The organism is Niallia circulans NBRC 13626 (genome assembly GCF_001591585.1).
Classification (GTDB): Bacteria; Bacillota; Bacilli; order Bacillales; family Cytobacillaceae; genus Niallia; species Niallia circulans.
In genome coordinates this window covers 1-57,671 of sequence record NZ_BCVE01000020.1, presented here as the reverse complement: position 1 = coordinate 57,671, position 57,671 = coordinate 1, and the positions used below count along the sequence as shown (strand labels likewise).

Sequence of the window (57,671 nt, the reverse complement as noted above, 5' to 3'; positions counted from 1 at the left end):
GGGAAACAAGGAAAGGGTAGTGGTAGCTGATAAAAATTTATGTTATATTTCTTAAGTAATAATTTTATTCTTTCAGAATGAGAATTCCTGATAAGGGAATATGTAAACATAATTAGCTGGTAGGAAAAATTAAATGGAGTTGAAAACAGATGTTGCATCAATTTTCGAGAAATGAGCTAGCCATTGGCAAAGAAGGGCTAGAGACAATGAAAAACAGTACGGTTGCTGTTCTAGGAATCGGAGGCGTTGGTTCCTTTGCTGCAGAAGCGTTAGCTCGTTCAGGCGTAGGAAAATTAATCTTAATTGATAAGGATGATGTGGATATTACGAATGTCAATAGACAGGTAATTGCATTATTATCTACAGTTGGCCGTCCTAAAGTAGATATTATGAAAGAACGTATTGCAGATATTAATCCAGACTGTGAAGTAATTGCATTGAAAATGTTCTATACCGAAGAAACGTATGAAGAAATTTTTGCTTATGGCTTAGATTTTGTCATAGATGCATCTGATACGATTGCTTATAAAATTCACTTAATGAAAGAGTGTTTAAACCGAAATATTCCAATCATTTCAAGCATGGGCGCTGCAAATAAAATGGATCCTACTCGTTTCCAAATTGCAGATATTAGTAAAACACACACAGATCCAATTGCAAAAGTTATTCGTACAAGACTTCGTAAAGAAGGAATTAGAAAAGGGATTAACGTCGTATTTTCAGATGAAAGTCCCATTGTAATTCGTGAAGATGTTCGTAAAGTGGTCGGAAAAGATAATGCGCCAATTCGAAAGGCGAAAATGCCTCCTTCTTCTAATGCGTTTGTTCCTTCAGTGGCTGGGTTAATAATGGCTAGCCATGTCGTAAAAGAGTTGCTAAAAGAGATAAAAATCACACGTGTAAAAGATGAGAAATAATACCATAAAATGGCGGTAAATGTTTCTTGATTGAAAAGAGATTGGAACATAAGTGTCTAGCTTCCTTTAAACCAAAACAATTATACGAAAATGCTATGAAAAGCTACGTATAATTGTTTTGGTTTTTTACATGGAGATTATGGTGACTTTTCGTTCATCTAAATGGTGAGAAAAAGAGCCGAAGCCTATTGACTAGTATCGGAGTATTAGTGTACTATGTAGATAATACACTAATACAATGAGGTGGTTTAAGTGAATTCGTTTAATGGGCTATTAAAAAAAGATTTAAAGCTTGGTCTTCCTTTTCTGTACACGAGTATTATTATTGTCAGTTTGGGATTGATAACGTCTATTGTACTATCTAGTTATTACAAAACAATTATGTTGGTCGCAATTTTTGCCATCACTTTCTGTTTTGCGCATGTGTTTTATCTTCCATCTTTTTTATTAACTTCTTTGAATATAGAAGGGAAAACACAATTATGGCTTCATAATCCAAACAGCAGCATAAAACTTCTTTTATCAAAATGGATTACAGGAATCCTGTATTCGATAATATCATTGTTTTTAATGTTTAGTGTGGCAGTGATTAGTATGTATGTTGGAGAATTGAAACTAGCTTTCAATCAAACAAATTTATTTTTTATGTGTTTAATCCTATTAGGAATATCCATATACCTCAGCAGCTGGGTCTTTTTCTCATGGACACTTTATCACAGCATGAAAAAAATCGTATGGTTGAATAAAATACGCTGGGTCGTTTTAATCCTTCTTTGGAATATTTGGAATATTGCTGTCTACTGGTTTAATAGAATCCCGGTTATTGATGCTCTTAAAAGGAAATCAGTTATTTCTGTAGACAATACACTTGCTTTTGAAGCACGTCGGGATTTTTTTAAGGCTTCTATAGAAACAACAGAGATATCTATTTTTTCATTATGCGGATATATTCTAACACTCTTCTGCTTATTTCTAATAGCTTCTTGGTTATTGGAAAAGAAAGTGGAGGTGTAGATTACCATGGCAGATGAATTTGAATCATCCAGACCAATTTACATGCAGATCGTAGAAAAAATTACACAGCAAATTGCACGCTATGAACGGATGCCAGGAGATAAGTTGCCATCTGTTCGAGAAATGGCTATTGCATCTGGAGTAAATCCAAATACGATTCAACGGACGTACGGTGAATTGGAAAGGATGAAGATTGTGGAAACGAGAAGAGGTCAGGGTACATTTATAACCGAATCAGAAGATATTATAGAGGAGCTAAGAACAAAGCTTCAACATGATTTACTGGAACAGTTTATTCGTAATATGCAAGAGCTAGGAATCAAAAAAGAAGAAATGGTTCAGTTATTAGAAATCTATCTTCAAGAGAAGAAGGGTGAAAAGTAAATGATACAATTTCGCAATGTAACCAAAAGATATGGTAGAGAGTATGCAGTGGAAAATGTAAATTTAACCTTAGAAGAGGGAAAAATTTATGGTCTTCTTGGTACAAATGGAAGTGGAAAATCAACCACGTTGAAAATGATTGCTGGTCTTGTCCAGCCGACTAATGGCAAGGTGTTAGTCAATGGAAAAAATGCTACGCGTAGAATTGCAGAGGATGTTTCATATTTAACGGAGCTAGACCGTTTTTATGAATCTTTTACTATTCAAGAAATGATACGATTTACAGCCTCGCAGTTTCATGATTTTCAGCTTGGCAAAGCGCAAGAATTACTAGAATTTATGCAGTTAGAGCAACATAAAAAAATAAAGAATCTTTCGAAGGGAAACAGAGGAAGACTGAAGCTTGTTCTTTGTTTAGCTCGGTCAGCGCCAATTTTATTACTCGATGAACCTTTTTCAGGTTTAGATCCACTGGTGCGGGAATCAATCGTTAAAGGATTATTAAACTATATTGATTTTGAAAAACAGACCGTTGTGATAGCAACACATGAGATAGTAGAGGTTGAATCCATTTTAGATAATATAGTTGTTTTAAATAATGGGAATGTAATCGCCAATCTTTCAGTAGAGGATTTAAGGGAAGAAAAAGGTCAATCCATTATCGAGTGGATGAAGGCAAATATAAACAAATGAAAGGCTGGTAAAAAATAGTGACATCCGTAGTGGAATTAAAAAATGTCTCAAAAATAATCAAAGGAAGAAAAATAATTGATTCGTTGAGTTTCCAAGTAGAAGCAGGAGAAGTATTTGGTTTTCTTGGTCCAAATGGTGCAGGGAAAACAACAACGATCCGGATGATTGTTGGTCTCATTAATATGAGTGATGGGGATATCATAATTTGCAAGGAGAGTGTTCGCGATCAGTTTGAGAAAGCAATCCAGCATGTTGGAGCCATTGTAGAGAACCCGGAAATGTACAAATTTTTGAGTGGGTATGAAAATCTTCTGCACTATGCTCGAATGGTGAAAGGTATATCAAAGCAAAAAATAATGGAGACAGTTGAATTAGTTGGTTTAAAAGATCGAATTCATGATAAAGTTCGCACTTATTCACTTGGAATGCGACAACGTTTAGGCCTTGCGCAAAGCCTTTTGCATGATCCTAAAGTATTAATCTTAGATGAGCCAACGAATGGATTAGATCCTGCAGGGATAAGAGAGATAAGAGACCATTTAAGAATGCTAGCTAGAGAGAGAAACATGGCAGTTATTGTTTCTAGTCACTTGTTATCAGAGATGGAAATGATGTGTGATCGCATCGGCATTATTCAAGAAGGTAAACTGGTCGATGTCCAGTTAGTAAAGGACTTTGTAGCAGTAGAGCAAGTATTTGAAATGGAGCTTCATCCTGTTGATAAAGCCATAAGTCATATACATGGAATGATGCCGGAAGTGCAAGTTATGCCAAAAGAGCAGGGAATTCATATTACGGTAACAAAAGAACAAATACCTGGAATAATAAAAGCACTTGCTTTACAGGACGTTCAGATTTTTGGCATAAAAGAAGTATCGAAAACATTAGAAGATCGATTTTTAGAATTGACTAACCACAGGGAGGATCTGAATTAATGCAGCTAATAAGAAATGAATGGATGAAGATATGGAAACGTCCAGCAACATTAGTAATGATCGTGCTCTTATTAATTGCTGTTTTATTGCTTGGTGCTTTTAATAAATATCAATCAAGTGGATTTTCTGTCCCTGATAATGAGAACTGGAAACATGGACTTGAATTAGAAAATAAGCGCTATAATGAACAGCTGGAAGATGAACACCTTCCTGAAGAAACAAGGAATTATTATACAAAAGAAATAGCTATAAACGAGTATAGAATTACACATAATTTTAGTACAAATGTAGAATACTCTGCATGGGATTTTGTTGCTGATAGTATCCAACTTCTTAGTCTTGCAGGCTTATTTACAATTATTATTGCAGCTGGAATCGTAGCAAACGAGTTTAATTGGGGAACGATAAAACTTCTCCTTATTCGTCCATTAAGCAGAATAAAGATTCTATTATCAAAATATTTAACGGTATTACTTTTCGGGTTTTTAACTATTTTTATCATCTTTGCCTTTTCTTTTATATTAGGTGCCATTCTGTTTGGACTGCCGAAAGAAGTGTATCCATATTTATTTTATTCCAATGGGGTAGTGAAGGAACAAAGCATTCTCATGCATTTAATAAGCTATTATGGATTAAATTCGATCAGTTTATTTATGCTCACTACAATGGCATTTATGATTTCTTCCGTTTTTCGGAATAGTTCACTCGCAATTGGGATATCGATTTTCTTAATGTTTATGGGTAATACAGTCACTTTATTATTAGCGAACTGGTTTGATTGGGCGAAATATTTATTATTTGCCAACACTGATTTAACGCAATATTTGGAAGGAACTCCTTTAGTGAGCGGCATGACTTTGTCTTTCTCGATTACTATGCTCGTTATTTATTTTGTCGTATTCATCGGCTTAGCTTTTTGGGTGTTTAGGAAGAGAGATGTTGCGGCGTAATCATAGAATGAGGTCTTTTATGGACTTCATTCTATTTTTCTTCTTTCCTATCTTTACGTTATAATGGATGTAAGAAGTTAAACAAGAAGGTGTATAAATGAACGGGGAACCACTTGCTTATCGAATGCGCCCGACGAATCTTGATGAAGTAGTCGGGCAAAAGGATATTATCGGAAAAACAACCAGTTTATATAAAATGATTAAAAATGGTCATGTTCCATCGATGTTATTGTATGGAGAGCCTGGCATTGGGAAAACCTCGATTGCCTTTGCTATTGCTGGTACAACAAAATTACCTTTTATTGCACTAAATGCGACTACATCAGGAAAGAAGGATGTGGAAGCGGTAGTGGATGAAGCAAGATTGACAGGGAAAGTCATTCTTTTTTTAGATGAAATTCATCGTTTTAATAAAGCGCAGCAGGATTATTTACTTCCTCATGTGGAGAGAGGGGATATTGTTTTAATAGGTGCTACGACGGAAAATCCCTACCATGATGTAAATCCTGCGATTCGCAGTAGATGTGGACAAATCAAGCAGTTAAAAAGATTAACGGATGATGATATTGAAGAATTATTGCATCGAGCATTACAAGATGAAAAAGGGCTTGCGAATCTGTCCATTCAAATTTCAAAGGAACAAATTGCAAAAATTGCAAAAGGCACTAATGGAGATGCAAGAAAATCATTAACTCTTCTAGAGTCTATTGTCTATTCATCTGATAAAGAGGACGACGTTTTTATTATCAAGGATGATACCATTGACCAAATGATTGAAAAGGTCGGTGTTTTTGGGGATAAAAAAGGCTCGCATTTCTATAATTTATTATCTAGTCTGCAGAAAAGTATCCGAGGTAGTGATGTAGATGCCGCCTTATATTATCTCGCTCATTTATTAGAAACAGGAGATTTAGTTGCCGTAAATAGGAGATTGTTAGTCATTGCCTATGAAGATGTTGGCCTTGCCAATACATCTGTCGGCAATAATGTTTTAGCAGCAGTGACGGCGAGTGAGCGACTTGGTTTACCAGAAGCGCGAATTCCTTTATCTGTAGCGGTAGTGGAAATGTGTTTATCCTCTAAATCGAACGCAGCCTATAAAGCATTAGATGCCGCCATAGCAGATGTCCGCAATGGCAGAGTCGGGGATATCCCTATGCATTTAAGGGATGGTCATTATGAAGGAAGCAAGAAGTTAGGACATGTTGGGTATATTTATCCGCATGACTATCCAATTGGAACGTTTGGTGGATGGGTTGATCAAGAATATTTCCCGGAAAAACTTAAAGGAACTCAGTATTATCATCCAACTGAAGCTGGTGAGGAGAAGAAGCTGGGGGCAATATATGATAAGCTTAAAGGATTTAAAAAAAATAAATAAGCATAGACTTATATAATGGAGTCTAGTTAAATGACACGCACGAATGGTAAGGCAGTCATTTAACTAGGCTTCTTTTTTAAGGTTTTTTTAAAATTTCTAAACAAACATTTTTAAGAGATGGCAGATAAATATCGTTTCCGCCAATCTATATTTTTTGTTATAATCTTCATTTTTTCAATTATCTAAGAAAAATACTGACTTTCCTTTATTTTATAGATTGAAAAAGAGGCGTCTAAAGATTAAATTGAAAGTGCTTACATTTTAGTGAGCAGTTATTTCACTAACGAATAATTAAAAACAAGGGGTTGAAAAAATGAAAAAGTCGATTAAAAAAGTATTTTTGCTTCTTTTATGTATTCCGTTTTTATTAATTGGTTGTTCAAGCGAAAGTAATTCAACATCTGATGATGGGAAGGTTGATGGAAAAACCCAGATTAAAATTACATGGAGAGATGTAGGAGAGCATGATAAATTAAAAAAATATTTAACAAACACGTTTATCCCAGAATTTGAAAAAGAAAACCCAGACATAAAAATAGTTTTATCGCCGATTACAGCTAGTGAGGGGGATTATTTTTCTAAAGTGGCTTTATCGATGCAATCAGAAAGTACAGCACCTGATGTGGTTGCAGAAGACTCCTTTATGTTAAATTCAGATGCGAATGCAGGCTATCTCTTACCACTTGATGATTATGTGCGTGATTGGGATCAATGGCAATATTATACAGAAAATTTAAAGTCAGGTTCGATTGGAGAAGATGGGAAATTATATGCCATTCCAGGAACATCTGATTCTCGCGGGTTATGGTATAACAAAAATGTTTTCAAAAAAGCTGGTCTGCCGGAAGACTGGCAGCCTAAAAACTGGGATGAGATTATAGAAGCTGCTGAAAAAATAAAAGATTCAGCTAAGGATGTTATTCCTCTTTCTATGGGAGTAGCTAAAGCAAACGGGGAATCCGTATCGATGCAGACTTTTGAAATGCTGCTCTACGGGACAGACGATGTGTTATTTGATGCTGATACAAAGAAATGGCATGTGAATACAAAAGGAATAGAAGAATCCTTACAATTTATTGATCTAGTATATAATCAGAAAAAATTAGGACCGCCTCTATCTATTGCCATTAACAGCAACTATAGTTCCGTTTTATTCCAAGAAAAGTTCCCAAATGATGAAGCAGGAATTATATTAGATGGATTTTGGAATACAGGTAATTATACAGAAACAGGAGCAGTTCCAATGGATAATGTCACGGAACGATTTGGTTTTGCGGCCATGCCGACTCAAAATGGACAAGAGCCTGGCACTACGACTATGTCTGGAGGATGGACATGGGCAATTCCATCTAAAGCAAAAAATCCAGATGCTTCATGGAAGGTTATCCAAGCTTTAGGTGGGAAAGAACAGCAGGCAGCTCGCGCTGTTGCAGAAGGAAACTTAACAGTACGTGATGATTCAGCGGAAGTTCCCGCCTATAAAGAACAAAATTTCATTTCGGAAGCAACGGAGTATTTGAAGAATGCTCATTTCCGTCCTGCTAATGACAAATATCCGAATGTTTCCGTAGAAATACAAACGATGGTGGAGGCAGTCGCAACTGGTAGCAAGACACCAAAACAAGCTGCCGAGGATTATGCAAACAATGTAATCAGGATTGTCGGCGAAGAAAACGTAGTTAAATAACTGTACAAAAGGCTGAACACTTGACCAGCAGGGAAATTTACTCCCATTCCTTGTATGGTCATCACCTGTTGTTATAGTGATAACCTTTTTAAAGGTGGGATGAAATTGGAAGCAGTATTAGGAAAAAAGCCGAAACGAAAAGGACAGTCGGATCATGTTAAGGCAGCTATTTTTCTCGCTCCGACCTGGCTTTTATTATTGATATTTTTCATTGGGCCGATGCTATTAACATTACTTTTTTCATTTACAAACTTAGCTCTGACTGGTGCAGAAGCTAGTCAGCTAAGGTTTGTAGGATTTGAAAACTTTACCCGGATGTTTCAAGATCCCGACTTCCGTGTCAGTGTGTGGAATACAATTGTTTTTGTTTTTTTCTCAGCGGTGCTCGGACAATGTTTCTTTGGCTTTTTGATCGCCTTTTTAATGAAAGAGAAAAATAAAACATTTAGAAGAATTGTTGGTTTAATCATAATTGCCGCCTGGGTAACTCCAGAAGTTGTGGTAGCATTTTGCTGGGTGGCATTTCTTGGTGAAAGCGGAACTGCTAATTGGCTGTTGAGTCTTTTTGATATTAAACCGATTGCCTGGCTATTTACTTTCCCAATGGTGAGTGTTGTGATTGCGAATATGTGGAGAGGAACTGCTTTCTCCATGATGGTATTTCAAGCAGCTTTAGACGATATTCCAAAAGATGTGGAAGAAGCAGCCATTATGGATGGTGCCAGTCGATTTCAGGTTATTCGCTATATCACCATCCCTATGGTAAAAGGAACAATCGCCACAAATATGATGTTAGTTACGCTGCAAACACTTGGAGTATTTGCTTTAATTTATACAATGACTGGAGGAGGTCCAGGTGTAAGTACAGCAACGCTTCCTGTATTTATGTATAAACAGGCATTTGTCAGTTATCAGTTAGGCTATGGGACAGCGATTTCCTTTGTGTTATTAGTATTGGGTGCAATTGCCAGCTTCATATATATGAAAACCTTGAAAGTGAAAGTGTAGGTGAAGTGAGTTGGTTCAAAAAGGATATAGAGTGGAAAAACTTATTCATTATTTAATCCTGTCTATTCTGGCAATTTTGTTTTTGCTGCCGTTATTATGGATGCTATTTGCATCAGTGGATCCAGGGGCAATTCAGGCACTGAAGATGCCAGAAAAGATAACCTTAGACAACTTTAAGTCAATATTATCTGAAGCTGCGATTTTGCGTTCGTTTTTTATTGGAATAGGAATATCGACTTCACAGGCATTGTTGGTTGTGATTTTATGTGTGCTGGCTGCTTATCCATTGTCTAGGTATACATTAAAATATAAAAATAGTTTTATGATGACCATTTTGTTCATGACTTCCTTACCAATGACAGCCGTTATTGTACCGGTGTTTCAGTTATTTCTTTATTTGAAATTTCAAGATTCCTTGATAGCGATGACGCTTTTTTTAACAGCTTCTTCCTTGCCATATGGTATTTGGATGATGAAGAATTTTATGGATTCTATTCCCTTGGATTTAGAAGAATCAGCCTGGGTCGATGGAGCATCTATCTTTCAAGGAATAAAAAAAATTGTTGCTCCCTTAATGCTTCCCGGAATATTCACAGTTGCTATCTTTACTTTTACAGGCAGCTGGGGAAATTATTTTGTTCCTTATATCCTCATTCAAAGTCCAGAAAAGCTGCCGGCTTCTGTAACGATCTTTCAATTTTTCGGAAACTTTGGAATGGTTAATTACGGCAGATTGGCAGCATTTTCGGTAATGTATACATTGCCTGTCGTTATTTTGTATACAATTTCACAAAATTTTATGTCAAAGGGCTTCAGTTTAGGTGGAGCTACGAAAGGATAGGGTGCTATGTTTTATACAATCGAAAAATTAGAAGCTAGAATGAAAGAATTAAATCCTTACCGATACATGGAAAGACAAAGTCTTAACAATTGGAAAGCAAAAGAAAGCATAAAAGGAGCAGAGAAATATCCACCTAGTATTTCGACTGAGTGGCAAGACTTTTCGTTAGGCGATATTTGGGAAGGAAGGGACTATTATTTATGGATTCAAACAACGTTTAAAGTTCCTAAATCAGATGGAAGAATAGTCTTACTATTGGACTTTGGTCGAACAGGTGGCGGCTATAACTCCGGATTTGAATCCTTGCTTTTTGTGGACGACCAACCATACCAAGGCGTTGACTCTAATCATAAAGAAGTCTTTCTTGACCCTGGTTATTACGGAAAGGAAGTAACACTTTCCTTGAAATTATGGTCCGGATTGGAAGGTGGTGGACCTGAGCAAATCCAATCACATACATTTAAGATGGCTGAATATGCAATTTTAAATGAAGAATGTGATGATTTATATTTTACCGCAGATTGTATTTTAAAAACGATTAAACAATTAAAGGAGGATGACCCAAAACGATATGAACTTTTGCCTTTATTAGAAAAAACCATGAAATATATCGACTGGTCCTATCCAGGGAGTCCTGCTTTTTATAAAAGTATAAAGTTAGCTAATGATAATTTGCAAAAAGGAATAGACGCTTTAGAAAAGCGCGAGTTAGTGACAATCACCGCGATTGGTCATACCCATATTGATGTCGCTTGGTTATGGAGACTGAAGCATACAAGAGAGAAAGCCGCACGTAGTTTTTCGACTGTTCTACAGTTAATGAAGCAATATCCAGACTATATCTTTTTACAAACTCAGCCCCAACTCTATCAATATATAAAAGAAGATTATCCGGAGATTTATGAACAAATAAAAAATAGAATAAAAGAGGGCCGTTGGGAAATAGATGGTGCTATGTGGCTGGAAGCTGATTGTAATATACCATCTGGCGAATCACTAACTCGGCAAATTCTCCATGGAACACAATTTATAAAAAAAGAATTCCATAAAGATGTCCACTATCTATGGCTGCCAGATGTTTTTGGTTATTCATGGGCATTGCCTCAGATTTTAAAAAAGAGTGGGATAGATACATTTATGACGACAAAAATAAGCTGGAATCAATACAACCGGATGCCACATGATACTTTTGTCTGGCGGGGGATAGATGGATCAGAGGTGTTAACCCATTTTATTACTACACCAGAACCAGGAAAAGACTTAGTAGATAATCAATGGGCATCTCGCTGGTTTTATACTTATAATGGACAGTTGGAACCAGAAACAGTGTTAGGCAGCTATAAAGCTTATCGGAATAAAGATGTAAATAAACAACTGCTTATATCGTATGGGTATGGAGACGGTGGCGGTGGAGTCACAAGAGATATGTTAGAAAATCGCCGTCGTATGGATAAAATCCCGGGTCTTCCACATGTGAAAACAGGGCGTGCGGATGAATTTTTTCAACAGCTTCATGACACTATTGATTCTGCAGATAATTACGTTCATACATGGGATGGGGAATTATATTTAGAATATCATCGAGGAACCTATACATCTCAAGCCTTTGTCAAAAAAATGAATCGCAGATTAGAGTTAACTTTAAGAGAACTAGAAATTTTGTATTCAGCTGTACAAGTCTCAAAAGGAATTCATTATCCAAAGGAAGAAATAACGAATATATGGGAAGTGTTATTGCGTAACCAATTTCATGATATTATTCCTGGTTCATCTATAAAAGAAGTTTATCAAGATCATAAGGTAGAGATAGAAGAAGCGATGGAAAGCTCTACCCAACTCTTAGCACGGTTAGATGATGCAGCAATAAATCAATGGACTGTCTTTAACTCGGCCGGCTGGGTAAGAAAGGAATTGGTAATAATTGAAAAAAAGGAATCTGGCAAATTTTTAACGGATTCTGGAGAAGAATTGGAAGCAGTGCCGTGTGAAGAAGGATATCTTGTCCAGACACCGACTATTCCAGCTTTCGGAACTTGTATTCTGAAATTTGAGCCGATGGAAGTAAAAAGAGTGGAAGCTCCTTTTATAAAAGCAGTAGAAAGCGGTATAGATACGAATAATTATCTAATTCGCTGGAATGAGAAAGGACAGTTAATTAGCATTTATGATAAACAGTATCATCGCGAAGTACTTAAAGAAAATGGCTTTGGGAACAGGCTTCAATTATTTGAAGATAAACCAATGAACTTTAATGCATGGGATATCGACATATTTTATCAAGAAAAGTATAACGAGTTAGCCGCAGAATCGATTACCATTAAAGAACAAAACAACCTATACGCAAAGGTTGAATTTGTTTATTCATTTGGTACTTCGAGAATTATTCAATATATGCAGGTTTATAAACATTCACGTCGAATAGATTTTATTACAAAGGCAGATTGGAAAGAAAGGGAACAATTACTGAAAGCAGGATTTGATGTCGATATTCGCAATACTGTTGCAACGTATGATATACAATATGGTAATGTTCAGCGACCTACACATTGGAATACCAGCTGGGATCTGGCGAAATTCGAGACAGTAGCACACCAGTGGGTGGACTATTCACAAAGGGATTATGGAGTCAGTATACTTAATGACTGTAAGTACGGGCATGATATAAAAGACCAAACAATGAGAATTACCTTATTAAAAGGGGGAATATATCCAGACCCATCAGCTGATATAGGAATGCATGAATTTACGTATAGTCTTCTACCACATACAGGAGATTTCGTAGATGGAAGAACGGTTGAAGAAGCTTGGGCTCTAAATCAGCCATTATCTGTACTAAAAGGGAATCAAGTGAATCGGAGACTATTTAAATGGCATACAGAAGAAAGCGTATACATCGATGCTGTTAAAGCGGCGGAAAATGGTCAAGGGATTATATTACGAGTGCATGACCACCTAGGAAGTAATAGAGTGCTAACTTTAGAACCATTATTTGATTGTCGACAATGGAATGAAACAAATTTGCTGGAGAAAGACATGGAACCTCCTGTGGATATAGAGGGAAATATTACATTGGAGTTAAGTCCCTATGAAATAAAAACAATACGTATTGTATAAAGCTAATCATTTTTTTTTAGCGGTTAATAGGTGGAAGGCTTATTCCCACCTATTAATCATCTTTATACCATAAGTTTACATACCTCTTCTAAATATTGTTTTTTATTATAACTTAGAAAATATAATTGGAATAATAACAAAAAGAGGGGGATATTATGTTTCGGAAAACTATTTTTAAGAAATTATTTCTATCATTCTCCGTGGTTATCATTATCTATACTTCTATTATTTTATTTGTGACAATCTCGCAAGAATATTCCCAAAATCGGCTAGAAATAAATAAATTAAATGAAATGTTTTTGGAAAGAGAAAGTAATATAATTGACTATCGCCTAGATGTTTCCTTAAATGTAGTCAAGCTGTTATCCCAGCAAGATGTTATTGCAGAATTTTTAAAGGAAAATCAGTTTAATTATAGTATATATAGTAAATTGTTTAATGAGTTAACAGGCAATCATTTTTCAAATGATCAGTTAGGTTTTAATCTTGCTGTTTTAAAAGATTATGGGACAGATGTAACTAGTTCAGATGGTTATTTTTTGTTTAAAGACTATATGAAATTTATTCACATGGATGAAAATTTCACAGAATTAGAAGCTTTTATGGATTCAAAAGGAAACAATGATTTACAGTGTTATGACGCCAAAGATAAACTGGTTATTGTCAATAAAATCTATTATCAGCAGGAAAAGCAATATCTTTATTTTTTCATTGTGTGGGAGAAAAAGGACTTATTAACGAGCAATTTACCAGATACGAATAGTATTCTTGCGATTGTTAATAAGTCTGCCTTAGCCTCTACTACCATAAAGGGAGAAAACGTACTTGCTAGTTTTTTACCGGTGAAAAAAACCCATGAAAATCAAATTGTTTATCGTTCGGTTAATCAATACAATGGCTATCAAAAACGTTCCAATGCGATACCAACTATTCATTATTTATATATAACGAATGTACATACAGGAATTGGATTACCCATTCATACCCTTACAAGTATCGGAGTAATTTTGTTTGTGCTCCTTTTGTTAGGTTTTGTTCTAACTACCACCTTAAGCAGAAAATCTTATTCACCCATTGAAGAAATTATCAAAAATATTAAAAGTGGAGAGGAAAAGAATAGTTCGGACAGTTATATAAAAAATGAGTTGGATTATATTATCTCTAAAATTCATACTATCAATAAAACCAATCAAAACTTAGTACAGCTCCAACAAAGCTCATTAGTTGATTTGCAAGAAAACTTTCTCAAAAACATTATTTATGAAAATTATGATAAGCAGAATATGGAGAGAAGGTTGAAACTCCTCCAATTAGATCCATTCTGTCAAGGTGGAATTCTTGTGATTATATCCATGCAGGGGATTTCTGAATGGGAATCCAATTTAAGTGAAGGGAATATTTTAACATTAAGAAAAAAAGTATTAGCTTTATTTAATGAAAAAGAAACCAATCAAAAATTTATTTCTTTTCCCATTGATTATAAACATTTTTGTTTGTTTTTTGCAGAAAAAAATCAGCACCTAATATTAGATGTTTTACATCGAATGATTGGGAGGATAGAGCAAGAATTAGGAGTAGAAATCGTTTTTACCCTCTCGCAAGCCTTTTCATCGTTAATAGAATTACCAAAAATATTTAAAACTTCCTTTCAACTTATGGAACAGAAATATTCTTTTATTGATACAAAATCTCTATGCAGCAACCATATTTCATTATCATCTGGGAAGGATTATTCCTATAGTGTAGAAACGGAAAGCATTTTAATAAATTTTATGCAGAAAAGAGAGCTGAAGTATGCCAAGAAGTTGATAAATGAGATAGTTGAAACAAATTTTAGAGAAGAAAGCATGGATATCTATAATATTTATGATTTTCGAAATGCTCTCATCAATACGATAAAGAGAATCTTGAATAAATGTAATCTGTCTTTTAGCGATTTTTTAAAGGATAATAAAGCTCTATTCTTTCATTTAAACAGTACAGATATCGAGATACTAAAGAACACCTTCATCGATATATTCAATGAGTTAATGTTACTTTTAGAAGAAAAACATTCCATTAAACTTTCCACTGTAGAAAATGTTCTTCGTTATATTCAAGAAAATTACACAAGCGATCTATCTTTAGGGGAAGTAGCAGATCATTTTCAATTAAGTGAATCCTATGTTAGCAAGTTGATTAAAGATCATTTAAAATCCTCGTTTAAAAATTATGTAAATCAATTAAAGGTAGAAAAATCAAAAATTTTATTGGAATCAGGTAAATATATGGTATCCGAGGTTGGCGAAATGGTTGGCTGTAAAAATGTGAATACTTTTATTAGGATTTTTAAGCAGCATGAAGGAATAACACCAGGAAAATATGTTATCAATAAAATGGCTAAAACATAAGAATTCTCAACCAAATAACCCCGCGTAATTATACGTACATACTAAGAAAAGTTCGTATAATTGTTCGGGGTTTTATTAATTTTAGAAAAAAGGTTCCGCAGCCTGAATACACTTCGCTTTCCATGGGGCGAGTGCCAAGCTTCCAGCAGGGCTTGGGATTTCTCGAATCTCCCATAGGAGTCTCCGTGTATTCAAGCTGCTTTGTATTTCCTAATAATTATATATTCTTTAAAAAAAATGATGGAACGAGTTGGTTTCGCTACTAAATTAGAGATTGTTCGACTTAATTTATTATATATTTTGTTTGTCCCACTTCATTTATGTTAAAAAATTTTTAGTAGATATTTCGATTTTTTAAATAAATTTCTACCAATAATCCAAATTACTATTAAAATAGAAGAATGATACTAGACGAGAAGGACGTGAAATGGTGAAAATTGATAAAATCGAAGTCCAACATGTAAAAATGCCCCTGGTTAGTCCGTTTAAGACAAGTTTTGGCGAACTGTTAGAAAAGGATTTTCTTATCATTAAAATATATAGTGGAGAGCACATTGGGTATGGAGAGTCTGTCGCTTTACCTGATCCTACTTATAGTGAGGAAACAACTGGAACTGTTATCTATATGCTAAACGAGTTTTTGATTCCCCTCTTGTTAAAAGACGAGATAACGCATCCAGATGAAGTTACAAAAAGATTCGCTCCAATCAGAAGAAATAATATGGCAAAAGCTGCTTTAGAAGGAGCAATATGGGATTTATATAGTAAGCAGCAAGGTATTTCTCTTTCAAAAGCGCTTGGAGGTGTTCAAACGTCGATTGATGTAGGGGTAAGTATTGGAATCGAACCAACTACTGATATGCTTTTAACAAAAGTGGAACGCTTTTTGAACGAGGGCTATAAAAAGATAAAAGTGAAAATTAAACCTGGCTATGACTTAGAGCCTTTAGCAAAAATAAGACAAACCTTTGGCTATGACATCCCGCTAATGGCAGATGCGAATTCTGCCTATACATTAGCAGATATTGAGCGAATCAAAGAATTAGATCCACTTAAGTTGATGATGATTGAACAGCCATTAGCATATGATGATATTATTGACCATTCTATTTTGCAAAGTGAGCTCGCAACACCTATATGTTTGGATGAAAGTATTCATTCTGTAGAAGATGCTCGAAAAGCGATTGAATTAGGAAGCTGTAAGATAATAAATATTAAAATTGGCCGTGTCGGCGGTTTGACGGAAGCAAAGAAAATACATGATGTATGTAAAAAACACGATATTCCTGTATGGTGCGGCGGCATGCTGGAAGGCGGAATCGGAAGAGCGCATAATATCGCGATAACCTCCCTTCCGGCATTTACTATTGCTGGGGATACATCTGCATCGAATCGATACTGGAAAAAAGATATTATTTGTCCAGAAGTCACATTGTCTACGCCAGGAAAAATAGAAGTACCAAAAGGAGCCGGCATTGGGTTCGACTTAAACGAAACAGTGATTAATCAACATTTAATTTCTAAGAAGGTATATGCTAATCCATTTATTTAATAAGGGGGAACAAAGACAGTGGATCCTTATATAATAAGAGAAGTAACCGAAAAAGCTGAAATCCAACTGGTAGTTTCCCTTCAAAATTCAATTTGGGGCAGGACGAATACTACTCCATTTCCATTTTTAGTTGCCTCCATTCAAAATGGAGGAATAATTATAGGGGCTTTTTTGAAAGAGGAACTAGTAGGCTTTTGCTACAGTTTCCCTGGTTTTCATCAAAAGGAAATCTATTTAGTGTCCCATATGATGGCAGTGAAGGAAGAGGATAGAAATGCTGGTTTGGGCTTTAAAATGAAAGAAAAACAAAAGGAAATGGCCTTGGAACGTGGCTATACGAAAATTATCTGGACTTTTGACCCGCTAGAATCACGGAATGCCAATCTAAATATAGCGAAACTAGGAGGGGTAGTGAAAACATATTATTCTAATCATTATGGAGACATGGAGGATGAATTAAACGGCGGTCTTCCTTCAGACAGGTTATTGTTAGAGTGGGACATTGGGAAACGATCGGATAATCGTCATCCGGAAGGGGAGCAAATTCACTCCCTTGTTACTTGGGAAACAAGGGGAGAAATCCCTATTCCTTTATCTTTTGATGTCCTATCCATAAAAGCGAATACCTATAAGGTTCCTGTTCCTAAAGATATACATACAATAAAAGAAATAGATTTTGCTGCAGCCGAAACGTGGCGTATGATGCATAGAAATGTCTTTACCAAATTGTTTGTAAGGGGATATATCATTCACAGCTTTCAAAAGACAAATGAACCAGTGAATTATTATATTGTAAGCTTAAACAAAGAGAATGAATGAAGCCATTTGAATTACGAATTACATATACGAGGAGGGGGAAAATGCACGAACAAATAGACAGCTGGGTAGACAGGAAAAAGGAACAGATAATAGCTATGTACCAGTTTCTTCATAATAATGCAGAAATAAGCTGGGAAGAAGTTGAAACGACGAAATTTATAAAAAATGAATTGGAGAAATTATCTATTCCCTATCAATTATTCGATGATCAAACTGGGATCGTTGGGGTATGGGGGAAAGAAAATAATCCTGTTATAGGGCTTCGAGCAGATATGGATGCGTTATGGCAGCAAGTGAAGGGAGAATGGAAGGCCAATCATTCATGTGGTCATGATGCACACACGACGATTTTGCTTTTTACTTTAAGATGTCTGAAGGAATTAGGCCAAGAACCAAAGGGGAGAATTAAGTGCCTGTTCCAGCCAGCTGAAGAGACTGGTGCAGGTGCAATTTCCTTTATTAATAAAGGGCTTTTAGATGATGTTGATTATTTATTAGGCTTACATGTACGACCAATTCAAGAAATGAAATTTGGAGAATGTTCTCCTGCAATTTACCATGGAGCAGCGGCAAGCTTTAAAGGAAAACTGTATGGAATGCAGTCACATGCCGCAAGACCGCATTTAGGGATAAATGTTATCGACAGTCTTACAGCTATTAATATGGCTATTCGTTCTATTCCACTAAATCCGATTATACCTGCCTCCGCGAAAATGACTTTTGCCCAGGCGGGAGGAAAGAATTTTAATATTATTCCCGATTATGCGGAGTTTGGCATTGATGTTCGTGCCCAAACCAATGAAGCGATGGAACAATTGATTTCCAGACTTGAAAGCCAAGTGAAACTTGCAGGTGAAGCGAATGGAGCTCGAGTAGAATTAGAACTACTATCCGACATGCCAGCCGCAAGACCAAATAAATCGATGGAAGAAATAGTAGCTAAGAGTATTAAAGAAATACTAGGAGAGAAAGGGCTTGTAAAGCCTCCAGTAACACCTGGTGGAGAAGATTTTCATTATTATGCGAAAGTAAAGGAACAACTGCAAACAACGATGATTGGCTTAGGCACAGATTTACAGCCCGGATTACATCATCCGGACATGTATTTTCAGTTAGAAAGCCTACTGCATGGGATAAAAATTATGGCTTTATCGACAGTCAAATTAATGGAAGAAAAACAATAGATTGAAGGGATTTCTTCTTTTGCTAAAGGAGGAATTCCTTCTTTTTAATCTAGAGATGCTTCTATATACAGCAATAAAAAAAGCAAGTTTAGCGAAAACGAAAAAATATGATATCCTATTGAATAGATAGGATATAAACTAATTATACTGGATAAAGAATGAATATCAGGTCTTTACTGCAACAATTATAAAAGTAATTATGCTATAATGCTTAATGGCAATTATACAGAAAAAACACTTACGATAGGGAAAGCAAAAGGGGCACCAGATGAAATCATTAATAGGCCAAGATAAACCAGTTCAACGACTTTTTATTTTTATAATAGGGCTTTTGATTATGTCATTAGGCATTGTGTTAGTTATTACAGCAAATTTAGGTTCAGCCCCATGGGATGTCTTGAATATTGGATTGCATATTCAGTTTGGTCTGACCATCGGCAGCTGGGCAATAATAGTTGGTTTTTTAATCCTATTGATAGCTGCCATCCTTTCAAAAAAACTTCCTCCTTTTGGTGCTTTATTAAATATGGTGTTAGTAGGAGTATTTATTGATATTTTTCTACTTCTTCCCTTTATGAATACCCCTGCGACCCTTTATCAAAAATGGATTATGTTTTTAATTGGATTGATTATAATGGGCTATGGAATGGGATTCTATATTTCTGCGAAACTTGGTGCAGGACCGAGAGATAGTCTTATGATAGTCTTATCAGAAAAATTTGGCGGGAGTATTGCAAGAACGAGATTATTGATGGAGGCAATTGTTTTAATAGTAGGATGGATACTTGGTGGACCTGTATCATGGGGAACGATTATCTATGCTGCTTTAATAGGAAGAGTTGCGGGATGGAGTATCCCACAGTGTACTAAATGGACGAACTATATATTGGACCGAAATAAAAGAACGGTGAATAATATTCACCAACATAATATGGAGCGGGAGGCAAAATAATGAAGATATCTACTAAAGGAAGATATGGATTAACTATTATGATGGAATTAGCAAAGAAGCACGGAGAGGGACCGATTTCATTAAAATCAATTGCTCAAACCAATAATTTATCAGAGCATTATTTGGAACAATTAGTTGCTCCATTGCGTAATGCTGGTTATGTGCGCAGTATTCGTGGAGCGTATGGTGGATATGTATTAGGCGATGAACCTAATAAAATTACCGCTGGAGACATTATTCGTATATTAGAAGGGCCTATTAGCCCTGTCGAGGGAATCGAAGATGAAGAACCAGCCAAGAAAGCTCTATGGATGAAAATCAGAGATGCCGTAAAAGATGTATTAGATTCAACCACAATTGAAGACCTAGCTAACCATCAAGAAGATGATAGCACAGATGGTTATATGTTTTATATTTAAGAAGCTGCATTTTAGAAAAATGATGGCTGTTTCCGTATAATAGCAATCAAGTGTGTAGAAAGCTCTTTGTATGATTTTTTTTAAGTATTGGGCAAAAATAGAAAACTGAAATGATTACAACTAATTAATTGTAGGTGAATAACTTGGAACATATTTATGTGGATCATGCGGCAACTTCACCCATGCATCCAAAAGTAATCGATAGAATGTATGAAGTCATGAAAGATCAATTTGGCAATCCTTCAAGTATTCATGCCTATGGAAGACAGGCAAGAAATATATTGGATAAGGCTAGAGCAGTAGCTGCTTCTAGTATAGGTGCTCACGAAAATGAAATTATTTTTACTAGCGGTGGTACAGAGGCAGATAATTACGCTATCTTTGGAATTGCAGAAGGAAAAGAAGCAAAAGGAAAACATATTATCACAACGGAAATTGAACACCATGCCGTATTACATGCTTGCCAAGAATTAGAGAAAAAGGGCTACGAGGTTACTTATCTTTCTGTAAATGAATACGGACTAATAGATTTGAATGAATTCAAATCAGCATTAAGAGAAGATACAATTCTTGTTACGATTATGTATGGCAATAATGAAGTGGGTGCGATTCAACCGATAAAAGAAATTGGCTTATTGTTAAAAAATCATCCTGCTGTCTTCCATACAGATGCGGTACAAGCCTACGGTTTAGAAGATATTGATGTAAAAGAACAGCACATCGACCTTTTATCTGTTTCTTCTCATAAGATTAATGGTCCTAAAGGAATAGGGTTTTTATATGTTAAAAACGGCATTAAACTAAATCCTCAATTATTTGGTGGAGAACAAGAGAAAAAAAGAAGAGCTGGCACTGAGAACGTTCCTTCTTTAGCAGGCTTTCAGCTAGCAGTAGAAATTTCTCAACAAAATAGATTGCAAAAGAGAGAGCAGTTTAAAAAATATAAAGAAATCCTTACAGGTATCTTAAAAGATAATAATATTTCTTTTAAGCAAAACGGATTAGTTGATAATACCTTGCCACATGTTTTAAACTTAAGCTTTCCCGGTACAAATGTGGAAGCAATGTTAGTTAATCTTGACTTAGCGGGTATTGCTGCTTCTAGTGGTTCTGCATGTACTGCTGGATCAATCGAACCTTCTCATGTGTTAGTAAGCATGTTTGGCAAAGAATCGGAAAGAACAAAAAATTCCATTCGATTTAGCTTTGGATTAAATAATACGGAACAACAAATAGAAAAGGTCGGTCATGAGTTAGTCAAAATCATTAACCGTCTGACAAAATGATAACCTTCCCTTCCATGTAAAGGGAAGGGCTAAGGGGGAAATGGAAAATGGAAAAAGCACCAAAAGATACCCGTGTAGTAGTAGGAATGTCTGGTGGAGTTGACTCATCAGTTGCTGCACTACTTTTAAAAGAACAAGGCTATGATGTTATCGGTATATTCATGAAAAACTGGGACGATACAGACGAATTCGGTGTCTGCACTGCAACAGAGGATTATGAAGATGTCATTCGTGTCTGCAATCAGTTAGAGATTCCTTATTATGCGGTGAACTTTGAAAAACAATACTGGGATAAAGTGTTCACTTATTTTCTTGATGAATATAAAGCGGGGAGAACACCTAATCCCGATGTAATGTGTAATAAAGAAATTAAATTTAAAGCTTTCTTAGAGCATGCAATGAGTCTTGGAGCTGATTATCTTGCAACAGGGCACTATGCACAAGTAGTCAGAGAAGATGGTCAAGTGCGCATGCTTAGAGGGAAAGATGATAATAAAGACCAAACATATTTTTTAAATCAACTAACAGAAGAACAATTAAGCAAAGTAATGTTCCCTATTGGCGGTATGGAAAAATCAAAGGTTCGCGAACTTGCTGCTAAAGCAAATCTAGCAACGGCAACCAAAAAAGACAGCACAGGTATCTGTTTCATTGGAGAGCGTAATTTCAAAGAATTCTTAAGCGGATATCTTCCTGCGCAAAAAGGAAATATGGAAACAATGAATGGAGAAGTAATTGGCCGTCATGATGGACTTATGTATTATACAATCGGTCAAAGACATGGTCTTGGCATCGGCGGAAGTGGAGAACCTTGGTTTGTTATAGGCAAAGATTTAAAACGAAATGTCTTATATGTTGGACAAGGCTTCCACCACGAATTGCTTTATTCTGACAGCATTATTGCGACCAATGTTAGCTGGGTATCAAAAGATCGCATTGGTACATCATTTGAATGCACAGCTAAATTCCGTTACCGTCAACCAGATAATAAAGTGACGGTAGAGGTTATCGATGAAAATACAGTCAAAGTTATCTTCCACGAACCAATTCGTGCGGTAACGCCAGGACAAGCAGTTGTATTCTATCAAGGAGAAGAATGCTTAGGCGGAGGAACGATTGATAAAGTGTTCCGTGATAATGAAAGATTAACATATGTAGGTTAAGGATGAACTGTCGACTAACATTAATTAGTCGACAGTTTTTACATATGGCAAAAAGCAGCTGGCAATTCTCCTGTAATAAGAGGATTTGCTAGTTGCTTTTCTCATTTTTTGATTAGAAAATATGCTATACTACCAATAAGAAATGGAGTGTTTTAAGATGGATAATAGTCAATTAGGAATACAATATATGCAAGAAGGTAAATGGGAAGAAGCAGCAAAGTTTTTTATGGAAGAGATTGAGAAGAATCCGAACAATGCTGTTTCTTATGTTAATTTTGGCAATGTTTTATCAGCTTTAGGAGATGATACAAGGGCATTATCTTTCTACCAAAAGGCGATTGAAATAGATGATACAACGGCAGCAGCCTATTATAGTGCAGGGACCGTTTATTATGAAAAAGAAAATTTAGAATCCGCAAAGAATATGTTTGAACTAGCATTAGAAAAGGGCCTCGAAACAAGTGATAATTTCTTTATGCTTGGACTTACTTATGTTGGATTAGATAAAGGGAAACTGGCAATTCCTTATTTTCAAAGAGCAGTGGAACTTAATAGTCAAGATGCGGAGGCATTCTTTCAGCTAGGGCTCTGTTTGGCACAGAATGAATATATTGAAGAAGCAATCACACAATTTCAATCCTGTATAGCATTAGATGTCACTCATGCAGATGCTTATTACAATTTAGGGGTTGCCTATGGTTTTAAAGAAAAAACAGCGAAAGCAGTTGAAATGTTCAATAAGGCGCTGGAAATTCAGCCAGATCATCTTCTTGCTGGTTACGGAAAGCAAATTATCGAAGAAAAGTAAGGGAAAGAGACATGAAATATAAAGGAAGAAAGGAGGAATTCAGTTGAACGAGCAGAACTCTTTGGATCTTTTTGAAAATGAAAAAAAGTATGTAAAGGGACGGCATCTTGTTACCATTTTTCACAATGAACAGAATCTTTACTCCGTGATAAGAATACGAGTTGATGAAACGAATCATGATTATGACGATAAAGAAGCGGTAATTACTGGCTATTTACCAAAGATGAACGAAGAAGAGACGTATACTTACTTTGGTGATTTTAAAGAGCATCCAAGATTCGGTTTACAGCTGCAGGCGACTTCCTTTCGAAAAGAAATGCCACAAACAAAGCAAGGGGTTATTGCTTATTTATCGAGCAACTTATTTAAAGGGATTGGGGAAAAAACAGCAGAGAATATTGTGGATACTTTAGGAGAAGAAGCAATCTCTAAAATCATGAATCAGCCATCGATTTTAGAGACAGTGCCCAAACTTGCATCAGATAAAGCGAAAATCCTCTATGATACATTAATGAAAAATCAAGGGTTAGAGCAAGCGATGGTTTCACTAAATCAATATGGGTTTGGTCCGCAATTGTCGATGAAAATTTATCAGGTATATAAAGAAAATACGCTAGAAATAGTCCAGACAAATCCATATAAATTAGTGGAGGATATTGAAGGAATCGGTTTTGGAAAAGCAGATGACCTTGGATCTCAGATTGGAATTACTGGGAATCATCCAGATCGATTAAAGGCTGGCTGTTTGTATATTTTAGAGCTGAGCAGTAATCAGGAAGGCCATGTCTATCTCCATGCGGAATTTTTACTAGAAAAAGTAAAAGCGCTGCTTGAAGAAAATCAAAAAGAGGAGATAGAATTTTCGCAAATAGCAGATCAGGTTATTCAGCTAGAGGAAGAAGGAAAAATTATAGTTGAGGATAAAAAAATATATTTACCTTCTTTGTTTTTTTCAGAAAAAGGACTTGTACGAAATATAAAGCGAGTAATGGAGCAATCTGAATATAAAGACCAATTTCCAGAATCGGAATTTCTGCTGGCGTTAGGAAACTTAGAGGACCGTATCGGTGTTCAATATGCTCCCTCTCAACGAGAGGCGATTCAAACAGCGCTTATGTCCCCGATGCTAATATTGACAGGTGGTCCCGGAACGGGGAAAACAACTGTCATAAAGGGAATTGTTGAATTATATGGTGAATTGCACGGTTGTTCTTTAGATCCTAATGATTATAAAAACGATGAACCCTATCCGTTTATTCTTGCGGCGCCAACTGGCCGAGCGGCTAAACGAATGGCGGAATCGACAGGTTTACCAGCAGTTACTATTCATCGATTGTTGGGCTGGAATGGCACTGGAACATTTGAACGGGATGAGGATCATCCTTTGGAGGGGAAAATCCTCATCGTCGATGAAACATCGATGGTTGATATTTGGCTAGCCCATCAATTATTTAAGGCTTTGCCTGAACATATTCAAGTAATTATTGTCGGAGATGAAGACCAGCTGCCATCAGTAGGGCCGGGCCAAGTATTAAAAGATCTGCTTGATTCAGCATGTATTCCTACGGTTAAGTTGAAAGATATTTATCGACAAGCCGAAGGATCATCGATAATCGAGCTGGCACATGAAATGAAAAAAGGCCAGCTGCCGGCTAATCTTCTTGTGCCCCAAGGGGATCGGTCTTTTATAAAGTGCTCTTCCAGTCAAATTCCGCAGGCAATTGAAAAAATTGTTTTGAATGCGAAAAACAAAGGCTTCGCGCCAATGGATATTCAAGTATTGGCCCCGATGTATAGAGGACCAGCAGGAATTGACCGCTTAAATGCTATCTTACAAGAAATATTAAATCCTAATCCCGATGGCACCAGAAAAGAGCTGAAATTTGGAGAGGTTACATACCGTATCGGTGATAAAGTCCTTCAACTCGTCAATCAGCCAGAAAGCAATGTTTTTAATGGTGATATGGGTGAGATTGTATCGATTTTTTATGCGAAGGAAAATACGGAAAAGCAAGACATGGTTATTGTTTCGTTTGATGGAATAGAAGCAACCTACACGAGACAGGATTTAAATCAAATTACGCTGGCATATTGCTGTTCTGTCCATAAATCGCAAGGCAGTGAGTTTCCAATCGTCATCATGCCCGTTGTTAAAAGTTATTATCGCATGTTAAGAAGAAATTTAATTTACACCGGAATAACTAGAAGTAAACAATTTTTGATTCTATGTGGAGAACTGGAAGCAATGGAATTAGGTGTCAGCCGAAATGATGAACTAAACCGGCAAACAACCTTAAAAGAAAAGATCAAAGAGGCATTTGCTGATGTATATCAACCAGACGAGACGATGGAAATGACAAAAGAGAAGTCATTTGATTTATTGTATGAAGGTAAAATCAATCAAATCGATCCAATGATCGGAATGGAAAATATCACCCCATATGATTTTATGGAAGCATCCGAATCCTAAATTACTTAGGTACAAACTTTTTAAGAAAATCTCTATTTTTAAAAGAGAAATCCCCATATTAGGGGATTTTTTTTGCCAATGTTTGTACTACATGTTTTTAAGTTCTAGGTGAAAAATAGTAATGCTATCTTCTTCGAAAAAATCCAGTTGGATTCTAACTTGCCAATAAAAACAGCCAACTCCTAAAAACACTGGTATATTTGGACGGGATATAGAGCATAATGGGAATACTTACCTGGAAATTTCATGTTAAGTGGAATATTTCATGAAACGAATAAAGATGAGGTGTTTCCTATGCTCAAATGTCCAAATTGTCAGAGCAAAGATATTGGGAAAATTGGAATCAATCAATATTACTGCTGGAATTGCTTTATTGAATTATCGCTTACGAAAGGGATTATTCATACACATCAAGTAGAAGAAGATGGAAGCTTAAGTTCTTTAGACGACTTATTTGACGAAGAAGAGCGTCGATTAAGCTAAGTTTGTCTTTGTGTAATCTTGGCGCTCACTTCCATATAAAAGGGGTGCAAAGTAATGGGTAAAGCGATAAATACAGCAATAGCTATTGGAGCTGGTGTAGTGGCACTTAGCTATATGCAAAAAAATAATATGATAAGTCAAAAACAACTGAAAAAAGTGCAGAGAAAAGTAATGAAGATGTTTTAATGGTGAGTCAGAAGATAAGGCTGGAAAAGAATTCCTGCCCTATTTTAACCCAAGCACTGATACGAAGAACTCAAAAAAATTTCGTATCAGCGCTTGGGCTTTTTCATTTTATTATTATGTTTTGAAATTATAGTCAAGCAGGCTTTCCATTGTGCAGCAGCCACTATGTGACGGAAACAAACATAAGTCGATTACACAGATAGTTTATTTGAAATGGAGAACTAGATAAAAAATGCATAAAAATTCCTATTATCTCTCACAATACATTAAGGAGGGAGGAAAGGAAATGGATATAAGAATAAAATGGTATTATCGATTAGGATTTACCTTATTACTTTTTATTGTTTTATTTATTTTTATAAAACTATCGCCGATATGGTTACCCATTTTAAGTCTTATAACAAAGGTTATAACTCCTTTTATTATTGGTGCGTTTTTTACGTACTTACTTCATCCAATAGTAGAATTATTACATAAAAAAGGTTTACATAGAGGATTGTCTGTTGCATTTATTTATATTTTATTTTTTGGCGGGATTGGATATGCAATCTATAAAGGTATCCCAATTCTTATTGATCAGCTGGAAGAGCTGACAGTTAGTGCTCCAAAACTTGCAGAGCGATATAAAGATTTAATTGATTCGATTCAAAATAAAATGGAGTCTTGGCCGCTCAATCTACAGGATAAAGTTGACCGTGGAATTGACATATTTGAAAGGAAAATGGAATCCCTTTTGAATAAAGTAATTAATGGGGCCATGGGGATTGTCAATTATTCGATTATAATTATGCTTATTCCCTTTATCTCTTTTTATATGTTAAAGGATATAAATGCGGTAAGAAAAGGCTTTAATGGATTAATTCCTAATAAATGGCGCAATAGTGCTCGCTTATTTTTAGAGGATGTAAATGAATCATTAGGCAGCTATATAAGAGGACAATTATTAGTTTGTACAATTATTGGAGTTATTTCTATGATTCTTTTTCTGATATTTCATATGAAATTTGCCCTTGTATTAGGAATGATCATAGGAATAACTAATGTCATTCCATACTTTGGACCGGTAATCGGAGCTGTTCCAGCATTAATTGTAGCAAGTACTGTTTCTGTGAAAATGATTATTATTGTCGTGATTATCATTATTATTCTGCAATTTCTCGAAGGAAATATATTATCGCCATATATAGTAGGGAAAAGCACTCATATGCATCCTCTGTTTATTATGTTTGCGCTATTGCTAGGAGAAGAGATAGGCGGGATGATTGGAATGATTGTAGCAGTTCCTTTATTATCAATTGTAAAAGTGGCCATCATTCATATGAAAACCCATTTTGGAAAAAAAGAACGAGAAATGAAACGTATATAAATGGACCAATATTGACAATACTGCCTAATAATCAGTATAATTCGAATGAAGCATATATCGATAAAATGGTGAGAGAAATAAGTAGATTATAGACCACTCTAAAGAGAGGAATTCCCTTTGGCTGAAAGGAGTTCTAGGTGAAGGATAATTGAAAGCTAATTCTTGAATGCAGCTAATCACTGCCGTTTTCCGCGTTAAGGAATATTGAGAGATGGATATTATTTTTTATTATTTTTATATATTTTTATCCATAATCAGGGTGGTACCGCGAGCAATACTTTCGTCCCTGTCCAGGGATGGGAGTTTTTTTTATGCCTTAAAACGGTAAACTTTAGTGGTTGTAGCAAATACATAAGAAAAAATAGGAGGATATGTGATGAAAAACTTAACTGGTGCAGAAATAAGAAGCAAATTTTTAGAATTTTTTCAGGGCAAAGGGCATGCGATTGAGCCAAGTGCCTCTTTAGTCCCTCATGATGATCCGTCATTATTATGGATTAATAGTGGTGTAGCTACTTTAAAAAAATATTTTGATGGTCGTGTTATTCCTGAAAACCCTAGAATAACAAATGCACAAAAATCAATTCGCACTAACGATATTGAAAATGTAGGCAAAACAGCGCGTCACCATACTTTCTTTGAAATGCTTGGTAACTTTTCGATTGGGGATTATTTTAAAGAAGAAGCAATCGAATGGGCTTGGGAGTTCTTGACAGATGAAAAATGGATTGGCTTTGATAAAGAGAAGCTTTCTGTAACCATCCATCCTGAGGATGAAGAAGCATATGTTTTATGGAGAGATAAAATTGGCATACCGGAGAATCGCATCATTCGCTTAGAAGGTAATTTCTGGGACATAGGTGAAGGCCCAAGTGGCCCTAATACAGAAATATTCTATGACCGTGGTCCAGAATATGGAAATGATATCAACGATCCAGAATTATATCCAGGTGGAGAAAATGATCGTTACTTAGAAGTATGGAACCTTGTTTTCTCTGAATTTAACCATAATCCAGACGGCACTTATACACCACTGCCAAAGAAGAATATTGATACAGGTATGGGCTTGGAGCGTATGGCGTCTGTTGTTCAAAATGTTCCAACAAACTTTGATACAGATTTATTTATGCCGATTATTCGTGCGACTGAACAATTGGCAGATGCCGAGTATGGAAAGGATTCTTTAAGCGATGAAGCATTTAAAGTAATCGCAGACCATATACGTACAGTTGCTTTTGCGATAGGAGACGGAGCTCTGCCATCAAATGAAGGTAGAGGCTATGTATTACGACGTTTATTGCGCAGAGCAGTTCGTTATGCAAAGAAAATTAATATTAACAGACCATTTATGTTTGAATTAGTTCCAGTAGTTGCAGAAATTATGGTTGATTATTATCCAACTGTAAAAGAAAAGACAGAATTTATTCAAAAAGTAATGAAAAGTGAAGAAGAACGATTCCATGAAACATTAAATGAAGGTCTTGCAATTCTTTCAGAAGTAATGGAGAAAGCAAAAGACAATGGAGTTATTGCTGGAGAAGATATTTTCCGTTTGTACGATACATATGGATTCCCAGTTGAACTTACAGAGGAATATGCAGAGGAGCAAGGTCTGGCAATTGATCATGAAGGTTTTGAAAAAGAAATGGAAAGTCAGCGGGATCGGGCCCGCAAAGCACGTCAAGAAGTTGACAGCATGCAAGTTCAAAGTGGAGTGTTAGGCAATATTAAAGTAGAAAGTGAATTTATTGGTTATGACCAGTGGTCGACTGAAGCGCAAATCGTGGCTTTATTAAAAAATGGTCTAGAAGTAGAGAGTGCAGAAGCAGGCGATGAAATCCAGTTTATATTAGATAAAACGCCATTCTATGCTGAAAGCGGTGGTCAAATTGCTGACAAAGGAATGTTAAAATCCGATCATGTAACAATTAGGGTGGAAGACGTTCAGAAAGCGCCAAATGGTCAAAATTTACACAAAGGAATAATTGAAACAGGAGCTGTTAGGTTAAATGATCGATTAGCAGCTAAAGTGGATAGTAAAAATCGTTCCAAAATAGTAAAGAACCATACAGCAACTCATTTATTGCATCAGGCATTAAAAGACGTTCTAGGAACACATGTTAATCAGGCAGGATCTCTTGTACAACCAGATCGTTTACGTTTTGATTTTTCTCATTTTGGGCAAATTACTGCAGAGGAATTAGATGAGATTGAACGCATCGTTAACGAAAAAATATGGGAAAGTATAGCAGTCCAAATTGATTACAAAGATATCGAAGAAGCGAAAGCAATGGGTGCAATGGCTTTATTTGGTGAGAAATATGGAAAAGTAGTACGTGTTGTTCAAGTTGGTGAGTATAGCTTAGAATTATGCGGCGGCTGTCATGTTGATAATACTTCAGCAATTGGTTTATTTAAAATTGTTTCGGAAGCTGGAATTGGTGCAGGAACAAGACGTATTGAAGCAGTAACTGGACAAGCAGCATACCAACAACTGACAGATCAAATCCACTTATTAAAAGAAGCGGCGAATAAATTAAAAACAAGTCCCAAAGATGTTGCTACTCGCGTTGACAGTCTTCTTACAGAAGTAAAGCAATTACAACGGGAAAATGAATCACTTGCTGCAAAACTAAGCAATATTGAAGCAGGAAATCTGGTTGATCAAGTAAAATTAGTCAATGAAGTCCCAGTATTAGCAGCTTCTATCCCAAATGTAGATATGAATAATCTTCGTACAATGGCAGATGAATTAAAACAAAAAATAGATTCTGTCGTATTAGTACTTGGAAGTGTCAATGAAGGAAAAGTAAATATTATTGCAGGTGTAACCAAAGATTTAATGGATAAAGGTTTCCACGCAGGGAAGATAGTAAAAGAAGTAGCTTCCATTTGTGGAGGCGGCGGAGGGGGCCGTCCAGATATGGCTCAAGCAGGCGGTAAAGATCCTTCTAAATTAAATGAAGCATTAGAATTTGTACAAGAATATGTAAAATCCGTTTGATATTAAGGACAAGTAGTGTAAAATGTAGATAACTCTTAACAGAAATTGTTCGAAAAGGAAATGGGGTGTTCAAAATGAGCTCATTTGATAAAACAATGAGATTCAATTTTCCAGAAGAACCATATGAACATGATGTAAAAGAAGTACTTTATCAAGTATACGATGCACTGCAAGAAAAAGGCTATAACCCAATTAATCAAATTGTTGGTTATTTACTTTCTGGGGATCCCGCTTATATTCCCCGTCACATGGATGCACGCAATATCATCCGAAAATTAGAACGTGATGAAATTATTGAGGAACTTGTAAAGTTTTATTTAAAACAGCAACGAGAGGAATAGACGTATGCGATTAATGGGCTTAGATGTTGGCTCAAAAACAGTAGGAGTTGCTGTTAGTGATGCTTTAGGATGGACAGCACAAGGAATTGAAACAATTAAAATTGATGAAGAGAAAGAACAATTTGGACTTGAACGTATTGCGTCCTTGATTGTTGAGTATGATATAGGTAAAATAGTGGTTGGACTTCCTAAAAATATGAATGGCAGCATAGGCTTTCGTGGAGAAGCTAGTCAAATGTACGGGCAGCTTTTAGAAGAACGATTTGAACTGCCGGTTGTTTTTTGGGATGAACGACTAACAACGATGGCTGCCGAAAGAATTCTATTGGAAGCAGATGTTAGTAGAAAAAAACGTAAAAAAGTAATCGATAAAATGGCTGCATCTATCATTTTGCAAGGATATTTAGACAGTCAAAAATAATGAGGTGGAAATATGGAACACGGCGAGACTAATACAATTACAGTTGTAGATGAACAAGGAAATGAACAATTATGTGAGATTCTATTTACATTTGAATCAGATGAATTTGGAAAATCATATGTATTATATTATCCTCTTGGAGATGAAAGCGATGATGAAGAAATCGATATCCACGCATCTTCCTTCATTCCAAATGAAGAAACAGGCGATGGTGAACTTTCTCCAATTGAAACAGAAGAAGAATGGGATTTAGTCGAAGAAATGTTAAATACATTCCTTGCTGAACAAGAAGAAGAGTAATAACAGATAGATGAAAAAAGAGTCCTTTTGGGCTCTTTTTTATTTTTTTGTGCACTTCTAGTCTCCGCTTTGAGTAGCATGTAAATTTCACTTAAAGCTACAACTTCCTTAGCAAAATATAGTATAATAGGTCGAGATATGTAAAAAATGTTTGAGTGGTGAGTGTCAAGGAGGGAAAAGATTGACGAATAATAAAGACGAGAACAATACAATAAATAGTAAGAAGGAGTTATTTATAGCTAATTTAAATCAGAGACAACAAGAAGCCAAATTAGTCAGAAGAGTCGTGGTCATTGTTGCCTTAGTATTAATTATGATTGTAGCAGTGGTAGGGACGTCTGGTTATTTTTACATAAAATCAGCATTAAAACCAGTTAATCCAGATAGTGATAAAGATATTGTAGTGGAAGTTCCGATCGGTTCTGGCGTGAGCACTATTTCTCAATTACTGGAAGATAAGGGGCTCGTAAAAAATGCAAAGGTGTTTAAATATTATGTGAAATTTAAAAATGAGTCGAACTTCATGGCTGGAGAATATCATATGAATCCATCTATGTCGATTCAAGAGATTATTGACAGCTTGAAAACCGGAAAAATTATGCAAGAACCTGTCTTTACCATGACAATACCTGAAGGAAGACAATTAAAAGAAATTTCCGCTATTATCGCGAAGAAAACAAATCAAAAGGAAGAAGAGATTTGGAAACAATTAAACGATGAAGCGTTTATCAAAGGGTTAATGGCCAAATATCCAGATTTACTAACAACAGAAATTTGGGCGAAAAATATCAAATATCCGCTAGAAGGCTATTTATTTCCTGCTACTTATTCTTATTATGAAGAAAAGCCAACATTGGAAGCGATTATTTCCGTTATGCTTGATAAAACAGAAAGTGTAGTAAAAGCATATGAAACGGAAATTGAACGAGATAAATTAACCGTCCATCAATTTTTAACAATGTCTTCGTTAATTGAAGAAGAGGCAACCAAAAATGTGGATAGAAAGAAAATTGCCAGTGTGTTCTATAATCGTATCGAACAAGGGATGCCATTGCAAACAGACCCGACGGTACTTTATGCATTAGGAGAGCATAAGGATAGAGTTTATTATAAAGATCTAGAGGTAGATTCGCCTTATAATACCTATCAAAATGTAGGCTTACCACCTGGACCAATTGCCAATGCAGGAACTGTTTCTATGGAAGCAGCACTGCATCCGGATGATACAGATTATCTCTATTTCTTAGCTTCGAAAGATGGAAAAGTGTACTTTTCTAAATCGCTTAATGAACATAATGAATTGAAAGCAAAATATATTACGAATGACTAACATTCTTCACCAAAAAACTACAGTCAAACAAAAAGATGTTTGGACTGTAGTCTTTTTTTAAAATTACGTTATATTGTTCGAAAAATTGTCATCTTTTATGTAGATTGCTGTTGATATCTGAAGATTTATTAGCATTCTACTATATTTTATGATAAAATGGTACAAGTGTTTTTGAGTATACCTTTAATGAAATACCCAAATTATATACACTTTTTTGATGTGTTAGGTTCTTAATAAGAAGCTAACTATTTTTAGGTAGAAGACAAAAGGATAGGGCTTTATGGATTAATTAGGAGGGACTCATCCTTGCAAAATAAACAAATCCTGGAGTATATTGAAAATTTAATTCCAGAAAGAAATAACCAGATAAGTGAAATGGAACAATATGCGAAACAAAATGAAGTTCCCATTATGGAGTTAATAGGGATTGAAACATTATTACAATTACTACGAATTCAGCAGCCTAAAAAAATATTAGAAGTAGGCACGGCGATAGGATATTCGGCAATAAGAATGGCGGAAGCATTACCATCGTCTCAAATAGTTACGTTGGAAAGAGATGAACAAAGGTATTTAGTAGCGAAGGAAAATGTCGAAAAGTTTAAGCTTGAAGCACAAATTGTCCTATTACAAGGTGATGCCCTTGAATTAGGTTCTATAGTTCAGCAATATGGGCCGTTTGATGCTATCTTTATCGATGCTGCAAAGGGACAGTATCAAAAGTTTTTCGATCTTTACAGTCCGTTTTTATCGAATGACGGAATCGTGTATACAGATAATATATTGTTTCATGGTTTAGTGGCAGCAGAAGAGATAGATAGTAGAAACCTTCGTCAATTAGTACGTAAAATAAGAAATTATAATCAATGGCTTATGGGAAATCAGGATTATCACACAGCAATCTTGCCTGTGGGAGACGGTATTGCAATTAGTAAAAAGAGGGGATAAGAATGAAAAAACCGGAATTACTAGTAACGCCAACCAGTATAAACGATATAGAGCCGCTTATTGATAATGGGGCAGATGCTTTTGTTATTGGTGAACAAAAATTTGGTTTGAGATTAGCCGGTGAATTTAATCGGGACGATGTAAAAAAGGCGATTGAAATCGCACACCAAAGAGAGAAAAAAGTATATGTGGCTGTAAATGCAATTTTTCATAATGATAAAATTGAAGATGTAACAGAATATCTTCGGTTTTTAGTGTCTGTAAATGCGGATGCAATATATTATGGGGATCCAGCTGTTTTAATGCTTGCCAGAGAAGTTGCACCAAATATAAAACTGCATTGGAATACAGAAACAACAGGGACAAACTGGTACACGTGTAATTATTGGGGACGAAAAGGTGCAAAAAGAGCGGTCCTTGCAAGAGAAATTAGCATGGATGCCATCATTGAGACGAAAGAAAATGCAGAAGTGGAGATTGAAATCCAAGTTCATGGAATGACAACGATGTTTCAATCAAAACGTACTTTACTAGAACATTACTTTCAATATCAAGGGAAAGAAGTGGAATTGGAAGCAAGCAAATCAGATAAGAACTTCTTCTTGCATGATAAAGAAAGAGAAAACAAATACCCGATTTTTCAGGATGAAAATGGGACACATATTATGAGTCCAAATGACATTTGTATCATTGATGAGCTTTCAGACCTATTGGATGCTGGCATTGATTCATTTAAAATCGACGGTCTTTTGAAAGAACCAAGCTATATTCTTGCTGTTACTGGACTATATCATCAAGCAATAACTTTGTATTTAAATGATCCAGATCGATATGAAGAAGAAAAAGATCATTTACTTGCTGAGATAGAAAAAATTCAACCACCTAATAGACCATTGGATACAGGATTTTTCTTTAAAGAAACGGTTTACTAAACAAGTGGAGGAGAAGGGAAAATGACATTAGTTAAGGATCCTATTTCTGAAATAAGAGATGGAAAAAGAGTAATTGTAAAGAAACCGGAACTGCTAGCGCCTGCTGGTAATTTAGAGAAATTAAAAATTGCTGTTACATACGGTGCAGATGCTGTCTTTATTGGTGGACAAGAATATGGACTTCGTTCGAATGCTGGAAACTTCACTTTTGAAGAAATGAAAGAGGGAGTGGAGTTTGCTAAGAAATATCAAGCCAAAATATATGTTACTACCAATATATTTGCACATAATGAAAATATTGACGGTTTAGAAGATTACTTAATGGGCTTAAAGTCAGCAGGTGTACATGGAATTATTGTGGCAGACCCATTAATTATCGAGACATGCCGTAGAGTAGCACCTGAAATAGAAGTACATTTAAGTACACAGCAATCTCTTTCTAACTGGAAGGCAGTTCAGTATTGGAAGGAAGAAGGATTAGAACGGGTTGTGCTTGCTCGTGAAACAAGTGCAGAAGAGATAAAAGAAATGAAAGAAAAAGTAGATATTGAAATCGAAACGTTCATTCATGGCGCAATGTGTATCGCATATTCTGGTCGTTGTACATTGAGTAATCATATGACTGCTCGAGATTCTAACCGCGGCGGTTGTTGTCAATCATGTCGCTGGGATTATGATTTGTACAAGCTAGATGGTGCGGAGGAAAAGCCTTTATTCTCTGAAGGTGATGCTCCTTTTGCGATGAGTCCAAAAGATTTAAAGCTTATCGAATCTATTCCACGTATGATTGAACTAGGCATAGACAGTTTAAAAATTGAAGGTAGAATGAAATCCATTCATTATATTGCTACAGTTGTTAGTGTATACCGAAAAGTGATTGATGCCTATTGTGCAGATCCAGATCATTTTGTCATTCAAGAGGAATGGCTGAGAGAACTAGATAAATGTGCAAATCGAGATACAGCACCTGCCTTCTTTGAAGGTCAGCCAGGGTATAAAGAGCAAATGTTTGGAAATCATAGCAAAAAGACCACTTTTGACTTTGCTGGTTTAGTGCTCGATTATAATGAAGAGACAAAAATAGTAACATTACAACAAAGAAACTTCTTCAAACAGGGGCAGGAAGTGGAGTTTTTTGGTCCAGAAATTGATAATTTTACAATGGTTGTTGATAAAATTTGGGATGCAGACGGGAAGGAAATCGATGCTGCAAGACATCCCTTACAAATTGTTAAATTTAAAGTGGACCACCCTGTTTATCCAAATAATATGATGCGAAAGGAGCTTTAATCAGCATGCAGCCGAAACCAGTAGTTATTGGTGTCGCAGGTGGCTCCGGATCTGGAAAAACAAGTGTGACCAAAGCTATATTTGACCATTTTAAAGGACATTCGATTTTAATGATCGAACAGGATTATTACTATAAAGATCAATCTCATTTACCATTTGAGGAAAGATTAAAAACAAATTATGACCATCCATTAGCATTTGATACAGAATTATTAATTGATCATATTCAAAAATTATTAGATTATGAAGCGGTGGAAAAGCCAGTATATAATTATGCTATGCATACTCGCTCTGATGAAACTATCTTAGTTGAACCTAAGGATGTAATCATTGTGGAAGGTATCCTCATACTGGAGGATGAAGGTCTTCGTGATTTAATGGATATGAAGTTATTTGTTGATACAGATGCAGATTTACGCATTATCAGAAGATTAATGAGGGATATCAAAGAAAGAGGTAGAACGATTGACTCTGTAATTGAACAATATGTTAATGTAGTTCGTCCCATGCATAATCAATTTATTGAACCAACCAAAAGATATGCAGATATTATAATTCCAGAGGGCGGTCATAATCACGTCGCCATTGATCTTATGGTTACTAAAATTCAAACAATTCTTGAACAAAAATCACTTTTATGAAACAATAGATAGTATTCATGCAAAATTTCTGACAGATAGGCTGTTCCATTATAGACAGCCTATTTTTCCAAATATGGATTATGTAGGAAACCAATGGGGTAAAATAACGGGATGAGTAAAAGAAGCTTTCTGTAATGATATTTGATTATTTATAACCTATTGTTAATTTAACAAAAATCACTAATTAGTGAAAAAATGTTAAATCATTACAGACAATCTAATAGAAAATGCTTTCTTTTTTCTTCAATCCGTATTAAACTCATTCTATTAGAAAAAAAAAGCGCGTCCATTTCTAAGTTGTCGTGCTATTATCTTTAAATACATATTTATTAGGGGTTTTACAAATAGCTTCATGGCTATTCATTAATCCCATACTTGAAGGAGTGAAGATTTTGGCAATCGAAAAAGAATTTCCAATGACATTAGCAGGTAAAGAAAAATTAGAACAGGAACTAGAACAGTTAAAAACAGTTAAACGTAAAGAAGTTGTAGAACGTATTAAAATTGCACGTAGTTTCGGTGACTTATCCGAAAACTCAGAGTATGATTCTGCAAAGGAAGAACAAGCCTTTGTGGAGGGACGTATCACTACGATCGAAAATATGATTCGAAATGCGAAAATTATCTCGGAAGATGAGCTGGATCGCGACACGGTTTCCCTTGGTAGTTCTGTTACATTCGTCGAGCTTCCAGACGGTGAAGAAGAAACATATACAATCGTTGGTAGTGCGGAAGCAGACCCATTCGAAGGGAAGATTTCAAACGATTCTCCAATTGCTAAAAGCTTAATTGGCAAAAAAGTTGGCGATAAAGTAATTGTACAAACTCCAGGTGGAGAAATGAATGTACAAATCATTACAATTAAATAAGTAATTTAATGGAATGGATAACCGAATAAAAAGTTATCACTGACTTGTTTATAAATGAGACACCTCGTCAACACTCTTGATGAGGTGTTTTATTTATGTGGAGAAAAAGAATAGTTGGCATCGGTATCCTTTTTTTATTTGCTTTATGTATATTGCTAGGAAGGCTAATACAAGTGCAGTTAATAGAGACAAATCATTTTACCAAGCATAATATTAATTTGGTGGAAGCAAGTGTAAAACAAAGATCACAAGAAATGCTTTTGGATAATGGTCGTGGAACCTTTCTTGATAAACATGGAAATTCACTTACACATCAGACAAAAGCAGTTTTAATATTATTTCCTTTTTTAAATAAAATGGATTGGGATAGCAAAAAAGTAGCGGATATTATTGGGACAAGTGAATACAATGTAAAGAATAGCATAATCGATGCAAAAGATCCGGTAGTCTTTGGAGGAAAGGAACCATTGGAATTAACAAGCAGGCAGATGTCTGCTATCAATCAACTGAAGATTCCAGGTGTTTTTGCAGCAGAGAAAAAGTTTCATATCAATAATACTATCGCTGAACAACTGCTAGGAATCACTGGTCAAAATGAAGAGCAATTAGGAAAGCGATATCCTGATAGAAAGCTGGGGGGTTCAACATTAATTGGATTAACAGGCTTAGAAAGAAGCTTTGATGAATTTCTTTTGCCTGATGGCGAATCGAAGCTTGTCTATCATGTGGATGCAAAAGGAGGACCACTCTTTGGCTTAAATGTTAAATATGTGGAACCAGCAAATCCCTTTTATCCTGTAAATGTACGCACCACCATAGACACGGATTTACAGCAGATGGCAGAAGACTTGGTAGATGAGCAAGGCATAAAGAAGGGTGGACTAGTTCTGTTAGATCTAGAGGATAATTCGGTTGCTGCAATGGTTTCTAGGCCGAAGATAAATGAAGCAGATCCTTATCAGACAGACGGAGTTAATAACTATATGCTAAAACAGCAGATTGTCGGCTCTGTCTTTAAAACAGTCATTGCAGCAGCTGCAATCGATCATAAATTGGATGATAACAATAAGCAATATGATTGTAGCAAGAAGATCAATGGCGAAGAAGATTTAACATATCAGCATGGGATGTTAAACTTTACAGAAAGCTTTGCGGTTAGTTGTAACAATACTTTTGGGACAATAGCGAAGGAGTTAAGTGATATCGATGAGAATTTAATCGAGGAATATGCAGCTAAATTATCGTTGACTAGTCTAGTGGGGTGGCGAGGCAGTGTTTTTCATTCTACTGATTTTAAACAGTTTAGTGGCGAAGAAATGGGAAGAGTTTTTTTGAATGAGGAAGCGAAAAGGGATAAGAACTATGTTGCATTAACGGGAATCGGACAGCATGAGGTACGGGTTACACCATTAGAAGTGGCAAATATGATGGCGACTATTGCTAGAGGAGGAGAAAAGGAAAGTGTCAGAGTTGTTTCAGATATTCAATACAAAAATGGCACAACCTTTTACTCCTTTGATAAGCAAGAGTTAGATGGAGAAAAAATATCTCCTTATACCGCCTCAAGACTCCAAAAATTACTAAGAGAAGTTGTTACAAACAATAAAGGAACTGGCAGATGGTTTCAAGAGCTACCCTATAAAGTTGCTGGAAAATCTGGAACCGCAGAAACTGGCGTATATAAAGAGGAGAAGCAGTTACATAATAAATGGTTTGCAGGTTATTTTCCTTATGAGAAGCCTAAATATGCCTTAGTAACAGTGAATTTAGATGTTTATTCAGATGAAGGCGGGGTCAATCAACTATTTGCAGAGGTGGTTAAAGGAATCGATAAAAAGCAGAAAAATGCAGCCCCCTAATACTCCGATAGGGTTCCTGCTTTTCTAAAAGTGTACTGCCATGTTAAAATATGTACAGTGAAAGAAGAAAAGTAAGAGTTAAATCAACTTATATAAAGAGGAAATGGAAAGGAAATAGGAGGAGAAACACCTTGAGTAATGAAATAAATAATGAAGGTAAAACAAGATACGCACAACGTTCCAAAAGAAAGAAAACGAATCTTATTTTAAATGGATTAATCGTTGCTGTGATTATACTAATTGTATTCGTATCGTATTCTATTTTTCATACAAATGATGAAAAAAATACAGCTAAAAATAAAGCAAACGAACCGAAATCAGGACAAGAAGTATCGGATGAGCATGAAACAGCTGCTTCGACGACTGAATCAGATAATAAAGAGGAGAACACTACTTCAGAAGAGGAAAAGGAATCTGATGGGGAGGAAATTGTCACAGAAGGCGGCAGTGACTCGAATGTTATTAAAACGATTGAGAATACTTCCTGGCAGCCTGTTGGAACATCCCAAACAGGAGAGCATGTAGCTACTTATTCAGAAGGGGTAGACTGGAACGAACAAATTAAAGCATTATCTTATGCAACCGGCTTAGATAGCGGGAATATGACTGTTTGGTTCCTTGGTAATAACAATCATGATCCTCAGAAGTCTATTGGAACAGTATCATCTAAAGATAAATCTGAAAAATATAGAGTATATATAGAATGGGTAGATGGAAGTGGCTGGAAACCAACGAAGGTAGAAGAAATAAAAGACTTAAATATTCGTTAAACTCGAACTGGAGAATAAAGCTCCAGTTCTTTTTTTGTTTAAAACTGCTTTTTCATTTTAAAATGGACAACGGCTGTGTAATAAGGCCGACCATTCTCTAGTAAAGTAACTTGATGGGCGACAGAGTGTACTGATAGCAATATAGCTTTATTGACTTCTACTTGTTCATTGATTTTTTTCTCGATTGCTTTTAGACTCTCTCCTTCAAAAAACTCTACCTTATCTTCTATCATTTCTAATTGGATATTCATGCTTAAAACTTCCTTTCTTCCTAACAGTAAAAATATCATAACATAAGAAGACAATGGAATAATAATAATACATAAAAACAGTCTGATAAAAGATTGAAAATAGGGAATAAACTTACTATTTTTAACATCTTGATTACAAAAAGAAAGATATGATAAATTAAGAACAAGAAATATTTAAAACCATAGTATACTTATAGGAATTATATATTTAAGATAACAGGGGTGCAATGCTATGGGAAAAGAGTTTCTTGAGATTTTTGAACAATGGGCGGATTCTTACGATGACAGTCTCACTAACAATAAAGAATACGAAGCTGTTTTTCATAAGTACGATTATATATTAAAAATGGTGGCAGAACGCGCCACAGGGCATGTTGTTGAATTTGGGTCAGGTACAGGAAATCTAACTGTTAAACTGATTGAGAAGGGTTTAACGGTTACTGCCATAGAACCATCGCCTGCGATGAGGAAGTTGGCGCTGGAGAAAATTAATACAAAAGCAACAATAATAGATGGGGATTTTCTTCACTTTAAACTAGATCACCAACCAGATACTTTTGTAAGTACTTATGCTTTTCATCACTTAACCGATCAAGAAAAAGAAGAAGCGGTTAAACAGTATAGTAATCTCCTCCCTTTAGGTGGTAAAATAGTGTTTGCAGATACCATGTATGTCACTAAAGATGCGTACAATGAGGCAATTAAGAATGCCAAGGAGAAAGAGCAGCATCATTTAGCAGAAGACTTGCAAAGAGAGTATTATACAACAATTCCCATTCTAACTGAAATTTTAGAGAAGAACGGTTTTTCCACATATTTTGAGAAGATGAACGACTTTGTATGGATGATGGAAGGGGAAAAAATAAGCGAAAGAGGTAAGTGAATTGAAAATCGCAATAATCGGTGCAATGGAAGAAGAAGTAACTTTATTACGTGCAAAAATAGCAAATAAAAAAGAACAGACAAACGTTGGATTTCAGTTTATTGAAGGTGAATTATTTGGGAAAGAGGTTGTTTTACTTCGTTCCGGCATAGGAAAAGTGAATGCAGCAATGAGTACAACAATTCTATTGCAAACATTTAAACCAGACTATTTAATCAATACGGGTTCAGCAGGAGGATTAAATCCAACACTTGAAGTTGGAGACGTTGTTATTTCGAATGAAGTACGTCATCATGACGTAGATGCCACTATTTTTGGTTATGAATACGGCCAAGTTCCACAAATGCCAGCAAGCTTTAAGGCGAATGAAAGGTTAATTGCCGCAGCAGAACAAAGTGCAAAGGAAATTGGCAATCATTCTGTAGTAACAGGTTTAATTACAACTGGTGACTCTTTTATCAATCAACCAGAAAAGGCAGCCTTTATTAAATCAAAATTTGAGAATCTTCAAGCTGTTGAAATGGAAGCAGCTGCAATCGCTCAGGTTGCTTATCAACATAATATTCCATTTGTTATTATTCGCTCTTTATCTGATATTGCTGGGAAGGAATCCCATTTATCTTTTGACCAATATTTAGAAAAGGCGGCTGTTCATTCAGCAAATCTCGTATTAGGAATAGTTGAAAGAATATAAAGAAGGACAGAAGGGGAAACCCTTCCTTTCTTTCTTTTTAAATGCGAGTAAACAACTGTGAATAATAAGTTTAAAGAATTTTTTGGTTAGGAAGAAACTTGTTATATAGGGGGAAAATAAGTGGGAGGTGTGGAGTTTGAATGTTTATCGAAATGTACATGAGTTAATAGGTCATACACCAATGCTTGAATTGACTCATTTTTCATTACCTAAAAATGTTCATTTATATGCGAAATTAGAATTTTGTAATCCGGGTGGAAGCATAAAAGATAGACTGGGTTATGAATTAATTCAAGAAGCGATAAAGAGTGGAAAGCTTACTAAAGGTGGAACCATTATCGAGCCTACTGCCGGTAATACAGGTATTGGGCTAGCTCTTGCCGCATTAAATACAGGAATAAAGGTAATAGTTTGTGTTCCTGAAAAATTTAGTATCGAAAAGCAGGAAATTATGAAGGCATTAGGGGCGGAGATAATTCATACGCCTACTTCCTTAGGCATGCAAGGGGCAATTGAAAAAGCGAGAGAGTTGCAGCGGAACATACCTAATGCTTATGTACCAGGACAATTTGAAAATGAAGCAAATCCAAATACTTATTATAAAACACTGGGGCCAGAAATATGGGAGCAATTAAATCATCAGGTTGACATATTTGTTGCTGGTGCTGGCACAGGCGGTACTTTTATGGGAACAGCCCGCTATTTAAAAGAACAAAATCCAGCTGTCAAAGCGGTAGTAGTAGAACCAGAAGGCTCTATTTTAAATGGTGGGAAAAGTGGACCACATAAAACGGAAGGAATTGGGATGGAATTCATACCAGCCTATATGGATACCCGCTATTTTGACCAAATTTATACCGTTTCTGATTTAGATGCATTTGAGTATGTGAAGCTTGCAGCTCAAAAAGAAGGTTTGCTTGTAGGAAGTTCCTCTGGAGCCGCTTTATATGCCGCTGTACAGGAAGCGCAGAGAGCAGAAAGTGGCAGTAATATCGTTGTAGTTTTTCCAGACTCAAGTGATCGTTATATGAGCAAAAAAATATTTAATGGAGGGATTTAAATGAAAAGAAAAACAAAATTAATACATGGTGGAATTCCTGGAGACCCGCACACAGGAGCAGTCAACGTTCCGATTTATCAAGTAAGCACTTATAAACAAGACGGAATTGGCAATCATAAAGGCTTTGAATACTCTAGAACTGGAAACCCTACTCGCCATGCATTAGAAGAGCTTATCAAGGATTTAGAAGAAGGTACAAGGGGCTTTGCATTTAGTTCTGGTATGGCGGCAATTACTGCGGTTATGATGCTATTTAAGAAGGGGGATCATATCCTCTTAACAGACGATGTATATGGAGGAACCTTCCGTGTGATGACAAAGGTTCTAAATAAGTTTGGAATAGAGGCAACCTTTATTGATACAAGTGATATTAACAATATTCAAGAGGCTATAAAAGAAAATACAGTAGCTTTGTATATTGAAACACCAACGAATCCCTTATTAAAAATCACAGATATTGAAGCCGTTTCACGAGTCGCAAAAGAAAATGGATTATTAACGATTGTTGATAATACTTTTTCTACTCCTTATTGGCAAACGCCATTAACATTGGGAGCGGATATTGTCCTTCATAGTGCCACAAAATATCTTGGTGGTCATAGTGATGTGGTATCCGGCCTTGTTGTTGTAAAGGACGAAAAATTAGGAGAAGAGCTTCATTTTGTGCAAAATTCAACAGGAGGTGTGTTAGGACCACATGATTCTTGGCTATTAATAAGAGGGATGAAAACACTAGGAATTAGAATGGAAGAGCATGAAAGTAATACAAGACAAATCGTTGCATTTCTAGAAAAACATCCAGCCATTACAAAAGTATATTATCCAGGACTGCCTGCACATCCAAATCATGAAATTAGCAAGAAACAAGCACTTGGTTTTGGAGGAATGGTAAGTTTTGATGTGGGAAGTGCCGAAAATGCTGATAAGCTGTTAGATAAAGTGAAGTATTTTACACTTGCAGAAAGTTTAGGGGCTGTAGAAAGCTTAATCTCAGTTCCAGCAAGAATGACACATGCCTCCATTCCTGCTGAAAGAAGAGCAGAGCTAGGGATAACAGATGGTCTTGTGAGAATTTCCGTTGGATTAGAAGATGTAGAAGATTTAATGGAAGATCTAAAACAGGCATTACAATAATGATTGACAAGAGATTTATGGATAGTAAACCTATTTGTAAATCTCTTTTTTATGGATGAATCGTGATGGAGAACAATAATATTTCCATAATATCACAATTTAGCTATTGATTTCATAAAGCTTATTCTACTATTCCTATGTTATGGTAATTATATAGTTTAGTAGAAAGTAGGGGAAGAAATGGAGAAAAAGATAAAAATTTTAACAGATAAGATATCTGATTATCAGCAATTTGGCACCGTTTTGCTAGCTGTTGGAGCATTTTTTTATATAGGAGTAATTATTCCTAAAATGGATAAGGTAACAGGTTATAATGAGGGCATGCTTATTACTTCGATTGTCTTCTTAAGTGTTTCGATTTTATTCTTTGCCAAAGCGAAGAAATTAAAAAAACTTTTGGATAAATGGAAAGAATCGTGATGGAGAGGAAAAGGATGTTAGACAATGAGATGCCAGCTAAAGCAACACCCGAACTTATAGGAATTGGCTGTGGAAACTTCGTATAATTGTTTGGGTTTTTTATTTGTTTAAAGATTGCTTTATGATGTTTGTTGTTATCACGATCTGCGCTTGAAAGGAAGAGGAGAAGAGGGAGAAGGTAACAGAGAAACGGGCTCTGTGCCCGGAAGGAAGAGAGACCGAGAAAAAAGGTAAAAGAGTGTTTGCTGGTCAATGAAAAGAGACTTGAGATGCTGAACCCCTTTAATTGTTCCTCTGTCGACACCCTTGCGTAAATCCCTATCAAGGTTATTTTGCTCCTCTCTTTATTTCTTTACAATATAATGATAGCAATCTTGGATAACTTTATTCGTATTAGGACCTTCGATAATGTTGATCTTCAAGTTGTCATCACCTCATTAATCTATATGAAGTAATGGCTTGTACTTAGTAGTCTGAAAATTTGACTATTTAAGGCCTTTATTAAGAAAGTCATAGGCTTTGTTTACTAACTATTAGGTTATCCCTATATAACTGCGCTTATTGATCAATTAAAGCAGTTCCTCTAGTGTTGTGTGGAAAATATTCTTATATAATAAACAGGGCAGATTAGCGCAAGCAGGGAAAATTTGGATTAATAAAGAATAAATATATTATTAAAGTGAATGGAGGCCGATATGATAAAAGAAAAAACACAATTTGTTATTGCCATTTCTGCTGTATCTGGAGGAGGAAAAACAACAATAACCAAGCTATTAAATCAGAAATTACATAATTCAAAGATACTGTTCTTTGATGAATATAATTTCAATGGTCCAGATGATATTATTAACTGGGTAGATAATGGAGGAGACGCTAATGATTGGGATGTAAGTCCTTTAATAAAGGACTTACAAGTTTTATTAACGGAATCGCTTGATTATATAATCTTAGACTTTCCATTTTCTTATAAACATAGTCAAGTAAGTAAATTCATTGATTTCTCCATATTTATTGATACTCCATTAGACATTGCATTGGCACGGAGAGTAACTAGAGATTTTTGCAATAGCTCAACGGAGGATATTTTATCGGAGATGAAAAATTACACTTCTAGAGGTAGGCGTGGTTATCTAAATATGCTTGAAACAATTAAACCTGATGCAGACTTTGTTATTGATGGTACCTTACAAGCAGCAGAAGTAATAAATGTTATACTGGATAATTTAAAAAATTAATCTTATCAGTAAAATTATTTGCAGCATTACATGTAAAGTAACCAGGTTCGTTGATTCAAGATGGATTAACGCTATTGGATATATATAAGTCTTCTGGGGAAGAATAGCGCAATATAGTTAATGGTTATCTTTATGAAATTTATAATACTTGTTATTTTATAAGAGGTGTTTAAATGAAAGACAACAAAAGGACAGCCATACTTATTCTCTCTGTTATAATTATCGTTGTAATTGCTTCAAATATTTTAAAGTAATAGATTAAATAACAGAAGAACCGAGCTGCCATAAGTTCTATACAAAGGAAATAAACTTAGTGGATGCTACGAGCTTCTTTTTTATTGTCCTTTATTCCCTTCTATATAGCCGAATGGAAAGACTATTCTTCCTCTTCATCAACTGTTTAAAAATAAGACTGTCCGCAAAAAGTGGACAGTCTTATTTTTCTTTTCCAAGTCCATTTCATTTACTTAAGCAGATCAAAACTTCTTGCGTGGAATGTCAAAAGCACATGCATACAAACTAAAAGTCTCATACCTTAAAACCTTGATTTAGAAATCAGATAGTAAGAAAAGGATCCAGATCACTAAACTGCCGAGGGTGCCTTTCTCGATACTCCTTTGGTGTACATTGTTTTATCTTTAGAAAGTTTCGATTGAATGAACGTATACTTTCATAACCACATAAAAAAGCTATCTCCGAGATATTTTTATCTGAATAAATTAAAAGATAGGATGCATGATTCACTCTTGTTCCGTTTAAAAAATCAACAAAAGACATATTAACATTGTTGTTGAAATATTTCGATAAGTAATTATAATTGTACCCCAAGTTACTAGCGATATTTTTTAAAGAAATGGCTTCGGTAAAATGATTCTGGATGTAAGTTAATAATTTATGTAATAAATCTTGATCTTGCTTTTCTCCTTGAATTAAGCTTGTTTGTTCCATTAGCTCAGATAATAACAGATAAAGAGATGCTTTTTGTTCAAGAAGATTTGCATTATCGTTAAAAAGCGCCTTAGTGAACAGGGTATTGGCTGCCAATGATAGGTTGAAAATCGGATTTTTCAGGGAACTATTTTCTATCATCTTATAAAAAGTGGGGACATATTCAGGCGAAAAGACACAAATATTAGCACGAGAATGAGATTTTGTAATAAATGAATGAATTTCATAAGGCAATATTAATAAAAATTGTCCAGCCCTCACATGATAATTTTTTTGACTAATAATAACTTCCATTTCTCCCTCAAGGAGGAATAATACTTCAAAGCAACGGTGCAGATGACTTGGAAAGTTTAAATCAACCGTTTGATAGTTTGCTATTAAATTAAAATGGTGTGCTTCATATATTAACATACGAAAAAACCATCCTTTAGTGAATACTAAATTTTGTCTAGGATTATATAAGTTTTTACTTGTTGTGTCAAACCTATTGATGATAGATTTATTGGTAACATCGTTATTTTATTATATGAAAAGGAGACACGCTATGGAAAAACTTCGAATTGGAATGGTCGGCTATAAATTTATGGGTAAAGCACACAGTCACGCTTATCGGGATCTTCCACTCTTTTTCCCAAATACTGTTCATCCTGAAATGAAGGTTATTTGTGGGCGAGATCAAAATGGTGTGACAGTTGCAGCCAAACAATTTGGCTGGGAGGAATATACAACCGACTGGAAGAGCCTCCTAGAACGAGATGACATTGATTTAATCGATATAAACGCACCTAGTAATGTACATAAAGAAATTACTATTGCCGCTGCTAAGGCCGGCAAGCATGTTTTTTGTGAAAAACCGTTAGCGCTTACATTGGAAGACTCACGTGAAATGCTTGATTTAGTGGAATCTGCTGGTATCAAACATATGGTTGGATTTAACTATCGCTTTGCCCCTGCTGTTATGCTCGCTAAGAAACTTATAGAAGAAGGACGTCTTGGAGAGATCTATCATTTCCGTGCTTGGTTTTTACAGGATTGGCTTGTAGATCCCAATTTCCCTCTAGCATGGAGACTTCAAAAGGAAATTGCTGGTTCCGGTTCTCATGGGGATCTTGGAGCGCATCTCATAGATCTGTCTCACTATTTAATCGGAGATATTACAGAAGTTATCGGTATGAATGAGACCTTTATAAAAGAACGGCCAATTCCTTCACAGATGATGGGCTTATCAGCAAAAGGTAGTGATAGTGATAAAAAAGCTGAAGTGACTGTAGATGACGCGACACTATTTTTGGCTCGTTTTGCGAACGGTGCTTTAGGAAGCTTTGAAGCTACCCGTTTTGCTACAGGGCATCGCTGTACAAATTCTTTTGAAATCAACGGAAGTAAAGGAAGCGTTATCTTCGATTTTGAACGAATGAATGAGCTACAAGTGTATTTCACAGATGATAAGGAGGATGTGCAAGGATTTCGCCGTGTATTAGCAACTGACCCTTCGCACGCCTTTGCTGAAAATTGGTGGCCGCCAGGGCATACGATTGGCTATGAGCATACATTTATTCACGAGATGGTTGAACTTATGGAATCCTTCCGGCAAGATCGACAGCCTGTTCCGAACTTCCGTGATGGTGTAAAGTGCCAGGAAGTCTTAGAAGCCGTTGATTTATCCATTCAAAATCGTCAATGGATACGAATTTCTGACGTTTAAAAAAAGTTAAGGGAGTTGCTTATACTATGAAAAAAAATGCATTAATCGTTTGGGGTGGCTGGGATGGTCATCAGCCTGAACAGATAGCAGAAATTTTTAAAAGAATCCTCGAAGAAGAGAACTTCCAAGTAGAAGTATCTAATTCATTAGACTCCTACGCAGACAAAGAAAAATTAAAAGGGTTAGATCTAATTGTTCCCCACTGGACAATGGGAGAAATTGAAAAAAAGTATATCTTAAATATTTCTGAAGCAGTAGCTTCTGGTGTTGGTCTAGCTGGATGCCATGGTGGAATGTGTGATTCCTTTCGTAATAATGTTGACTGGCAATTTATGACTGGCGGTAATTGGGTTGCCCATCCTGGAAATGATGGCGTAGAGTACATGGTCAATATAAAACATACTTCTAGTCCACTATTAGAGGGGCTCTCGGATTTTAAAGTTACTAGTGAGCAATATTATCTTCATTACGATCCTGCCGTTGAAGTGCTCGCTACCACCCGCTTCCCGGTTATTCATGGACCACACTCTGCCAATAAAGCAGTAGATATGCCTGTAGTTTGGACCAAACGCTGGGGCTTGGGAAATGTGTTTTATAATTCATTAGGGCATCAAGCTAATATCGTTGCTATGCCAGAAGTTTCACTCATTATGCGCCGCGGATTTCTATGGGCCTCTGAAGGAAAAAAACGTATTGAAAATGTAGACACGGCTTCTAGTTATGAAAACGTACGTAACTATACAGGTATGGGGGACAGTCAATAAGGAAGGATACAGCAAATATTATAAGAAACATAATGAAGCGGAGGATTTCTTATGAGAAAACTTAAAATTGGCATCATTGGTTGTGGAAATATCAGTTCCATTTATATGGAAAACTGCCCGAAGCTTCCTTATCTCGAGCTTGTGGCTTGTGCAGATTTAGATACAGAGCGTGCCCGTTCTCAAGCCGAAAAATTCGGTATACCATTGGCCTATTCCGTTGCAGAACTACTCTCGGATCCAGAGATAGAACTAGTGATAAACTTAACAATTCCTAAAGCGCATGCCTCCGTAAGCATCCAGGCATTAGAGGCCGGTAAACATGTCTATACAGAAAAGCCACTTGCTGTGACACGCGAGGAAGGACAACTAATTTTAGAAGCTGCTAAAAAGCATAATCTTCTTGTTGGTAGCGCGCCAGATACCTTCTTAGGTGCTGGTATTCAAACTGCTGTTAATCTGATTGAGCAAGGAGAAATAGGAGTACCAATTGGTGCATCTGCCTTTATGATTGGCCGTGGTCATGAGCATTGGCATCCAGACCCTGCCTTTTATTATGATACTGGCGGCGGTCCTATGTTTGATATGGGACCGTATTACTTAACAGCATTAGTGGCTCTATTAGGACCGATTAAACGAATTTCTGGTTCCACTCGCATTAGTTATCCAGAAAGAACGATACTTAGCACACCAAAAGCAGGCACAAAATTAAAAGTATCAATACCTACGCATATTTCAGGAGTGATTGATTTCGCTTCAGGTGTAATTGGAAGCATTACAACAAGCTTCGATGCCTTCGGCGGTACATCATTACCTCCTATTGAAGTCTATGGAAGTGAAGGTACATTACTTGTTCCTGACCCTAACACTTTCAGCGGTCCTGTGAAAATAAGAAAACGTGACGAAAAAGAATTTAAAGAAGTTCCTCTTACTTATGGATATACCCAAAATAATAGAGGTCTAGGCGTTGCTGACATGGCCAGAGCAATTATTGAAGGTGGAAAATATCGCGCAAATAGTGATTTAGCCTATCACGTTTTAGAAGCAATGTATGGATTCCATGATTCATCAGATAATGGTCAGCATTATCTGATGAAAAGTACATGCGACCGCCCAAAATCCTTGCCCTTAGAGGGAAAGGAAGAGGAATTCGATTAAAAACACGAGCAAAATAAAAATATCTTCTCCTGTACTTCGAGCTTTTATCGAAGTACAGGGTTAAAATTAAAGACTAAACAATAAATTGCCTTTATCTCCTTGCTGGAGAAAATTTGATGAACGTAATCAATTACTATTATCTTGCCGATTAAGATATACCTTACTGCGAATCAATTCATCCATAGCCTTTCCTATAAACATCTCTTCTTCTTTGTTAAAAGCACTAGGAAATAAGTAAGGATTTGGCTCCTCAAAAGAACCTTCATTATTTTCGAGCTGTTTTCTCGCTACATCATCTAATAGTGGTTCTACTTTAGGTTTCATAACAGATATCATCTCTTCGATGTGTGCAAGAACGTTAGTATCATTAGGTGCCTTTCCTTCTTGAATAAATCGTTTCATTTTACCAGTCCATGTGGCCATTTCCTTTTCTAATTCAAGTTGCACCGTATGCGAGTGTAGCTTATTATGCACCGAATCGGACGAATGTTCACTAATCCAACGATTTCGAGCCTCCTCATTTTTCAAAGCATGAATGAGTACAAGCAACGAATCGTGATTGATGGGTTCGGGTCCGGAAACGATACTTTGAACGCGGGTAATGGCTTGTAAAACCGTTTCAATCTGTTTTCGCTTTTCTTCCAGCATCTGTGCCTGATTGACCAGTGTCATTGCTAAATTTTGCTCCGGTTGCTTAAGATATTCTGAAATTTCTCCAAGTGACAAATCCAAAAACTTTAGTATTAATATTTTTTGAAGCTGAGCGATGGAATTGTTGTTATAGATTCGATGTCCATGTTCTGTGTATCCAGAAGGTTTCAATAGCTCCATCTGATCATAGTGACGCAGTGTTCGTTCAGTGACTCCAGTTAGCTTTGCAAATTCTCCAATAGAGTAATTTTTCTCCATTGACATTTGTTATCACTCCCTTTCATATTGAACTTTAACACTTGACGTTACGTCAAAAGCAAGGGCTTTTTTAATTTTAATTTTATTATTAGGAAAATTTAAATTAATGATTGTCTGTTTATTACCAAATCTGATACATTAGCTGCCAGTAATTACAACATCCAACTAGTTTTTTTATAATACATTGCAACTTTTTTCGAATTTATCATTATTCTTGTTTTTTTTCATTAAAAATAGTTAATATACCTTGTCGTCCCCCTAACATCATTTCTTTTAACTTAGGCTTAAATTCTAATGCATGAGACACAGCATTAATTTCTGGTAATAAGACTAATCACCATGACCAACCAATGATTTCAGTTTACTTTAAAATAATAAAAAACATAGTAAAAAAGATACCAAATAGTAAATCTTCTAATTGCCAAACTTCACCAAATCACTTACAATAAAAGGTATAAATGACCATATTTGGAGGTATTTATGAAAACAAAACAATTTACAATAGGTTATAATTGGGTTGTAACAATCCACGAAGAATATTCCTTATTCAAAGATTTAGCCAATGAATTTAAATACTCAGTTGTTGACTCAGATAATGAAACAATTACTATCTTTACAGTTTCTAATTCTCATGTAGATTTTGAACACACATCTTATAATCTACATCCTGTAGTTGGTTTCGATGACCAACGTACCATTGAAATCAAACATAAACCTTATGAAGAAGAATAAGGCATTGTGCCTTATTTTTTTGTATAAAAAAGACCTCACCAGTTAAGTGAAATCTCTAAAACTTTTGTTTTGGTAGTTTTTTTAATATATATAAAGTGATGTGCCTATTATGAGTAAAAAGAATCAAATTTTAGTTGCTATATTACTTATTATGATGTTAGTTTATTTTATTTGGGGAATGTTATTACCAACCTCTAGCTTATGGCTCAAAATTTTTAATTTATTAATCATGATTGGTTGGGGAATATTATTTTTTCGCATATGGAAAAGTAAACAAAAAGAATAACAAGATTATTTACTTTTCATTTTATTTTTATCTGCATAGGCAGGTTGTTTTAAAAGAAATATATCTAGTAAAATATTCTTCCACCTTTAACATATAAATTACCCATAAAATTTTGTTTAAAGGCTGTTCAGCTGATGAGATTATTAAAGTTCTAAAAATTTAATTTTGAAGAGAGATGATTCACATGGAAAGTTTATTGCAAAAGATTAATTTATTAAATTTAGTTACTGATATAACAGATTATAAGAATTTTATAGTAGCTGAAATCAATGATCATGTTTTGAGAATTGCTGTAATTGATGGTGAATTTCATTGGCATGAACATGACACTGACGAATTATTTATGGTTCTAGAGGGAGAACTCATAATCGACTTAGAAAACAATAAGACTATTAAATTACTACCTGGTGAAATTTTTAATGTACCAGCACATACACAACATAGAACCCGGTCTAATGGTAGAACTGTGAATCTCTGTTTCGAGAAAAAAGATAATGATATAAATGGATCCACTTATTAAGTGCCAATACCTTGATGCAGCTTGAATCAAAAAACGTATGCTCATCCAGATTCCAATATCATAAGCCGATTTCTTTTAGGGAGAATCGGCTTATTCTAACTAAAAATTTTTGAGGTATATTTTTGAATTATCTTTTACTGTTTTGCCATAGCTAAAAAAATAATGATGACAAAAATAATTACAAATACAATTATGATAATATTTAAGCGCTATTTTGAATTAATATTCTTTAAGAACCAAAGGCTTTTTGACTTTTATAATTTTTCTTTATCAGCTTGGTTTGGAAAGGGAAAAGCTGGAGAGATTATGATTGAATATAATTTTCTTTATAATAAAAATTCCATACCATGAATTTTCCATTTTCTAAGAACAGGAGATAAGACCCAAAAAAAGAACTTGAAAAAGACAAATTTGAATGTTGCTACCAGCAAAAATAGAACGTGTTTTCCTTGTCCTCATTCTACAAAAATTCCGCTTGCAATCAGATACTTCCTCAAGTTTTTGGCTCGAAGCCTTGTGAACATACTGCACAATGAAACACATTATTTCTTCCATTTGAACAGCAGGCAGAAATAACAAAAAACCCTAAAAAAGCGAGTGGAATATCCATTTTTTCAAAAAAAGGTTTACAAGATTGGCATTCGAGGATATAATTACCAATGTGAGAACAAAAAAATCGAAGGAGGTTGAATAAAATGATCAGAATTTTACCAGAATTAAACAATGTAGTACTAATTGAATATTTAACGTACACGAATTCAACCGCTTCGGAATGGGATTATTTATCTTAGTTTTCATTTAACTAAAAATATCCAACCGCAGGGTAGTCGTGTCCTGCGGTTTTATTATGCCCTTTTTAAGCCGCAGATCAGTCTATTTGCGGTTTTTTTGTGCACTCACAAGAAAAAAATTCCATTTATGGAAAAATTTAAAGTTAGGAGTAAAAAAGATGACATTAAATCTAATTTTTTTAACAGTTACGTTTAAGAAAAAGCAATATACAAATGCAGAATTTTTACAAGAAATTGAAATGGAAAAGAGAATAGAAGAAAATCGCAGAAAACTACATGAAATGGGCTATAGGTTGTAAAACATTCACGTTTAGGAGGTGAAGACATGACCTTAAATATTTTCTTTATTACCATAACTATAAATAGGAAAAGACCGACGGAAGAAGAACAAAATCATTTACAAAAAATCGAGCAAATATTCGAAGAAACGAAAACAAAGCAAATTCGTTCTGGATATTTTTCGAATTTCCATTACTAATAATAATAGGAGGTAATAACTATGATAATAAATATGCTGTTTTTTACCATTACCGTTCATCCCAAAAAGATGACAGCAGAAGAAATTACTCATCAGCAAATGATTGAAGAAATCATGGAAGAAAATAGAAGAAAACAATATTCAATAATACGTTTCTAAGAAAAATAGAAAAAATATAAATTAAGGAGAGGTGGATAAAAATGTTTTTAATTATTTTACAGAGTCGACAATCAATCTTATGGGCGGATAAAGATACAGACTAACGTAGGAAAAGAAATGTAATGTAACAAGTTCACAAAACAGAAGTTCACCAGAAAGAAGAATACCGAAAAGAACAAGCAGTGGGAAATAGAAAGCCACACTACTTGTTCTTTTCTTATTTTTTTAAATAGCGATACTCTAATAATCGATTTAAATCATTCATTTGCTCTAGTAATTTTTGCCCTACATTTGTTTCAAGTACCTTTTTTCGTTTTAATTCTCTGTCTACTACTCTTTTTACCGATAAGACATCGGTACCATTTTCTAACACATCTTCTTTTGAAGTAAAGCGCTTATGGGCAACCAATTGCATGCCATAGGAATTATATAATAAGGTGTAACCGGCAATTCCTGTTTTGGATTGATAGGCTTTGGAAAATCCTCCATCTATCACAATCATTTTTCCATTCGCTTTAATTGGGTTTTCTCCATTAATTTCCGCAACAGGTGTATGACCATTTATAATATGCCCCTGATCAGGATTTAAATCAAATTCCTCCAAAATATGGCGGCATACCTCTTCGTTTTCCCGTAAGGAGTAGTAAGGATTCTTTTTTTCTTTATGTGTTTCTTTTTCTTTAATAAAATATCGTTCAAATGTAGTCATATCTTTTTTGCCAAATAACGAGGAATTTTCCCCAGTCCATAAATACCAAACTAAATCTGTTGCAAAGTCATCGGTTATTTCAGGATGATTAAAGCTATAACGCAAATAATATTCAAAAAGATCAAATAATTCTTTTCCTCGATAATCTTTCCCGTCAATACACATCGATTTCATTGTTCCATCTTCATTTAATGGAATACAACCATGGATTAATAAATTGCTATTATATCTTAAATATAAACTCCCCTTATTTATAATAAAATGAATATGTTTTGCTAGTTTCTCAGAATGTTGAATCGAAAAAAGCAATTTATTGATTACTTGCTCCTCTTCTTCTAAGAGGAGAGATGGATCTTTCGGATCGATTGTATTAAAACAGGTATTTTCTAGTGAATAAATTCTGCCATTTAAATCAATGGTATTATTCTCATAATCGATTTTTTCTAGAAGCAGGCGGTGGTGCATTTGAAAATCAGGTCGTCTTTTAATAATAGGTATTTCAAGTTTAAATTGAATAATAGAAATAGCTTGATGAATTTTTGTGATTTGTAAAATATTTTCGTCTGTATTTTCTTTGGCATTCATTTTTGGACGAAAAGCTTTATTATCTTTATAATACTTATTTGCTAAGTTTAAGAGCGGACGTAAATTTATCCCATAGGCATCCTCGATAATATCTAAATTATCATATCTAGCACATATCCGAATAATATTAGCAAGACAGACTTTAGATCCTGCATATGCACCAATCCATAGAACATCATGATTCCCCCATTGAATATCCACGGAATGATAATCCATTAATGTATCGATGATTTTATCAGGGTATGGCCCCCGGTCGTATATATCACCAACAACATGCAAATGATCGACAACCAGTCTTTGAATAGTATAGGAAAGTCCGATAATTAGTTTATTAGCTTGTCCCAGTGTAATAATTCTGTTAATAATGCTTGAATAATAATCTGTTTTATTATTTAATTCATTTTTTTCATATAATAATTCTTCAATAATATAAACAAACTGTTGTGGTAATGCTTTTCGAACTTTTGAATTGGTATACTTGGAGGATGCATAAGAAACTAAGCGAATCATTCGTTCAATTGTATCCGCATACCATTGATCCAGTTCTTTTGTATGAACAAATGAATTCACTACTCTTTTCAATTTTTCTTCTGGATAATAAACCAAAGTGGCGAATTCATCGATTTCAGCACTGGAAAGCTCTTCTTTAAATAAATCGCGAATTTTTTCTTTCACATTTCCTGAACCATTTCTTAACACATGTTGAAAAGCGTGAAACTCACCATGCAAATCGCTGACAAAATGCTCCGTTCCCTTAGGAAGATTTAATATTGCGTCCAGATTAATGATTTCTGTTACTACTTTTTCTTCCGAATCATATTTTTCTGTAAGCAAATCTAAATATTTCGTATCCATTTGGTCCACCCCCGAGTAATAGAAAAAAAGTTATTAATATATGTATTATACAAGGTAATAAAGAGAATTTAATAAGATTTTAATAATAAATGGAAAATAATGCATAGCTTCGTATCGAACAAGGAGATCTTCTATGTTCAGCCTGTGAATTACTAGCAGCAAATAGCACCTTTACAGCCTGCCTTTTTATCGTAGAAAGGTATTTCCTGCTGATACCCACTATATGCAGACTATAAACCAAAATAAAATATATTTTCCAAAGTTTATTGTCGTTTGGACGTGCAAAACCTACTCTCTTTTCACATAGTAATGAAGTATAGGCAAATGTCCTTGAATGTGGAGGTGGAAAAATGTCTGGAATCTTATTGTCAATTGGGGCTTTACTCAAAGAATTAGTTTTTCTTGTGTCCTATGTAAAGAATAATGCATTTCCCCAACCATTATCAGCGAGTGATGAAAAAAAATATTTACGATTGATGGCTGAAGGAGATTCGCATGCAAGAAATATGTTAATAGAGCATAATTTACGCTTAGTTGCTCATATTGTAAAAAAATTCGAAAATACAGGTGAAGATTCTGAGGATCTAATTTCGATTGGAACCATTGGACTAATAAAAGGGATAGAAAGCTTTTCTGAAGGAAAAGGAACAAAATTAGCTACTTATGCTGCCCGATGTATTGAGAATGAAAA

The 57,671-nt window shown here is 35.3% G+C and carries 55 protein-coding genes and 1 other annotated feature; of the genes, 51 read left to right on the top strand and 4 right to left on the bottom strand.

Translation table 11 applies throughout. The annotated features are described in order from the left end of the window. Positions 1–149: 149 nt before the first annotated feature. The 36 genes from BCI01S_RS19425 (at position 150) to BCI01S_RS19255 (ending at position 40,707) form a co-directional block, all read left to right on the top strand. Positions 150–917 carry a tRNA threonylcarbamoyladenosine dehydratase gene (locus BCI01S_RS19425; RefSeq protein WP_047944315.1) on the top strand — a complete coding sequence of 256 codons (768 nt, stop codon included), beginning with the start codon at positions 150–152 and terminating at the stop codon, positions 915–917. A 252-nt stretch (positions 918–1,169) separates the two neighbouring features. Continuing rightward, positions 1,170–1,931: a hypothetical protein gene (locus tag BCI01S_RS19420; RefSeq protein WP_061800798.1), complete on the top strand. Its 762-nt coding sequence runs from the start codon at positions 1,170–1,172 to the stop codon at positions 1,929–1,931. Positions 1,932–1,937: 6 nt separating this feature from the next. Continuing rightward, on the top strand, positions 1,938–2,315 hold the full coding sequence (locus BCI01S_RS19415) for a GntR family transcriptional regulator (protein ID WP_047944317.1): 378 nt from the start codon (positions 1,938–1,940) through the stop codon (positions 2,313–2,315). Further along, positions 2,316–3,008 (top strand): ABC transporter ATP-binding protein, encoded by a 693-nt coding sequence (locus BCI01S_RS19410; RefSeq protein ID WP_047944318.1) that lies wholly within the window; start codon positions 2,316–2,318, stop codon positions 3,006–3,008. 17 nt (positions 3,009–3,025) lie between these two features. Beyond that, on the top strand, positions 3,026–3,943 hold the full coding sequence (locus BCI01S_RS19405; RefSeq protein ID WP_047944319.1) for an ABC transporter ATP-binding protein: 918 nt from the start codon (positions 3,026–3,028) through the stop codon (positions 3,941–3,943). Continuing rightward, entirely contained in the window at positions 3,943–4,893 is a 951-nt protein-coding gene (locus BCI01S_RS19400) for an ABC transporter permease (protein ID WP_047944320.1), read from the top strand. The genes BCI01S_RS19405 and BCI01S_RS19400 overlap by 1 nt, the downstream gene beginning before the upstream one ends. Positions 4,894–4,990: 97 nt before the next feature. Further along, positions 4,991–6,274, top strand: coding sequence for a replication-associated recombination protein A (locus BCI01S_RS19395; RefSeq protein WP_061800797.1), 1,284 nt, complete (start codon positions 4,991–4,993; stop codon positions 6,272–6,274). Between the two features lie 313 nt (positions 6,275–6,587). Next, on the top strand, positions 6,588–7,961 hold the full coding sequence (locus BCI01S_RS19390; RefSeq protein ID WP_061800795.1) for an extracellular solute-binding protein: 1,374 nt from the start codon (positions 6,588–6,590) through the stop codon (positions 7,959–7,961). A gap of 105 nt (positions 7,962–8,066) precedes the next feature. Next, complete coding sequence (locus tag BCI01S_RS19385; protein WP_201781404.1) at positions 8,067–8,969, top strand: carbohydrate ABC transporter permease; 903 nt, start codon at positions 8,067–8,069, stop codon at positions 8,967–8,969. Between the two features lie 10 nt (positions 8,970–8,979). Further along, positions 8,980–9,810 (top strand): carbohydrate ABC transporter permease, encoded by an 831-nt coding sequence (locus tag BCI01S_RS19380; RefSeq protein ID WP_047944325.1) that lies wholly within the window; start codon positions 8,980–8,982, stop codon positions 9,808–9,810. 6 nt (positions 9,811–9,816) lie between these two features. Next, positions 9,817–12,924, top strand: coding sequence for an alpha-mannosidase (locus BCI01S_RS19375; protein ID WP_061800792.1), 3,108 nt, complete (start codon positions 9,817–9,819; stop codon positions 12,922–12,924). Positions 12,925–13,079: 155 nt separating this feature from the next. Further along, the gene (locus BCI01S_RS19370) at positions 13,080–15,314 is read left to right on the top strand and encodes a helix-turn-helix transcriptional regulator (protein WP_061800789.1); all 2,235 of its coding nucleotides are present in this window, start codon (positions 13,080–13,082) and stop codon (positions 15,312–15,314) included. A 430-nt stretch (positions 15,315–15,744) separates the two neighbouring features. Next, positions 15,745–16,866: an o-succinylbenzoate synthase gene (gene menC / locus BCI01S_RS19365; protein WP_047944342.1), complete on the top strand. Its 1,122-nt coding sequence runs from the start codon at positions 15,745–15,747 to the stop codon at positions 16,864–16,866. Positions 16,867–16,884: 18 nt separating this feature from the next. Then, positions 16,885–17,685: a GNAT family N-acetyltransferase gene (locus BCI01S_RS19360; protein ID WP_061800786.1), complete on the top strand. Its 801-nt coding sequence runs from the start codon at positions 16,885–16,887 to the stop codon at positions 17,683–17,685. Between the two features lie 41 nt (positions 17,686–17,726). Further along, positions 17,727–18,869 carry a M20 peptidase aminoacylase family protein gene (locus BCI01S_RS19355; RefSeq protein WP_061800782.1) on the top strand — a complete coding sequence of 381 codons (1,143 nt, stop codon included), beginning with the start codon at positions 17,727–17,729 and terminating at the stop codon, positions 18,867–18,869. Between the two features lie 268 nt (positions 18,870–19,137). Further along, the gene (locus BCI01S_RS19350; protein ID WP_047944329.1) at positions 19,138–19,821 is read left to right on the top strand and encodes a YczE/YyaS/YitT family protein; all 684 of its coding nucleotides are present in this window, start codon (positions 19,138–19,140) and stop codon (positions 19,819–19,821) included. Beyond that, complete coding sequence (gene cymR, locus BCI01S_RS19345; protein WP_047944330.1) at positions 19,821–20,240, top strand: cysteine metabolism transcriptional regulator CymR; 420 nt, start codon at positions 19,821–19,823, stop codon at positions 20,238–20,240. The genes BCI01S_RS19350 and cymR overlap by 1 nt, the downstream gene beginning before the upstream one ends. Before the next feature lie 143 nt (positions 20,241–20,383). Further along, positions 20,384–21,526 carry a cysteine desulfurase family protein gene (locus BCI01S_RS19340; RefSeq protein ID WP_047944331.1) on the top strand — a complete coding sequence of 381 codons (1,143 nt, stop codon included), beginning with the start codon at positions 20,384–20,386 and terminating at the stop codon, positions 21,524–21,526. Positions 21,527–21,573: 47 nt separating this feature from the next. Then, positions 21,574–22,689 (top strand): tRNA 2-thiouridine(34) synthase MnmA, encoded by a 1,116-nt coding sequence (mnmA, locus tag BCI01S_RS19335; RefSeq protein WP_061800780.1) that lies wholly within the window; start codon positions 21,574–21,576, stop codon positions 22,687–22,689. A 157-nt stretch (positions 22,690–22,846) separates the two neighbouring features. Continuing rightward, positions 22,847–23,497, top strand: a complete 651-nt coding sequence (locus tag BCI01S_RS19330) for a tetratricopeptide repeat protein (RefSeq protein ID WP_061800778.1) — start codon at positions 22,847–22,849, stop codon at positions 23,495–23,497. Between the two features lie 43 nt (positions 23,498–23,540). Next, positions 23,541–25,967, top strand: a complete 2,427-nt coding sequence (gene recD2 / locus BCI01S_RS19325) for an SF1B family DNA helicase RecD2 (protein WP_061800776.1) — start codon at positions 23,541–23,543, stop codon at positions 25,965–25,967. Between the two features lie 294 nt (positions 25,968–26,261). Then, the gene (locus BCI01S_RS19320; RefSeq protein WP_047944344.1) at positions 26,262–26,450 is read left to right on the top strand and encodes a YrzR-like zinc ribbon domain; all 189 of its coding nucleotides are present in this window, start codon (positions 26,262–26,264) and stop codon (positions 26,448–26,450) included. A gap of 54 nt (positions 26,451–26,504) precedes the next feature. After that, a complete protein-coding gene (locus BCI01S_RS24940; protein ID WP_082810098.1) occupies positions 26,505–26,636 on the top strand; it encodes a YrzQ family protein in 132 nt (43 codons plus the stop codon). A 286-nt stretch (positions 26,637–26,922) separates the two neighbouring features. Further along, positions 26,923–28,002 (top strand): AI-2E family transporter, encoded by a 1,080-nt coding sequence (locus BCI01S_RS19315; protein ID WP_047944336.1) that lies wholly within the window; start codon positions 26,923–26,925, stop codon positions 28,000–28,002. Between the two features lie 59 nt (positions 28,003–28,061). Beyond that, positions 28,062–28,293: a binding site (T-box leader), on the top strand. 85 nt (positions 28,294–28,378) lie between these two features. Further along, a complete protein-coding gene (alaS, locus tag BCI01S_RS19310; RefSeq protein ID WP_061800775.1) occupies positions 28,379–31,006 on the top strand; it encodes an alanine--tRNA ligase in 2,628 nt (875 codons plus the stop codon). Between the two features lie 74 nt (positions 31,007–31,080). Continuing rightward, entirely contained in the window at positions 31,081–31,347 is a 267-nt protein-coding gene (locus tag BCI01S_RS19305) for an IreB family regulatory phosphoprotein (protein ID WP_047944338.1), read from the top strand. 4 nt (positions 31,348–31,351) lie between these two features. Continuing rightward, a complete protein-coding gene (gene ruvX / locus BCI01S_RS19300) occupies positions 31,352–31,768 on the top strand; it encodes a Holliday junction resolvase RuvX (protein WP_047944339.1) in 417 nt (138 codons plus the stop codon). A 12-nt stretch (positions 31,769–31,780) separates the two neighbouring features. Continuing rightward, positions 31,781–32,068, top strand: a complete 288-nt coding sequence (locus tag BCI01S_RS19295) for a DUF1292 domain-containing protein (protein WP_047944340.1) — start codon at positions 31,781–31,783, stop codon at positions 32,066–32,068. A gap of 181 nt (positions 32,069–32,249) precedes the next feature. Beyond that, positions 32,250–33,398: an endolytic transglycosylase MltG gene (gene mltG / locus BCI01S_RS19290; RefSeq protein WP_082138417.1), complete on the top strand. Its 1,149-nt coding sequence runs from the start codon at positions 32,250–32,252 to the stop codon at positions 33,396–33,398. A 306-nt stretch (positions 33,399–33,704) separates the two neighbouring features. Beyond that, a complete protein-coding gene (locus tag BCI01S_RS19285) occupies positions 33,705–34,346 on the top strand; it encodes an O-methyltransferase (RefSeq protein WP_047944028.1) in 642 nt (213 codons plus the stop codon). A gap of 2 nt (positions 34,347–34,348) precedes the next feature. Then, positions 34,349–35,278, top strand: coding sequence for a peptidase U32 family protein (locus BCI01S_RS19280; RefSeq protein WP_061800773.1), 930 nt, complete (start codon positions 34,349–34,351; stop codon positions 35,276–35,278). 21 nt (positions 35,279–35,299) lie between these two features. Beyond that, positions 35,300–36,568 (top strand): peptidase U32 family protein, encoded by a 1,269-nt coding sequence (locus BCI01S_RS19275; RefSeq protein ID WP_047944030.1) that lies wholly within the window; start codon positions 35,300–35,302, stop codon positions 36,566–36,568. 5 nt (positions 36,569–36,573) lie between these two features. Next, the gene (udk, locus tag BCI01S_RS19270; protein ID WP_047944031.1) at positions 36,574–37,209 is read left to right on the top strand and encodes a uridine kinase; all 636 of its coding nucleotides are present in this window, start codon (positions 36,574–36,576) and stop codon (positions 37,207–37,209) included. 392 nt (positions 37,210–37,601) lie between these two features. Further along, a complete protein-coding gene (greA, locus tag BCI01S_RS19265; protein WP_061800772.1) occupies positions 37,602–38,078 on the top strand; it encodes a transcription elongation factor GreA in 477 nt (158 codons plus the stop codon). Positions 38,079–38,173: 95 nt separating this feature from the next. Next, positions 38,174–39,937, top strand: a complete 1,764-nt coding sequence (locus BCI01S_RS19260; RefSeq protein ID WP_061800770.1) for a peptidoglycan D,D-transpeptidase FtsI family protein — start codon at positions 38,174–38,176, stop codon at positions 39,935–39,937. Between the two features lie 131 nt (positions 39,938–40,068). Beyond that, entirely contained in the window at positions 40,069–40,707 is a 639-nt protein-coding gene (locus BCI01S_RS19255; protein ID WP_053215773.1) for a DUF1510 family protein, read from the top strand. A 38-nt stretch (positions 40,708–40,745) separates the two neighbouring features. Here the strand turns inward: BCI01S_RS19255 and BCI01S_RS19250 are convergent, their stop codons facing one another. Then, on the bottom strand, positions 40,746–40,958 hold the full coding sequence (locus BCI01S_RS19250; RefSeq protein WP_061800767.1) for a YrzA family protein: 213 nt from the start codon (positions 40,956–40,958) through the stop codon (positions 40,746–40,748). Between the two features lie 232 nt (positions 40,959–41,190). On the opposite strand from BCI01S_RS19250, the gene BCI01S_RS19245 reads away from it, so the two are divergent. The 6 genes from BCI01S_RS19245 to BCI01S_RS19220 all read left to right on the top strand — a co-directional run bounded on the left by BCI01S_RS19245 (position 41,191) and on the right by BCI01S_RS19220 (position 46,384). Beyond that, on the top strand, positions 41,191–41,841 hold the full coding sequence (locus BCI01S_RS19245; RefSeq protein ID WP_061800766.1) for a class I SAM-dependent DNA methyltransferase: 651 nt from the start codon (positions 41,191–41,193) through the stop codon (positions 41,839–41,841). A 1-nt stretch (position 41,842) separates the two neighbouring features. Then, the gene (mtnN, locus tag BCI01S_RS19240) at positions 41,843–42,535 is read left to right on the top strand and encodes a 5'-methylthioadenosine/S-adenosylhomocysteine nucleosidase (RefSeq protein WP_061800761.1); all 693 of its coding nucleotides are present in this window, start codon (positions 41,843–41,845) and stop codon (positions 42,533–42,535) included. 136 nt (positions 42,536–42,671) lie between these two features. Then, positions 42,672–43,595: a cysteine synthase A gene (gene cysK / locus BCI01S_RS19235; protein WP_047944037.1), complete on the top strand. Its 924-nt coding sequence runs from the start codon at positions 42,672–42,674 to the stop codon at positions 43,593–43,595. After that, positions 43,596–44,729, top strand: coding sequence for a bifunctional cystathionine gamma-lyase/homocysteine desulfhydrase (locus tag BCI01S_RS19230; RefSeq protein WP_047944038.1), 1,134 nt, complete (start codon positions 43,596–43,598; stop codon positions 44,727–44,729). A gap of 180 nt (positions 44,730–44,909) precedes the next feature. Beyond that, positions 44,910–45,149 carry a YrhC family protein gene (locus tag BCI01S_RS19225; RefSeq protein ID WP_082138418.1) on the top strand — a complete coding sequence of 80 codons (240 nt, stop codon included), beginning with the start codon at positions 44,910–44,912 and terminating at the stop codon, positions 45,147–45,149. Between the two features lie 695 nt (positions 45,150–45,844). After that, the gene (locus BCI01S_RS19220) at positions 45,845–46,384 is read left to right on the top strand and encodes a nucleoside/nucleotide kinase family protein (protein ID WP_061800758.1); all 540 of its coding nucleotides are present in this window, start codon (positions 45,845–45,847) and stop codon (positions 46,382–46,384) included. 555 nt (positions 46,385–46,939) lie between these two features. Here the strand turns inward: BCI01S_RS19220 and BCI01S_RS19215 are convergent. Further along, positions 46,940–47,743 (bottom strand): helix-turn-helix transcriptional regulator, encoded by an 804-nt coding sequence (locus tag BCI01S_RS19215; protein WP_047944040.1) that lies wholly within the window; start codon positions 47,741–47,743, stop codon positions 46,940–46,942. Between the two features lie 133 nt (positions 47,744–47,876). Here BCI01S_RS19215 and BCI01S_RS19210 point away from each other — a divergent pair, with 133 nt between their 5' ends. The 3 genes from BCI01S_RS19210 to BCI01S_RS19200 are packed head-to-tail and all read left to right on the top strand — an operon-like array spanning position 47,877 to position 50,956. Next, the gene (locus BCI01S_RS19210) at positions 47,877–49,037 is read left to right on the top strand and encodes a Gfo/Idh/MocA family protein (RefSeq protein WP_047944041.1); all 1,161 of its coding nucleotides are present in this window, start codon (positions 47,877–47,879) and stop codon (positions 49,035–49,037) included. Positions 49,038–49,063: 26 nt separating this feature from the next. After that, positions 49,064–49,801, top strand: a complete 738-nt coding sequence (locus BCI01S_RS19205) for a ThuA domain-containing protein (RefSeq protein WP_047944042.1) — start codon at positions 49,064–49,066, stop codon at positions 49,799–49,801. Between the two features lie 51 nt (positions 49,802–49,852). Further along, positions 49,853–50,956: a Gfo/Idh/MocA family protein gene (locus tag BCI01S_RS19200; protein ID WP_047944043.1), complete on the top strand. Its 1,104-nt coding sequence runs from the start codon at positions 49,853–49,855 to the stop codon at positions 50,954–50,956. Positions 50,957–51,082: 126 nt separating this feature from the next. Here BCI01S_RS19200 and BCI01S_RS19195 read toward each other — a convergent pair whose 3' ends face one another. Further along, positions 51,083–51,871 carry a MerR family transcriptional regulator gene (locus BCI01S_RS19195; RefSeq protein WP_047944044.1) on the bottom strand — a complete coding sequence of 263 codons (789 nt, stop codon included), beginning with the start codon at positions 51,869–51,871 and terminating at the stop codon, positions 51,083–51,085. A gap of 474 nt (positions 51,872–52,345) precedes the next feature. Between BCI01S_RS19195 and BCI01S_RS19190 the strand changes: the two genes are divergently transcribed. From BCI01S_RS19190 to BCI01S_RS24925, 5 genes are all read left to right on the top strand, one after another. Then, entirely contained in the window at positions 52,346–52,597 is a 252-nt protein-coding gene (locus tag BCI01S_RS19190) for a hypothetical protein (protein WP_061800755.1), read from the top strand. A gap of 482 nt (positions 52,598–53,079) precedes the next feature. After that, positions 53,080–53,403: a cupin domain-containing protein gene (locus BCI01S_RS19185; protein WP_047944105.1), complete on the top strand. Its 324-nt coding sequence runs from the start codon at positions 53,080–53,082 to the stop codon at positions 53,401–53,403. 949 nt (positions 53,404–54,352) lie between these two features. Beyond that, positions 54,353–54,493 (top strand): YrzI family small protein, encoded by a 141-nt coding sequence (locus BCI01S_RS25655; RefSeq protein WP_095258117.1) that lies wholly within the window; start codon positions 54,353–54,355, stop codon positions 54,491–54,493. Positions 54,494–54,519: 26 nt separating this feature from the next. Further along, complete coding sequence (locus BCI01S_RS24930) at positions 54,520–54,672, top strand: YrzI family small protein (RefSeq protein WP_082138420.1); 153 nt, start codon at positions 54,520–54,522, stop codon at positions 54,670–54,672. A gap of 21 nt (positions 54,673–54,693) precedes the next feature. Beyond that, entirely contained in the window at positions 54,694–54,831 is a 138-nt protein-coding gene (locus BCI01S_RS24925) for a YrzI family small protein (RefSeq protein ID WP_082138421.1), read from the top strand. Positions 54,832–55,048: 217 nt separating this feature from the next. Here BCI01S_RS24925 and BCI01S_RS19180 read toward each other — a convergent pair whose 3' ends face one another. Continuing rightward, entirely contained in the window at positions 55,049–56,980 is a 1,932-nt protein-coding gene (locus tag BCI01S_RS19180; protein ID WP_061800753.1) for a fructose-bisphosphatase class III, read from the bottom strand. A 350-nt stretch (positions 56,981–57,330) separates the two neighbouring features. On the opposite strand from BCI01S_RS19180, the gene BCI01S_RS19175 reads away from it, so the two are divergent. Then, positions 57,331–57,671: sigma factor (locus tag BCI01S_RS19175; protein ID WP_047944106.1), on the top strand; the 341-nt coding region annotated here is incomplete at its 3' end.

Excerpts from the sequence above, each read along its gene's own strand:
- BCI01S_RS19425 (WP_047944315.1), top strand. The coding sequence starts at position 150 with ATGTTGCATCAATTTTCGAGAAATGAGCTAGCCATTGGCAAAGAAGGG.
- BCI01S_RS19415 (WP_047944317.1), top strand. The coding sequence starts at position 1,938 with ATGGCAGATGAATTTGAATCATCCAGACCAATTTACATGCAGATCGTA.
- BCI01S_RS19410 (WP_047944318.1), top strand. The coding sequence starts at position 2,316 with ATGATACAATTTCGCAATGTAACCAAAAGATATGGTAGAGAGTATGCA.
- BCI01S_RS19400 (WP_047944320.1), top strand. The coding sequence starts at position 3,943 with ATGCAGCTAATAAGAAATGAATGGATGAAGATATGGAAACGTCCAGCA.
- BCI01S_RS19395 (WP_061800797.1), top strand. The coding sequence starts at position 4,991 with ATGAACGGGGAACCACTTGCTTATCGAATGCGCCCGACGAATCTTGAT.
- BCI01S_RS19390 (WP_061800795.1), top strand. The coding sequence starts at position 6,588 with ATGAAAAAGTCGATTAAAAAAGTATTTTTGCTTCTTTTATGTATTCCG.
- BCI01S_RS19375 (WP_061800792.1), top strand. The coding sequence starts at position 9,817 with ATGTTTTATACAATCGAAAAATTAGAAGCTAGAATGAAAGAATTAAAT.
- BCI01S_RS19370 (WP_061800789.1), top strand. The coding sequence starts at position 13,080 with ATGTTTCGGAAAACTATTTTTAAGAAATTATTTCTATCATTCTCCGTG.
- BCI01S_RS19355 (WP_061800782.1), top strand. The coding sequence starts at position 17,727 with ATGCACGAACAAATAGACAGCTGGGTAGACAGGAAAAAGGAACAGATA.
- BCI01S_RS19350 (WP_047944329.1), top strand. The coding sequence starts at position 19,138 with ATGAAATCATTAATAGGCCAAGATAAACCAGTTCAACGACTTTTTATT.
- cymR (WP_047944330.1), top strand. The coding sequence starts at position 19,821 with ATGAAGATATCTACTAAAGGAAGATATGGATTAACTATTATGATGGAA.
- mnmA (WP_061800780.1), top strand. The coding sequence starts at position 21,574 with ATGGAAAAAGCACCAAAAGATACCCGTGTAGTAGTAGGAATGTCTGGT.
- BCI01S_RS19330 (WP_061800778.1), top strand. The coding sequence starts at position 22,847 with ATGGATAATAGTCAATTAGGAATACAATATATGCAAGAAGGTAAATGG.
- BCI01S_RS19320 (WP_047944344.1), top strand. The coding sequence starts at position 26,262 with ATGCTCAAATGTCCAAATTGTCAGAGCAAAGATATTGGGAAAATTGGA.
- BCI01S_RS24940 (WP_082810098.1), top strand. The coding sequence starts at position 26,505 with ATGGGTAAAGCGATAAATACAGCAATAGCTATTGGAGCTGGTGTAGTG.
- BCI01S_RS19315 (WP_047944336.1), top strand. The coding sequence starts at position 26,923 with ATGGATATAAGAATAAAATGGTATTATCGATTAGGATTTACCTTATTA.
- alaS (WP_061800775.1), top strand. The coding sequence starts at position 28,379 with ATGAAAAACTTAACTGGTGCAGAAATAAGAAGCAAATTTTTAGAATTT.
- BCI01S_RS19305 (WP_047944338.1), top strand. The coding sequence starts at position 31,081 with ATGAGCTCATTTGATAAAACAATGAGATTCAATTTTCCAGAAGAACCA.
- ruvX (WP_047944339.1), top strand. The coding sequence starts at position 31,352 with ATGCGATTAATGGGCTTAGATGTTGGCTCAAAAACAGTAGGAGTTGCT.
- BCI01S_RS19295 (WP_047944340.1), top strand. The coding sequence starts at position 31,781 with ATGGAACACGGCGAGACTAATACAATTACAGTTGTAGATGAACAAGGA.
- BCI01S_RS19280 (WP_061800773.1), top strand. The coding sequence starts at position 34,349 with ATGAAAAAACCGGAATTACTAGTAACGCCAACCAGTATAAACGATATA.
- BCI01S_RS19275 (WP_047944030.1), top strand. The coding sequence starts at position 35,300 with ATGACATTAGTTAAGGATCCTATTTCTGAAATAAGAGATGGAAAAAGA.
- udk (WP_047944031.1), top strand. The coding sequence starts at position 36,574 with ATGCAGCCGAAACCAGTAGTTATTGGTGTCGCAGGTGGCTCCGGATCT.
- BCI01S_RS19260 (WP_061800770.1), top strand. The coding sequence starts at position 38,174 with ATGTGGAGAAAAAGAATAGTTGGCATCGGTATCCTTTTTTTATTTGCT.
- BCI01S_RS19250 (WP_061800767.1), bottom strand. The coding sequence starts at position 40,958 with ATGAATATCCAATTAGAAATGATAGAAGATAAGGTAGAGTTTTTTGAA.
- BCI01S_RS19245 (WP_061800766.1), top strand. The coding sequence starts at position 41,191 with ATGGGAAAAGAGTTTCTTGAGATTTTTGAACAATGGGCGGATTCTTAC.
- BCI01S_RS19230 (WP_047944038.1), top strand. The coding sequence starts at position 43,596 with ATGAAAAGAAAAACAAAATTAATACATGGTGGAATTCCTGGAGACCCG.
- BCI01S_RS19225 (WP_082138418.1), top strand. The coding sequence starts at position 44,910 with ATGGAGAAAAAGATAAAAATTTTAACAGATAAGATATCTGATTATCAG.
- BCI01S_RS19220 (WP_061800758.1), top strand. The coding sequence starts at position 45,845 with ATGATAAAAGAAAAAACACAATTTGTTATTGCCATTTCTGCTGTATCT.
- BCI01S_RS19215 (WP_047944040.1), bottom strand. The coding sequence starts at position 47,743 with ATGTTAATATATGAAGCACACCATTTTAATTTAATAGCAAACTATCAA.
- BCI01S_RS19210 (WP_047944041.1), top strand. The coding sequence starts at position 47,877 with ATGGAAAAACTTCGAATTGGAATGGTCGGCTATAAATTTATGGGTAAA.
- BCI01S_RS19205 (WP_047944042.1), top strand. The coding sequence starts at position 49,064 with ATGAAAAAAAATGCATTAATCGTTTGGGGTGGCTGGGATGGTCATCAG.
- BCI01S_RS19200 (WP_047944043.1), top strand. The coding sequence starts at position 49,853 with ATGAGAAAACTTAAAATTGGCATCATTGGTTGTGGAAATATCAGTTCC.
- BCI01S_RS19195 (WP_047944044.1), bottom strand. The coding sequence starts at position 51,871 with ATGTCAATGGAGAAAAATTACTCTATTGGAGAATTTGCAAAGCTAACT.
- BCI01S_RS19190 (WP_061800755.1), top strand. The coding sequence starts at position 52,346 with ATGAAAACAAAACAATTTACAATAGGTTATAATTGGGTTGTAACAATC.
- BCI01S_RS25655 (WP_095258117.1), top strand. The coding sequence starts at position 54,353 with ATGACATTAAATCTAATTTTTTTAACAGTTACGTTTAAGAAAAAGCAA.
- BCI01S_RS24930 (WP_082138420.1), top strand. The coding sequence starts at position 54,520 with ATGACCTTAAATATTTTCTTTATTACCATAACTATAAATAGGAAAAGA.
- BCI01S_RS24925 (WP_082138421.1), top strand. The coding sequence starts at position 54,694 with ATGATAATAAATATGCTGTTTTTTACCATTACCGTTCATCCCAAAAAG.
- BCI01S_RS19180 (WP_061800753.1), bottom strand. The coding sequence starts at position 56,980 with ATGGATACGAAATATTTAGATTTGCTTACAGAAAAATATGATTCGGAA.